The sequence below is a fragment of the Branchiibius hedensis genome (assembly GCF_900108585.1).
In the GTDB taxonomy this organism is placed as follows: Bacteria; Actinomycetota; Actinomycetes; order Actinomycetales; family Dermatophilaceae; genus Branchiibius; species Branchiibius hedensis.
The window spans coordinates 1,773,473-1,830,459 of record NZ_UESZ01000001.1 but is presented as its reverse complement, the minus strand read 5'-3'; the positions used below and the strand labels follow the sequence as shown (position 1 = coordinate 1,830,459).

The 56,987-nt window shown below is 65.3% G+C and carries 58 protein-coding genes (1 of these 58 cut by a window edge); 31 read left to right on the top strand and 27 right to left on the bottom strand.

The genetic code is table 11. The features are described from left to right. The 3 genes from DR843_RS08965 to DR843_RS08955 form a co-directional block, all read left to right on the top strand. Nucleotides 1-257, top strand: the 3' portion of a protein-coding gene (locus DR843_RS08965) for a WhiB family transcriptional regulator (protein WP_109685118.1). Its footprint begins 85 nt before the window's first position; 257 of the gene's 342 nt are visible here — the last part of the coding sequence; its start codon lies beyond the left edge, outside the window; the stop codon is at nt 255-257. A gap of 117 nt (nt 258-374) precedes the next feature. Beyond that, entirely contained in the window at nt 375-1,463 is a 1,089-nt protein-coding gene (locus DR843_RS08960; RefSeq protein WP_109685116.1) for a hypothetical protein, read from the top strand. Between the two features lie 105 nt (nt 1,464-1,568). Then, nucleotides 1,569-2,105, top strand: coding sequence for a hypothetical protein (locus tag DR843_RS08955; protein ID WP_109685114.1), 537 nt, complete (start codon nt 1,569-1,571; stop codon nt 2,103-2,105). A 9-nt stretch (nt 2,106-2,114) separates the two neighbouring features. Here the strand turns inward: DR843_RS08955 and DR843_RS08950 are convergent, their stop codons facing one another. Then, entirely contained in the window at nt 2,115-3,092 is a 978-nt protein-coding gene (locus tag DR843_RS08950; protein ID WP_109685112.1) for a PDDEXK family nuclease, read from the bottom strand. A gap of 130 nt (nt 3,093-3,222) precedes the next feature. Between DR843_RS08950 and DR843_RS19790 the strand changes: the two genes are divergently transcribed. From DR843_RS19790 to DR843_RS08880, 14 genes are all read left to right on the top strand, one after another. Then, a complete protein-coding gene (locus tag DR843_RS19790) occupies nt 3,223-4,305 on the top strand; it encodes a site-specific integrase (protein ID WP_146202532.1) in 1,083 nt (360 codons plus the stop codon). Beyond that, entirely contained in the window at nt 4,306-5,079 is a 774-nt protein-coding gene (locus DR843_RS08940) for a hypothetical protein (RefSeq protein ID WP_109685108.1), read from the top strand. 106 nt (nt 5,080-5,185) lie between these two features. Beyond that, nucleotides 5,186-6,916: a cell division protein FtsK gene (locus DR843_RS08935; RefSeq protein ID WP_146202531.1), complete on the top strand. Its 1,731-nt coding sequence runs from the start codon at nt 5,186-5,188 to the stop codon at nt 6,914-6,916. Further along, nucleotides 6,910-7,323: a hypothetical protein gene (locus DR843_RS08930; protein ID WP_146202530.1), complete on the top strand. Its 414-nt coding sequence runs from the start codon at nt 6,910-6,912 to the stop codon at nt 7,321-7,323. Before DR843_RS08935 ends, DR843_RS08930 begins: the two co-directional genes overlap by 7 nt. 119 nt (nt 7,324-7,442) lie before the next feature. Continuing rightward, nucleotides 7,443-7,949: a hypothetical protein gene (locus tag DR843_RS08925; protein WP_146202529.1), complete on the top strand. Its 507-nt coding sequence runs from the start codon at nt 7,443-7,445 to the stop codon at nt 7,947-7,949. A gap of 18 nt (nt 7,950-7,967) precedes the next feature. Next, nucleotides 7,968-9,062 (top strand): hypothetical protein, encoded by a 1,095-nt coding sequence (locus tag DR843_RS08920; RefSeq protein WP_109685101.1) that lies wholly within the window; start codon nt 7,968-7,970, stop codon nt 9,060-9,062. 94 nt (nt 9,063-9,156) lie between these two features. After that, on the top strand, nt 9,157-10,113 hold the full coding sequence (locus tag DR843_RS08915) for a hypothetical protein (RefSeq protein WP_109685099.1): 957 nt from the start codon (nt 9,157-9,159) through the stop codon (nt 10,111-10,113). Between the two features lie 33 nt (nt 10,114-10,146). Continuing rightward, complete coding sequence (locus DR843_RS08910) at nt 10,147-10,980, top strand: hypothetical protein (RefSeq protein WP_109685097.1); 834 nt, start codon at nt 10,147-10,149, stop codon at nt 10,978-10,980. A 118-nt stretch (nt 10,981-11,098) separates the two neighbouring features. After that, on the top strand, nt 11,099-11,764 hold the full coding sequence (locus DR843_RS08905; protein ID WP_109685095.1) for a hypothetical protein: 666 nt from the start codon (nt 11,099-11,101) through the stop codon (nt 11,762-11,764). Further along, nucleotides 11,761-12,633: a hypothetical protein gene (locus DR843_RS08900; protein WP_109685093.1), complete on the top strand. Its 873-nt coding sequence runs from the start codon at nt 11,761-11,763 to the stop codon at nt 12,631-12,633. Before DR843_RS08905 ends, DR843_RS08900 begins: the two co-directional genes overlap by 4 nt. Before the next feature lie 118 nt (nt 12,634-12,751). After that, nucleotides 12,752-13,672: a hypothetical protein gene (locus DR843_RS08895; RefSeq protein ID WP_109685091.1), complete on the top strand. Its 921-nt coding sequence runs from the start codon at nt 12,752-12,754 to the stop codon at nt 13,670-13,672. Between the two features lie 109 nt (nt 13,673-13,781). Then, nucleotides 13,782-14,441 carry a hypothetical protein gene (locus DR843_RS08890; RefSeq protein ID WP_109685089.1) on the top strand — a complete coding sequence of 220 codons (660 nt, stop codon included), beginning with the start codon at nt 13,782-13,784 and terminating at the stop codon, nt 14,439-14,441. A 19-nt stretch (nt 14,442-14,460) separates the two neighbouring features. Continuing rightward, complete coding sequence (locus tag DR843_RS08885; RefSeq protein ID WP_109685087.1) at nt 14,461-15,339, top strand: hypothetical protein; 879 nt, start codon at nt 14,461-14,463, stop codon at nt 15,337-15,339. A gap of 27 nt (nt 15,340-15,366) precedes the next feature. Continuing rightward, complete coding sequence (locus DR843_RS08880; protein ID WP_109685085.1) at nt 15,367-16,404, top strand: ImmA/IrrE family metallo-endopeptidase; 1,038 nt, start codon at nt 15,367-15,369, stop codon at nt 16,402-16,404. A gap of 7 nt (nt 16,405-16,411) precedes the next feature. Here the strand turns inward: DR843_RS08880 and DR843_RS08875 are convergent, their stop codons facing one another. The 4 genes from DR843_RS08875 to DR843_RS08865 form a co-directional block, all read right to left on the bottom strand. Then, entirely contained in the window at nt 16,412-16,837 is a 426-nt protein-coding gene (locus DR843_RS08875) for a hypothetical protein (RefSeq protein WP_146202528.1), read from the bottom strand. Continuing rightward, complete coding sequence (locus DR843_RS19785) at nt 16,827-17,288, bottom strand: hypothetical protein (RefSeq protein ID WP_146202527.1); 462 nt, start codon at nt 17,286-17,288, stop codon at nt 16,827-16,829. The genes DR843_RS08875 and DR843_RS19785 overlap by 11 nt, the downstream gene beginning before the upstream one ends. A 111-nt stretch (nt 17,289-17,399) precedes the next feature. Continuing rightward, the gene (locus DR843_RS08870) at nt 17,400-18,209 is read right to left on the bottom strand and encodes a hypothetical protein (RefSeq protein ID WP_109685081.1); all 810 of its coding nucleotides are present in this window, start codon (nt 18,207-18,209) and stop codon (nt 17,400-17,402) included. Between the two features lie 124 nt (nt 18,210-18,333). Beyond that, entirely contained in the window at nt 18,334-19,632 is a 1,299-nt protein-coding gene (locus DR843_RS08865; protein ID WP_109685079.1) for a hypothetical protein, read from the bottom strand. A gap of 683 nt (nt 19,633-20,315) precedes the next feature. Between DR843_RS08865 and DR843_RS08860 the strand changes: the two genes are divergently transcribed. Then, nucleotides 20,316-21,683 (top strand): RNA-guided endonuclease InsQ/TnpB family protein, encoded by a 1,368-nt coding sequence (locus DR843_RS08860; RefSeq protein ID WP_109685077.1) that lies wholly within the window; start codon nt 20,316-20,318, stop codon nt 21,681-21,683. A 267-nt stretch (nt 21,684-21,950) separates the two neighbouring features. On the opposite strand, the gene DR843_RS08850 is transcribed toward DR843_RS08860, so the two are convergent. Further along, entirely contained in the window at nt 21,951-22,364 is a 414-nt protein-coding gene (locus tag DR843_RS08850; RefSeq protein ID WP_109685073.1) for a hypothetical protein, read from the bottom strand. Next, the gene (locus DR843_RS08845) at nt 22,357-22,674 is read right to left on the bottom strand and encodes a hypothetical protein (protein ID WP_109685071.1); all 318 of its coding nucleotides are present in this window, start codon (nt 22,672-22,674) and stop codon (nt 22,357-22,359) included. Before DR843_RS08845 ends, DR843_RS08850 begins: the two co-directional genes overlap by 8 nt. A 250-nt stretch (nt 22,675-22,924) precedes the next feature. Here DR843_RS08845 and DR843_RS08840 point away from each other — a divergent pair, with 250 nt between their 5' ends. After that, nucleotides 22,925-23,650 (top strand): M15 family metallopeptidase, encoded by a 726-nt coding sequence (locus DR843_RS08840; RefSeq protein WP_109685069.1) that lies wholly within the window; start codon nt 22,925-22,927, stop codon nt 23,648-23,650. Between the two features lie 21 nt (nt 23,651-23,671). Here the strand turns inward: DR843_RS08840 and DR843_RS08835 are convergent, their stop codons facing one another. From DR843_RS08835 to DR843_RS08805, 6 genes are all read right to left on the bottom strand, one after another. Then, entirely contained in the window at nt 23,672-24,427 is a 756-nt protein-coding gene (locus tag DR843_RS08835; protein ID WP_109685067.1) for a nucleotidyltransferase domain-containing protein, read from the bottom strand. After that, a complete protein-coding gene (gene dprA, locus DR843_RS08830; protein WP_109685065.1) occupies nt 24,424-25,299 on the bottom strand; it encodes a DNA-processing protein DprA in 876 nt (291 codons plus the stop codon). The genes DR843_RS08835 and dprA overlap by 4 nt, the downstream gene beginning before the upstream one ends. A gap of 389 nt (nt 25,300-25,688) precedes the next feature. Next, the gene (locus tag DR843_RS08820; RefSeq protein WP_109685061.1) at nt 25,689-25,928 is read right to left on the bottom strand and encodes a hypothetical protein; all 240 of its coding nucleotides are present in this window, start codon (nt 25,926-25,928) and stop codon (nt 25,689-25,691) included. 103 nt (nt 25,929-26,031) lie between these two features. Beyond that, nucleotides 26,032-26,679 (bottom strand): hypothetical protein, encoded by a 648-nt coding sequence (locus tag DR843_RS08815; RefSeq protein ID WP_109685059.1) that lies wholly within the window; start codon nt 26,677-26,679, stop codon nt 26,032-26,034. Between the two features lie 2 nt (nt 26,680-26,681). Beyond that, on the bottom strand, nt 26,682-26,936 hold the full coding sequence (locus DR843_RS08810; protein ID WP_109685057.1) for a hypothetical protein: 255 nt from the start codon (nt 26,934-26,936) through the stop codon (nt 26,682-26,684). A gap of 30 nt (nt 26,937-26,966) precedes the next feature. Further along, nucleotides 26,967-27,713, bottom strand: a complete 747-nt coding sequence (locus DR843_RS08805) for an HNH endonuclease family protein (RefSeq protein WP_109685056.1) — start codon at nt 27,711-27,713, stop codon at nt 26,967-26,969. Nucleotides 27,714-27,860: 147 nt separating this feature from the next. Between DR843_RS08805 and DR843_RS08800 the strand changes: the two genes are divergently transcribed. Then, nucleotides 27,861-32,753, top strand: a complete 4,893-nt coding sequence (locus tag DR843_RS08800; RefSeq protein WP_109685054.1) for a DEAD/DEAH box helicase — start codon at nt 27,861-27,863, stop codon at nt 32,751-32,753. A gap of 459 nt (nt 32,754-33,212) precedes the next feature. Here the strand turns inward: DR843_RS08800 and DR843_RS20055 are convergent, their stop codons facing one another. Continuing rightward, on the bottom strand, nt 33,213-33,365 hold the full coding sequence (locus tag DR843_RS20055; protein WP_170119803.1) for a hypothetical protein: 153 nt from the start codon (nt 33,363-33,365) through the stop codon (nt 33,213-33,215). Nucleotides 33,366-33,383: 18 nt separating this feature from the next. After that, the gene (locus tag DR843_RS08795) at nt 33,384-34,289 is read right to left on the bottom strand and encodes an IS30 family transposase (protein WP_281268894.1); all 906 of its coding nucleotides are present in this window, start codon (nt 34,287-34,289) and stop codon (nt 33,384-33,386) included. Nucleotides 34,290-34,347: 58 nt separating this feature from the next. Between DR843_RS08795 and DR843_RS08790 the strand changes: the two genes are divergently transcribed. Both DR843_RS08790 and DR843_RS08785 read left to right on the top strand, forming a co-directional pair. Continuing rightward, nucleotides 34,348-35,745 carry an IS30 family transposase gene (locus DR843_RS08790; protein WP_425451552.1) on the top strand — a complete coding sequence of 466 codons (1,398 nt, stop codon included), beginning with the start codon at nt 34,348-34,350 and terminating at the stop codon, nt 35,743-35,745. Continuing rightward, on the top strand, nt 35,726-36,097 hold the full coding sequence (locus DR843_RS08785; RefSeq protein WP_377822684.1) for an integrase core domain-containing protein: 372 nt from the start codon (nt 35,726-35,728) through the stop codon (nt 36,095-36,097). Before DR843_RS08790 ends, DR843_RS08785 begins: the two co-directional genes overlap by 20 nt. 38 nt (nt 36,098-36,135) lie before the next feature. Here DR843_RS08785 and DR843_RS08780 read toward each other — a convergent pair whose 3' ends face one another. Then, nucleotides 36,136-37,218 carry an IS110 family RNA-guided transposase gene (locus tag DR843_RS08780; protein ID WP_109685050.1) on the bottom strand — a complete coding sequence of 361 codons (1,083 nt, stop codon included), beginning with the start codon at nt 37,216-37,218 and terminating at the stop codon, nt 36,136-36,138. A gap of 220 nt (nt 37,219-37,438) precedes the next feature. On the opposite strand from DR843_RS08780, the gene DR843_RS08775 reads away from it, so the two are divergent. From DR843_RS08775 to ligA, 8 genes are all read left to right on the top strand, one after another. Then, entirely contained in the window at nt 37,439-38,767 is a 1,329-nt protein-coding gene (locus DR843_RS08775; protein WP_245934222.1) for an IS256 family transposase, read from the top strand. A gap of 363 nt (nt 38,768-39,130) precedes the next feature. Further along, nucleotides 39,131-39,706, top strand: a complete 576-nt coding sequence (locus DR843_RS08770; protein ID WP_109685048.1) for a hypothetical protein — start codon at nt 39,131-39,133, stop codon at nt 39,704-39,706. A 263-nt stretch (nt 39,707-39,969) separates the two neighbouring features. Then, on the top strand, nt 39,970-41,418 hold the full coding sequence (locus tag DR843_RS08765; protein ID WP_146202526.1) for a pentapeptide repeat-containing protein: 1,449 nt from the start codon (nt 39,970-39,972) through the stop codon (nt 41,416-41,418). 65 nt (nt 41,419-41,483) lie between these two features. After that, complete coding sequence (locus DR843_RS08760; RefSeq protein WP_170119801.1) at nt 41,484-41,735, top strand: ArsR/SmtB family transcription factor; 252 nt, start codon at nt 41,484-41,486, stop codon at nt 41,733-41,735. After that, nucleotides 41,728-42,744: a site-specific integrase gene (locus DR843_RS08755; RefSeq protein ID WP_109685041.1), complete on the top strand. Its 1,017-nt coding sequence runs from the start codon at nt 41,728-41,730 to the stop codon at nt 42,742-42,744. Before DR843_RS08760 ends, DR843_RS08755 begins: the two co-directional genes overlap by 8 nt. Nucleotides 42,745-42,927: 183 nt before the next feature. Next, nucleotides 42,928-44,298, top strand: a complete 1,371-nt coding sequence (locus DR843_RS08750; RefSeq protein ID WP_425451578.1) for an IS256 family transposase — start codon at nt 42,928-42,930, stop codon at nt 44,296-44,298. A 610-nt stretch (nt 44,299-44,908) separates the two neighbouring features. Then, on the top strand, nt 44,909-45,097 hold the full coding sequence (locus DR843_RS08745; protein ID WP_146202525.1) for a hypothetical protein: 189 nt from the start codon (nt 44,909-44,911) through the stop codon (nt 45,095-45,097). Nucleotides 45,098-45,117: 20 nt separating this feature from the next. Further along, a complete protein-coding gene (gene ligA / locus DR843_RS08740) occupies nt 45,118-47,202 on the top strand; it encodes an NAD-dependent DNA ligase LigA (protein ID WP_109685037.1) in 2,085 nt (694 codons plus the stop codon). A 390-nt stretch (nt 47,203-47,592) separates the two neighbouring features. Here the strand turns inward: ligA and DR843_RS08730 are convergent, their stop codons facing one another. From DR843_RS08730 to DR843_RS08720, 3 genes are all read right to left on the bottom strand, one after another. Then, complete coding sequence (locus DR843_RS08730; RefSeq protein WP_109685033.1) at nt 47,593-47,994, bottom strand: hypothetical protein; 402 nt, start codon at nt 47,992-47,994, stop codon at nt 47,593-47,595. Nucleotides 47,995-48,306: 312 nt separating this feature from the next. Beyond that, entirely contained in the window at nt 48,307-49,380 is a 1,074-nt protein-coding gene (locus DR843_RS08725; protein ID WP_109685031.1) for an IS630 family transposase, read from the bottom strand. A 244-nt stretch (nt 49,381-49,624) separates the two neighbouring features. Continuing rightward, complete coding sequence (locus tag DR843_RS08720) at nt 49,625-49,954, bottom strand: hypothetical protein (protein ID WP_109685029.1); 330 nt, start codon at nt 49,952-49,954, stop codon at nt 49,625-49,627. 111 nt (nt 49,955-50,065) lie between these two features. On the opposite strand from DR843_RS08720, the gene DR843_RS08715 reads away from it, so the two are divergent. Then, the gene (locus DR843_RS08715) at nt 50,066-50,383 is read left to right on the top strand and encodes a hypothetical protein (RefSeq protein WP_109685027.1); all 318 of its coding nucleotides are present in this window, start codon (nt 50,066-50,068) and stop codon (nt 50,381-50,383) included. A 105-nt stretch (nt 50,384-50,488) separates the two neighbouring features. Here DR843_RS08715 and DR843_RS08710 read toward each other — a convergent pair whose 3' ends face one another. The 8 genes from DR843_RS08710 to DR843_RS08675 all read right to left on the bottom strand — a co-directional run bounded on the left by DR843_RS08710 (nt 50,489) and on the right by DR843_RS08675 (nt 56,966). Beyond that, nucleotides 50,489-51,415: a XamI family restriction endonuclease gene (locus tag DR843_RS08710; RefSeq protein ID WP_109685025.1), complete on the bottom strand. Its 927-nt coding sequence runs from the start codon at nt 51,413-51,415 to the stop codon at nt 50,489-50,491. Continuing rightward, nucleotides 51,384-52,988, bottom strand: a complete 1,605-nt coding sequence (locus DR843_RS08705; protein WP_109688758.1) for an Eco57I restriction-modification methylase domain-containing protein — start codon at nt 52,986-52,988, stop codon at nt 51,384-51,386. The genes DR843_RS08710 and DR843_RS08705 overlap by 32 nt, the downstream gene beginning before the upstream one ends. A gap of 41 nt (nt 52,989-53,029) precedes the next feature. Then, nucleotides 53,030-53,479, bottom strand: a complete 450-nt coding sequence (locus DR843_RS08700; RefSeq protein WP_109685023.1) for a hypothetical protein — start codon at nt 53,477-53,479, stop codon at nt 53,030-53,032. Between the two features lie 629 nt (nt 53,480-54,108). Then, entirely contained in the window at nt 54,109-54,405 is a 297-nt protein-coding gene (locus DR843_RS08695) for a hypothetical protein (protein WP_109685021.1), read from the bottom strand. Between the two features lie 2 nt (nt 54,406-54,407). Then, complete coding sequence (locus DR843_RS08690; RefSeq protein WP_109685019.1) at nt 54,408-54,701, bottom strand: hypothetical protein; 294 nt, start codon at nt 54,699-54,701, stop codon at nt 54,408-54,410. Then, the gene (locus DR843_RS08685) at nt 54,698-55,666 is read right to left on the bottom strand and encodes an ATP-grasp domain-containing protein (RefSeq protein WP_109685017.1); all 969 of its coding nucleotides are present in this window, start codon (nt 55,664-55,666) and stop codon (nt 54,698-54,700) included. Before DR843_RS08685 ends, DR843_RS08690 begins: the two co-directional genes overlap by 4 nt. A 4-nt stretch (nt 55,667-55,670) precedes the next feature. Next, the gene (locus DR843_RS08680) at nt 55,671-56,717 is read right to left on the bottom strand and encodes an RNA ligase (ATP) (protein WP_109685015.1); all 1,047 of its coding nucleotides are present in this window, start codon (nt 56,715-56,717) and stop codon (nt 55,671-55,673) included. 21 nt (nt 56,718-56,738) lie between these two features. Next, nucleotides 56,739-56,966: a hypothetical protein gene (locus DR843_RS08675; protein ID WP_109685013.1), complete on the bottom strand. Its 228-nt coding sequence runs from the start codon at nt 56,964-56,966 to the stop codon at nt 56,739-56,741. Nucleotides 56,967-56,987 lie beyond the last annotated feature (21 nt).

The window sequence follows — 56,987 nt, the reverse complement described above, 5'->3', positions numbered from 1 at the left end:
TCCTCGATGACACGTTCCAGCCGAACCGGCCGGATGAGTTCTTGCGGGCGAAAGCCATCTGCGACACCTGCCTGTCGACGAAGTCGTGCTTGCGGCAGGGCGTGGAGATCGACGGCTACGGCGTGTGGGGTGGGGTGATGCTGCGCGCCGGCAAAGAGGTCGACTGGTCCAGCATGGGCGCTAAGAAGGGCAGAAAGGCTGGGCGTAAGCCAGGGGCTACCAACAAGCGCAAGAAGCGCGTCGACGCTGCAGCCTGACGCTTCGGCTGTGTCGCCGCCAACCAACACTGGCATGAGCACCTTCTGCCTGCCTACGCCGTCGGTCGAGCGCGGCCCCTTTGCCTACCGCGCAGCATCTGTTGTCGGTGGTGTCCGATGAGCACGGTCGATGCGTCGGGTGCGATCCACGGCGCCGACGGGAAGTTCGCTGGGCACGTCGCCGGGGAGGCCGCTGAGGTATCCCTGCGCGGCCCGGATGGCAGTGACACTGTTGCTGCGCCGGTCAGTAGTGACTGGCGGGAGCTGCGTGCCCGGCAACTGGATTCCCTGGGGTATGTCGCGCCGATCGCCACCAGCACCCGGATTGACCCGAAGACCACCGAGGGCATTGATCAGTGGTGGAGTACGACGTTCGTGGACGCCGAGTACGGCCATGGCGGCGGCGACTACCCGTTGATGCCGGACGACAACACCCCGAACATGACTGCGGGCAAGTCGATCTCGGGGAACCGTCGCACGCACCGCATGTCCTACTCGGGTCACGGTATGACGTTGCGGATGCCGTCCAAGACCGCGATCCATCGGTTCAGCGCTGCCCAGCACGACCGCACGTTTGACGTGCCGGTTTCGGCGTCGCTTCCTGACGGTCGGATGGTGCACGGCACTGTGCGTGTCACGAAAGGTTCTGACGGTCAGTGGGAGACGAAAGGCTTGGGGTTCGCGCCCGAGCACGAGGTGTTCGTCGCCGAGGGTGTCAGTGCTGTCTTGGAAGGTCAGCGGGCTCGTACGTCATTGGCGGCGGCCGGCGACTTGGTGGCACGCCGCCGCGAGCGGTTGGCGAACACCGGCGCGAAGGCGATGCCGGTGCAGTCCACCTGGATCCGGTCGGTTGGCTACGGTTCGACCGATTCCGGTGAGGGCATGATGACGTTGACCACGAAGGGCTACACCCGCAAGGACGGCAGCGTGGCGCCGCCGAAAACGTACGGCTACAAGGTTGATCCGGCCACGTACGCCGCGATGGCGAACAGTGACGCACCGGGCAAGGTGTTCAACCGATTCGTTCGCGGTGAGCGCGGCGTCACCGTCGACACCTGCGGCAAGTGCGGGTTGATGACTGCCAGCGGCGCGGACCATCACTGCCCGACGCGGGAGAAGCCGCGGTCAGTGGAGGACGCGGCGATCCGGGAGCGGCAGCGTGAGCGTGCTGCGTTGGTGTCGCGAATCTTCCGCCGGCGAAACTAGCAGTGCCCGGACGTGGCCCACGCACTGGCGACAGTCGTCGCACCGTAAGGGTGTGGGCCGGGCGTTTGATCCGACCGCGACGATCGACCACTTGGAGACTTGGATATGGCTTTGCTGACTTCGCAGATCGACGGCGACGGCGATCCGATGCTGCCTGTGCACCCTGACGGGGCACGTTGGCAGTTCGTGATGTTGTTCGGCGACCGGATGCAGGCGGTGGCGGACACCGCAACGGAGTTGCTGCCGTTGGTGGTGGCCGGTTACGACCACATCGCGGCCGACGACATCGAGAGTGCGTTCCTTGCCCGTTTCGACCACGCGGCGGGAGTCGCTGCGTTCGTGCAGCATTCGGCGTTGCAGGCAGCCATTGACGGTGGCTACCAGTTGGACGATGACGTGGCGACCACGGCGATGATGTCACCCAAGACGGACCCGTTGCCGGGGCCGGTGCTGGGACGAGCCGGTGTGTGGGGCGAGCCGGTGCCGTTGGTTCTGGTTGCCAGTCACTACGCGCCGTACACCGAACTGGCCGCGCCGTCCGGTGACGGCGTGATCCTGGTCGACCCGTACACCGAGAAGGGCTACTTGGCCGGGCTGGATCAGTTGGGCTTGGTGACGTTCCGGGAGTTGTCCCTGGTTTGAGCCGTTCGCTTACTCGTCCTGGCTGACCCTGTCAGCGATTCGCCAGAGGCTTTCGCCGTCGTAGCACCAGGCGTCGGCCGCGGAGAACGACGGCGCCGGCAAGCTGGCCTGGACGAAGATGTGGTTGCGCAGCGCTGAGGGAGTCCACTGTTTGTCGGGCTCGACCGCCCATTGCAGCGGCTTCGTGGGGTCTTGGTGCCATGTGAACTGTGTGCGTGCCGAATCTGCTGCGAGCCAGGCGGTTACCTTGTCCACCACGTCCGGGCGAGCTAGCGTATGGAGTTCGATCGTCATCTGCGCGTTCGCAGGTATGAGGTCGTGGTCGAAGATGACCTTGACTGACTTTGCCCGCCGCTTGCGGGTGGTCAGTTCTTCGCGGACATCGTCGGTGAGGGCTTGAGCCGAAGGGCGAAGTTTTCGATCTTCAAGGTCGTCAACGGGGTAGATGCGACCGAAGCTGACAACGAGTTGGTCGGCCTGGTCAAACACCTGGTATTGGTGGCATTCGATCACCAGGTCGGGTGCCACGGTCGCGAGCCACTGCACGGTGGTGAGCACTTGCCCAGGGAAGTCTTCGGCGACAAGCACCAGTCGGGGCAGGCGAAAAAGCTCCTCGTCCAGACTGTCCTCGACGTGATCTTCCAAGGCGGCCCGAGCTTGTTCGAGGGTGTATTCCGCGCCGTTCTTGTTCAACCAATCTGCGTGTGCTTGGGAAAGGGTGTCGACGGTGAACCCTGCGACCAGCGCTCCGTAAGTGATCGCTTGAAGGTGGATGCGGCGGTCCTTGTCGCGCTTCAACTCGATGACTGCGAGCTCTCCGCTTGTGGACAGTGCTAGCAGGTCTGGTCGTTCGGTCGCGGTGCCGACCTGCGAGGTCCATGACCGGAACTGCGTGGTCACGATCTTCAACGACTCGTCGATGACCTGCGGGTTGTCGGTGATCCATTGCTCCAGATGAGAGGTCTCAGTGAGGGATTCAGCGCTCATTGACGTACGTTGACACGGCACTGACCGGGAACCGTCGACTTTGAGCAGGTGGGTCATTGCTGAATTGTGGCAGAGCGGTCGTGACCTGTGGGGCTCCTCGTTCACGGCGCTGCGACGCAACAATGGGTCGGTGACGACCCCTGCGCGCCCGTCGGTAGGCGCCTTTGAGCTTGCCCAGATTGTCGAGTCGACTTGGGCTGACTCGACGCGCCGGGCATACAGCAGTCAGTGGGCGCAGGTGCAGTTGTGGTGCCAGCAGCAGGGTGTCGAGTCGTTGCCGCTGGCACCGCACGTTCTGGCCCGGCACTTACGGTTCTGCGCGCAGGTTGCCCGGGCAGATGGGTCGCCGGCAGCGTCAACCTCGACGTTGGCCCTTCGAGTGGCTGCTGCGAACGCGGTGCATCGGGTGGCCGGTTTGCCTGAGCCGGGGCGCGACGCGGTGGTGGTTGCGGCGATGGCTAGCATCCGCCGGCACCGTAGACGCCCGCCGCGGCAGGCGGCAGCTTTCGACGTAGACATGCTGCGAACCACCTTGAGTCATATGGACTTTCGTCACTGGCCAGGCAGTGTCGCGGCGCGCCGAGACGCTGCGCTGCTGCTGCTGGGGTTCGCGGGGGCGTTGCGACGCAGTGAACTGGTCAGCTTGCGAGCCAGCGATGTGTCGTTCCAGCCCGGGGGTGAGGTGGAGCCGCATCTTCGGGTCATGATCCGGGCCAGTAAGACGGACCAGTTCGGCGCTGGGGACGTGATCGCGGTGCCCGTCGGGGCGCGGCGGGACACCTGCGTGCCGTGCGCGGTGCGGGCCTGGCTGGTGCTGTCGGGTGCGGATGACCGCCCGGGGGCGATGGCGGCGGCCCGTGAACTGTCGCAAATCGACTCCGACCATCATTGCGGCGATCCGTGGCCGGAGGTCTCGGCTGATCAGCCGTTGCTGCGACGGGTGCATCGCTTCGGCGCGGTGGGGGATCAGGCTTTGTCGGGGTCGAGCGTGGGGGCGGTGCTGTCTCGGCGTATGTCCGCGGCCGGTTTGGATCCGCAGCAGTTCAGCGCGCATTCTCTGCGGGCCGGGTTCGTCACGACGGCAGATGCGGGTGGGGCTTTGTTGACGGCCATCATGCGTCAGACTCGCCATCGCAAACCGGAGACGGTGATGCGCTACATCCGCCACGCTAACCCGATGGCGGGTAATGCGGTGAAAAGCGTTGGCCTGTAGATGGATTCGCTGCTTTCAGACTGGCTTGTCAGCCGCGGGATCGACATCGAAACAGGTTTCCAGCCGCCGCTGGCTTTGTTGATCGAGTTCGCCGCCGAGTGTCCGCAGGCGCCGTCGACGTTGCTCCGAAGCCTTGCCGGCTGGTTGCCGAGCACTGTTGCAACCGGGTGGCGGCCGCCGCCGTGGTTGACAGGCACCGGCACCGTGCGTCAGGTGCGTGATCAGTTGATCGGGTTGCTCGCCGGGGCCGGAATGACCAGGGCTCAGATCAGTGCTCTGAGGAACGGCGACGCCGTGTTGGTGGGGTCGCTGTGGCGGGCCGGCGCGCTTGCGTTGGAGGCGACTACCGACCCAGCCACTTGCTCGTGCTGCGCGCTGGGTCGGTGGGTGGCGGTCGTTGACGGGTACGCCGAAACGCGCAGCCCCGACGACGCCGAACTGGCGCTGCGCCGCATCGACCTGCCCGGTCAGCATGCGTGCCGGTTCGCCGCGGCGTTGGCCCAGTGGGACAGGCGACGTGCGCCGCTACTGGTAGGCATCGACCGACGCGGCTACCTGTCTGATGGTGCGCTCTCGACCAGATCGGTGACGGAGGCGATCTCACAGGCGCGCCGACGCGACGGCTGGGTCAGGACGGCTCCGGCGACCGGGAAAGACCTACCTACCCAGGGTTCTCGTCGGATCCCACCCGACCTCGGAGTGTGGCTGGACAGGTTGGAGGAGGCTGTCCAGGTTGCGCTGGAGCAGTCGGAGCAGATCCTGACCGGGGACTAACCCGACCCTGGCATCGCGGATCTGGCCCATGTAGAAGGTTGTGCTGGAACAGATGAGGGTGCCGTTGCCGGCCGGGTTCGACCCGGACCGTCATTCTGGTGCAGTCGTGAGCAAGGTCCGTCAGGCCAAGGGCCCCGAGTGGAGCTTGGCGAACATCGACACCGACGCTCACGTGGCAGTGTTCCGACGCCACGTCGCCGAGACGACGGTGACTGCTGCAGCCAAGGCCGGTGGCAGCGTGAAGACGCCGGAGAGCTTCCAAGTGTCACTGTCGGCGGCCGACGCCAAGCCGACGATGGGGGAGAAGGTCGCGGCGACGTTGCAGGACACCTACCCCGGGTTCTACCTGACTGACTTCGACCCGCACCTGGCCCGAGCGACCTTGACGAAACTGGACGACGACACAGCACGCTGCCGCGGCGCAGTCGCGACAGCGTTGGGGGTGAAGCCGTGGGACGTTCAGGCCGCCCCGCGCCCCGGTGGTGGCTACCTGTTGGGTCTGCCGAAGTCCTACATGCCGTCCAAGCACGACGAGAAGCTGGACGAGGTCGCCACCAGCGTCGTCGGGCAGTTCGGCTGGTACGTCGTCGCGGACGCGAACAAGCTGACGGCTCAGGTCATCCCGAGCGATCCGCCGACTTTTCCACCGACTATCCGATTGAATCTGGCTGGTCTCGGAGCTGATCTGCACCGGACCCCGATCGGCGACATCTTGCCGCCGCCGGGACAGAAGAAGTACGACACCGTGAGCATCGACTGGCGAGCTCACGCGTTCGGATTGGTCAGTGGCACCGCGGGCGCGGGCAAGACGAACACGTTGAACAGCATCATCGCCGACCAGGTCGCCGGGGGCGCTGCGCTGGTCATCGTGGACGAGCCGTCCAAAGCGATCGACTACTCCTGGTGCAAGAAGTACGTGCGCGACGGCGGCTGGGGCTGTGACGGTTTGCGTTCGGCGGTGACGGCGTTGGCGTTGGTCTACGAGGAGGGCAACCGCCGCGCCAAGGTGCTGGAGCAGGCCGGCGTGACCAACTGGTTCGACCTGCCCGACCACCAGCGGTTCCCGCCGATCCTGTGCATCGTGGACGAGGTGGCCGGGTTGCTGGTGGGGGAGAAGCTTCCGCCTGGAGTGGACCGGAAGATGCCCGAAGTGCAAGAGGTTATCGAGGAGAACCGACTGAAGTTCAAGCTGCAACGCGTCATCACGAAGATTGCCGCGGAGAAGCGGTTCGTCGGTATCCGCATGTTGCTGAGCAGTCAGGTGTCGAACCAGAACTCAGGACTGCCGCCGTCGTTGAAGACGCTGCTTGGTCAGCGTGTTCTGATGGGGCCGAACCCCTCGAAGACACAACGTGATCAGGCGTTCAGTGTTGCCGACCGCGTACCGACGGTGCCGGACAACGTCGCAAACGGCGGCATGGTCTCCAAGGGCGTCGGCGGGGCCGAGCTCGAAGGGCAAGCGCCGGTGGTGTTCAAGTCGTTCTTCGCGACCTCTGGCCAGCTCGACGCCGAACTTGCCAGCCGTGGCGTGCCCACCACGTCCCGGCCGGAGCCGACACAGGCGGAGATGGACGAATACTGTCCCGTGTCGGAGGAAGACCTTGACGACGAAGGCCCAGCCTTCGACCCGCGCCGCGACGCTCCGGAGACGTTCAGCGACGACGGTGAGCAACTGTTCGGCGCGGCAGCGGCAGCGGCAGCTAGTAGGCGCCTAGAGGCGCAGGCCAAGGCTCAGCGTGCCGCTAAAGATGCGGGTGCTGGGACGTCAGGCGCCGATGGCCCACGGTGCCCGTCGTGCCGAGCACCCATTCGTAGCGACGGGACTTGCGAATGCTGAGGATGTTCGAGTGGCGGTTCGCGGAGAACATCCTGCTTCGCGCTGTCGGGAAGCTGGTGTACCTGATCGCGTGGATCGTTGGCTTGGCTGTGGCCGGCGCCATTGTGTTGTGGGCGCTCAAAGCGTTCGGCGTCATCGACGTTTTCGCCACGATCAGTCAGTTGCGCGCCAGGATCGGCCTGACCGATTGGAAGAAGACTGCCGGTAGCGCGGTCGGGGTGATCTTCCTCGCCTGGCTGGCGTGGTCGGTCATCGACAGCCCGCCGTCCGGCTCCGGCAACTACAGCAACAGCCAGCAGAACTACTACAACCGGCGCAACGTCACCTACGTCGACCGCCGCGAGATGCGCCGCATGGAACGCCAGCAGGACCGTCGTGATCGACGGGACCGTCAGGACGGCCTGTGATGCGAGCAATTCCGCAGACGTACGCCGGTGTCCGGTTCCGCTCCACCCTCGAAGCCGACTGGGCGGTCAACCTTGATGCGCTGCGGATGGTGTGGCAGTACGAACCAGAGGGGGTCGTCATGCCCAGTGGCACCTACTACCGCTGTGACATGTATCTGCCGCGGCTGAGCACTTTCGTCGAAGTGAAGGGACCCCACAACGAACGGCTCTGGAAACCGGGGGAACTGGCTACTGCGACCATGCACGCACCCGGCTGTGAACACGGCCAACCGGTTGAGGTGTCCGGACTGCATGACGATTGCGCGTGCGGGTTCGGTCCGTCTTTCCCTTGGCGGTTCGTCGTGGTCGCGCGCCCGGGGGAGCGAGGACGAATTGCGTTTCATGCAGCACTTGATGAAGCCAAGGCAGTGATCGCATTGTGTTCGGTCTGTATGCAGTACAGCTTCGCCGACGTCAACGCACCATGGCACTGCCGACGGTGCCGTAGCAGCGGTGCAGTGAAGGTGCTTCGTTCCGGCGACGTCACATTCCGCCAGATCGACCACGAGGCGGGCAAGCATCGAGCAAGGCGCCAAGCCGCCAAGAGAGGGGCCCGCGCGCAGCCGTCCCGGCGCAAAGCGGGCTGAGCCGCCAACCAACATGGCGTGACCACAGTTGACGCATCAGGCGCGATTCACGGCAACGACGGACGGTTTGCCGGCCACATTGCCGGTGAACCGGACGACGGACTCGAACTAGCCCAGCCGGGCGCCACCGGCGACGACCTGCCGAACGACCCGGATATCCGCGCCAGAGATGCTGCGACGCAGCGGCGACTGCGCCAGGTGACGATCGACCCCGGCACCGGTGGCTGCCCGCCGGTCATGGTGGGCGACGTCGACATCGCCAACACCTACATCGGTAACATGCCGCTGCGCGCCCGAGCCCACCTTGCTCTGTATGCCGAGCACATCGAGCAAAACCCGGGCCACCAGGTACCTGAGAGCCTGCGGGATGCGCTGACGGCTAGCCGCGAAAAGGCGTTGGCGGCAAGGGAACTGCACGAACAGTTCGGGGGGAACGTCAGCGTCCACGATGATCACTTCGGTTCTGACCCGCGCAACACGCAGCGGGTCACGTCGTGGACGAACGCCGACGGCGAGCTGGGCGTGGCCGCGCGGGAATGGGACGCCGCTAGCTTCCGCTACGAAGACGCTCACGGAGCGCCGGTCGAGTTCACCGAGACGCAGGACTTCGACGTCCATGACGGCATGGGCCCGGCGGTGGAGAAGCGGTTCGTCTCGGCGACCCGGTTGCCCGACGGCGAACTACTGCGCCCGCAACGGGTCGAATGGGGCGACGGCGACTACCGGTTGCATTTCGAGCGGCAACTACCGGACGGCGGCGCCCACACCTGGTCCGCCGACCCCGACGACCAGTCTGAGGCGTACCACGACAAAGACGGTCTGGTTCACCGCGACGACGGTCCAGCAATGATCGACGAACGCTGCATCGAGTACCGCCGGCACGGCATCACACATCGCGACCGCAATCAGGGGCCGGCGGTCATCGGATCGGACGGCAAGGCGCACTTCATCGAGAACGGCCGCAACGTGGACGACCAAATATTCCCCGGCCGGGCGCGGGCTGTCGGACTCGAACCTGACCCGGCTGGCGGCTGGCTTGTGCCCGGAGCCGGTCCACGATTCAACCCGGCGGACGCCTACTACGAGGGCCGATTCGACGGGGAACCGGCATGACGGCTCGTGACGCATCGGGGCTCCTCGGGCTCGCTGGGCACACCGGGCTCCGCTCGACGCACGGTGCGGCCAGACACAACCAGGAGGGGTCCGAATGTGCACGGTCGATGCGTCGGGTGCGATCCACGGGTCCGACGGCAAGTTCGCGGGCCACGTTGCGGGAGAGGCGGATTCGTCGGTGGCCTTGGGCGAGCCCGTGCCGGATCAACCGGATGCGGCGGTCGACCCCGGGGGCACCAGCCACGACCATGTGGTGCTGACTCAGCGTTGCCGTACAGCACAGCGTGTGCTGCGCGACGCCCGCATGGATCCTCGGACCGGCGGCACGCCACCGCACATCGTGGGCGGCGTCGACATCGCGAACACACCGGTCGAAGACTGGCCGGACAGTGTGCGGTCCGGGGTTGGCAATCTCGGGTTGGGGCTGAGCCTCACGACACAGCGACCGGCTTCGGAAGCCATGCTCAGGGACGTTGAAGCGCACGAAGCGGCAGGCGGCCGCATCGAGGTCATCACCGACAAGCGTTCCCGGCAAGTAGTCAGATGGACTCGCGACGGCCGACCTTGGCGCGACACCAGCGGGTGTCGGCAGATGGGCGTGCCGGTGGAGTTCACCGACCGCACGCCGACCGCCGTCTTGACCCCCGACGGGAACCTGGTGAAGGCAGCCTTGCGCGACCAAGGCATGCTCTCCCATACCGACCCTGACGGGACGATAACCAGCTTCTACCCGCTGACAGGGACGCAATGGTCCGTCGATGAGGAACGTCGTCCGCACCGCACCGACGGTCCGGCGTACCTGGGCGACCGAACAATCGAATACCTACGCCGAGGCATCACCCATCGCGAGGCCGACCAAGGACCGGCCATCGTCGGCTATGACGGTCGGGTCGACTACGTGGAGTTTGGTGCGGGTGTTCAGCCAACCGAAGACCAGATGGCACGGCACAATGTGGTCCGCGCTGAGGATGGCTCGCTACGGCTGAACGGGTTCCATCACGATGAGGGCGACCGGCTTTTGAGTTGGTACAACCGTGGTTTCATCGTCTGACCCGAAACGGAAGCCGCCGCCAACCAACAAGGCATGAGCACTGTTGACTCCAGTGGCGCGATTCACGCCGCCGACGGTAGGTTCGCCGGTCACGTTGCGGGAGAGGCGGATGCGGCGGTGGCATTGGCAGGGGTAACACAGGCAAGTCCCGACTTGGATCAGATCAACGCCGCCAATCTGGACATGGCTGAGCAGATCATCCAGATCCAGCAAGACCTGGATGAAAAGGTCGCTGAACTGCAGGCCCGGCAGATGGCCGCTGCGCTGGTCGCTGACGGTGGGCTGCCGGATGGCGCGTTCGCCGAGATCTCCTTCGACGAAGACGACGGCGACCTGACAGCGACCATCTGGTCGCAGGGCGACTACAACCTTTTGGCCTGCAGCGACCCGATGACCGGTGACCAGGCTGTTGCATTCCAGCAGCGATACGGCGACGGCACCGATGTCGGGCTCGACGTGGACAAGATCCGCAGAAGCGTGTTGAGCCCGATGGAACGGGTGCTCGGAGCGCAGCCGTCTCAGGCTGTCGGAACACTGACTGCCGCACGGTGGCAGTCGAGCCGGGACGACCTCGCCCGGGCCGAGCTGACCACGGTTCGCGACCGGGTCCGCGAGCAGTGCCCCACCGCACGCTACGTCGGCGTGATCGACTCCGACGGCAGCTACGAACTGGACGCAGTCACCGATGTTCAGGGCAACACTCTGCCGTTCGAGGACCCGGGTGACGGGGAGATCTTCGACGCTCTGCAAACACCCGGCGAGTCCGGCTACGGCAACATCGACGGCACTGGTCTGGCACCGCGCTGGTCGCGAGGGAAGTACCACCGCCTGTACGACCTCGACAACATCTCCGGAGTAGCGCTATGACCACGGTCGACGCCGCTGGATTCCTGCGGCTCGCTCCGCATCGCCTTCGCCATCACACCTTGCGCATCGGGCTTCGCTCGGTGCACGAGGCAACCCGACGCAACCTGGAGGTTCTGATATGAGCACGGTCGATGCGTCGGGCGCGATCCACGCCGCGGATGGCAAGTTCGCCGGCCACATCAGTTCCGAATCGACCGTGACGTTAGCGTCGGCGCCTGCGGTCCTCGGCGTCCCGCAGAACGCGGAGCAGATGGAAGTTGGCGACAACCTGGCCGCCGACGTGTTGGACACCAATCTGGCGCTGCAACACTTCGACTTCCCCGAGCGGGGAGCGCTGACCCGCGAGGCTCACGGTGCATCCCTTCGCTCGATCCGCCACGAACTCAGTTCGCGCTACCCAGGCTCGACAGCGGTCGTCTTGGAGTACGACCACGACAGCCGCGACTGGTTTCCCGACCGCGTGTTGGACGGCTCGGGCGAGCCGATGGTCCTGGACGCCGGCGGAAATACCTACCTGGATCTGGTTGACGCCGGAGAACTGACTGACCGGCTGTGGAACGCGCGAGTGAACCTGGCCAACTACCACCCCGAAGGCGCTGACCGCACCGGGTCAGTGACGTTGAGCTTCGACCAGATCGACCAGGACTACCCACCCCGAACCCCGCAGGAAGCGGCAGCCGACCTGGACTCCGCGATCGACGCGCATCTCGCCGAGTTGCAGCGTCGAACGGGAGAACTGCGCAGCGAGCTCGCCACCCGACGCAGCAACGGAGAACCAGCATGAGCACGATTGACCCCAGCGGCGCGATCCACGGAAGCGATGGCAAGTTCACTGGTCACGTCGCGGGAGAAGCGGACGACTCCGTCAGCCTCACCTCTGGATCCTCCGGCCCGGGCAACCCACTGGACGACGACGCGACCCTCGAAGCGGTTGAGCGACGCAATCTCGCCCTGGCGCGGTCACTCGACGCGATCGAGGATCAGATCAACAATGCCGACGCCGACCTGGCAGTCAAAGACTTCGCGGCACAGTTGGCTCGGGCGGAGCGCGACACTCCCTCCATCCGTGACGCCCAGGTCGCGACCGTGTTCGTCGACCGCAGTGATGTGGACGGCCGGATCGTGCTGACGCTGTGCCCGGACGACGACGACATGCACCCGATCTACCGCACGATGCGGGACGGCTCGACGTTGGCGTTCAAGGAACGCTTCGGGGTGGCCGGCCGCGAAGACGACTTGGTCGACCTGACCAAGTTGCGCGCCGAAGCAAGGAAGCCGGCAGCGACTGGACTGTGGGAAGTCAGGGATGCCGCGGAGCGTGCGACCGCGAAGCAGGCGCACGCCACGATCCGTGACGAGGTCCGGGACGTGGTGCCGGCAGGCCGGTTCGTGGCGTACTTCGATGACGCCGACGGGCCGCAGATGGAAGGCGTGTACGACGCCGACGGCAGCCAGGTGTACGGCGACCAGTCCGACCCCAGTTGGCACACCGACTTCGCCGCGCGTGACGACGACTTCGAGATGGACGTCAACGACGACCTGAACGCACTCGGGGACCGCGCCGAGTATTACTGGCCCGACGCCCATGCGGAGTGGGTGCCGCGCGGGTGCAACGTCATCGACCTCGACGCCGACCCGGAGTATCTGCGATGAGCACGGTCGACGCCTCCGGGCTCCTGCGGCTCGCTTCGCGACGCCTTCGTCGCCACGCCCCGCACACCGAGCTTCGCTCGGCGCACGAGGCAACCCGACCGGGCCTGGAGGTTCTGGCATGAGCACGGTCGACGCCTCCGGCGCTATCCACGGGTCCGACGGCAGGTTCGCTGGCCACGTCAGCTCCGAGTCGGACGTGACCCTGGAGCAGCCCGTCGGGCCGCCAGCAGGGAGCCGCTACGTGACGGCGCAGCGTTCCGGGGAGACCGTGTACCTGACGGCCAAGCAGTACGGCGACAAGACGATGCTGTCCTGTTCGATCGAGCCGACGCCGGTCGCCCCAGGGGGCATTGACGACGTGCTGGGACGCGCCGCGGAAGACCCCACGCTGTCAGAGGTGGGCGTGACCGACCCGGAGCCAGATCAGCAGATGCTGCAGCGGGCGGCGTCCAGTGCCCGGCGGGCTTTCGACCTGGGCAATGCTGCTTGGGCGGTTCAGCGGCAGCAGCATGAGAAGTCTGCGATCGCCGCAGCACAGTATGTGCGGGCGTACTACCCGGACGCTGCCACGGTGACGTTCCGCGACAGCGACGAGTACGCCGACGACCGGTGGCATCCGCGGGAGGTGGTCGCCGCCGACGGCACAGTCTTGGAGGACGACCTGTGGGACACCGCCGCATACTCGGACATCGAAGGGGTGTCCGGCGGACTGGTCTACACCGAGGCGTCCATGTCGCCGCACTTCAAGGCCAGCGTCGGTTTCGGCGACGTGCGGCTGTTGACGATGAACATCGACGGAGTGCTCAGGCCGGACGGCTCGGAGTACAACCGCGACACTAGCGTGCGGCGGATCAGCCCGTTCGTCGGCGGATACCTGGCCGCCCACGGCGAGGAGGCCGACAAGCAAACGGCCGTCAAAGACATGCTCACCGACCTACATCACTGGGCGAAAGCCAGCGACGTCGACCTCGACGCGGCCATGGCCGGCGCTTCCTGGATGGCCGATGAGGAAGACGCCGAATGGGGCGAAACCACATGAGCACGGTCGTTACCGCCGGATTCCTGCGGCTCGCGACGCGTGTCCGCGCCCCGCACACCGAGCTGCGCTTGGCGCACGGGGCAACCCGACCTGGCCTGGAGGGGTCTGCATGAGCACGGTCGATGCGTCGGGTGCGGTCCACGGGTCCGACGGCAAGTTTGCGGGTCACGTTGCGGCAGAGTCTGATTCGTCTGTGATGCTGACATCGGCGGCAGAGGCGCAGCCGGATCACGACCAGTACGGGCCGTTGCGGGGCGACCTCGACCGCGTCATCGCTCAGCAGTTCGCTCACCTGTCGACAGCGCAGTTGCGCGCCAAGATTGAACAGATCAAGACCGCCAACAGTGACGACCCCACCTACGAGTTGAACCGCAGACTCGCGACCACTGGCCAGTCGTTCCGGTGGGTTCGAGAGGGTCGTCGAGAGAAGATCGAGATCTACACACAGGGGGAGCCGGGCAAGCCGTACTACGTGCCCGCTGGCCAGCCGGTTCCCACAGAACGCACTGAGGTGGTGCGCCGCTTCAATGAAGCCGCCAGCAAGGCTGCGCGCGGCGAGTCGTTCACCGATTCCGACGCCGCCGACGTCGCGAGGTATCACGCGACGTACGGTCTGCGCGACTTCGCCGACGGCAAGCCGGTCCTGTCAGCCGAGCTCAAACACGCCACTCGTTGGCTGCGCAACCACCGAGTCGAGCAGCCTGAACTCGATGCTTTCGACGCCTGGGTCGACTCTAAGAATCCACACCCTCAAGTACCTCAGACCTAAGAGAAGGGACAGTCACGCGATGACCACAGTTGACGCTTCGGGCGCGATCCACGCAAGCGATGGCAAGTTCACGGGACACATTGCAGGAGAGGCGGATTCGACGGTCAGCCTGTCGACCCCTGGTGGCGCGCAGCTCACCGACCGGCTTTCGCGTGCGGGTGAGGCGACCCTCGAAATGGAGTCGTATCTGCTTGCGATGAGGGAGCAGATCAACGAGGAGATGGCTCGTCTCGCGGGCCGCCACCTGGCCCTGGAACGCGCAGAGGTTTCCTCGGCCAGTGGGCAACCGGATGAGGCAACTCAGGCCGAGGTGACATACGAGTTCGACGGTGACGACTCGGTGGTTTGGATCGAACCAGAAGAGGATGGCGACCGAATCTCGCAACAGTTTTCGATGCCTGCAGACGAAGTAGGCGCGTTCCTGGATCGTTTTGCAGTGCCCGGCACGATGAACCACGACGCCGCCAGCGCACGCATTGACCTGGAGAAACTTCGGCGCGAGCTGGACGCACCCGGCAGGCCGATCGACGTGGTGCACCGAGCCTCCAACGCGGGCACCGACATCGCCTCAAAGCGTGACCTGGAGAGCCTGCGGGACATGGTTCGGGCCGAGTGCCCCAGCGGCAGGTTCGTTGCTCTCCGCCGCCCGGACGGTTCCGACTACTGGCAGATCGACGCCGTGCTGGATTCTGACGGGGCTGACGTGGACTTCGACCCCTGCCGGATGATCGGAAACGAACATCCTGAGTCCCTGGTGCAAGGGGCTGCCGAAACCGGGTTCGCGACAGCCTGGACGCAGTTCGGTGGCCGGGACGCCAGCCTCGAACCGGACATGGCGGACACTTGGGACAGCCTGTACGAAGCGGTCATTGATCTGGATGACCTTTCACGTCGCTGACGGGAGTGCGCCGCCAACCAACAAGGCATGACCACGGTTGACATCACAGGCGCAATCCACGGTGCTGACGGGAAGTTCGCTGGGCACATTGCGGGGGAACCTGACGACGGACTGAGCTTGGAGCACCCGGTCGTTGCTGCCAGCCCGTACGCCGACCTCAAAGGCAAAGATCGGGTCGAGGCGATGAAGGCCGACCTGGAGAAGGCGGTCGGCGACCTGGTCGAGTCCGGGCAACTGGGTGCCTACCTGGACGCACGACGCGCCAACGGCATGTCTCGGTGGTCGACCAACAACCAGATGCTGGCGGCGTTGCAAGTCGCGCAACGCGAAGGGTTGACCGAGCCCGATCAGATCTTCACCCGGATGGGGACCATCGACGCGCGCGGGTTCCGCCAGTGGGAGAAGGCTGGACGCGAAGTCACCAAGGGTCAGAAGGCTCTCTACATCCTGGGGCCGAACAAGAAGTGGATCACCGAGGAGGATCCGCACCGCCCAGGCAAAACCCGCAAGAAGCAGATCACGGCGGGGTTCTCCGCGGTCGCGGTCTTCGAGGCCAGCCAGACCGAAGGCGAACCGATCGCCCAGCACCCTGCGAAGCCGTTCACCGGCGAGGTGGAGTCAGGCACCAGCAAGGCACTGCAGGACTTCGTTGCCTCGCGTGGGTTCAGCTACCACGAGGAGGAGATCGCCGGCTGCGACCCGGTCAACCTGACCGGCACCCTCGCGTACGTGAGCCCGACCAGCAAGAAGCTGGTCGTCGACTCGCGGTTGTCGGACACCCAGAAAGCGCAGGCGTTGGCGCACGAAGCAGGGCACATCGCGTGCGGACACTGTGACGGTGACGCACCGGACTACGCCTCGCACCGCGGGCAGATGGAGTCTGAGGCGGAGTCGTTCAGCTACATGGTGCTGCGGGAGCGAGGCATCGACGCCGCCCAACCGAACAGTTTCAGCCCGGGTTACGTTGCCGGCTGGTCCAAGGGTGACCCGAAGGCGGTCACGCAGGCCCTGGACAAGGCGGGTAAGGCGTTCAACGCGCTGCGTGACGAAGCGGGCTGGGAGTAGTCCGCAGCTAGGACTCGGCCCCGCCGAGGTCGATCAGGTTGATGTCCCGCGACGCCCAGTCCGGCGTCGTGTCCGGCCAGTGGTCGCGGGCGATGTCTCCCATGTCCTGGATCAGTCCAGCCGTCTCGCTCTCGAAATCGTCGTCGCGAACGGAGGAGTCGGTGTGCCAACTCGGGTCGGCTTTGTCGCCGTACACCTGGTTCCCATCGGCGTCGTACAGTCCGTCCAGCACCGGGCCATCAGCATCGTTGAAGTACGCCACGAACCGGGCACGCGGGCACTTGTCTCGCACGTCGGTTCTCATCCGGGAAAACGACAACGTCCGTCGCTGCTGGTTGGCCGCATCGGCAACCTGCCACACGCCATCGGGCTGTTCCAAAGCACCCTCGCGACGCAGCTTTGCGACGTCTAGCTCCCACTCCTCATCCCACACGTCCCCGTCGTCTGGGTCGACGGCGAACCGCTCGTAGAACCCGCTGAGTATGCGGCTGTTGGCCCAGACTTTCAGCACGGTTCGGCGGCCGACGGGCGACGTAGACCGCGCGTTCGCCGTCTTCTTCATCGTCGGTGATCGATACCGCTGCGGTGTCGACCCGGGTGAGGTTCAGGTCGATTATTTCCGCGGCCGCCCACTCAGCAGTCATTTCCCGCACGAACAGTTGCGCATCCAGGCGGTCCATCTGTTCTTGGATCGCATTGCGCGCAGCACCGACCTCGCTGGTGTAGGCCCGGTGAGCGGCCAAGGCTGCCTGGTCGCTCAGCGGAATCGCCTGCGGTGTAAACAGACTGGACGAAGTCAGGGATATGTCGGGCTCTAAACCTACGTGGCCGGTGAACCGTCCGTCACTGCCGTGAATCGCGCCCGACGCATCAACGGTAGTCATCCGAATCCTCCCTTGTTGCCTCGGGCGCCGCGCTGAGCTCGATGTGCGAGGTGTGATGACGGAGGCGATGCGGAGCGAGCCGGAGGAGTCCGGAAGCGTCGACGGTGCTCATCACAGATCCCCCTCGGCGTACATGTTCATCAAGTCGCAATCGGGGTCGTCGGCGACAGCTTCGACGTACAGGTTGCCATCTTGAGGGTCCAGTCGAACACCGTGGCGCGCCAGCAGGTCGGGGGCGAGCTCCGAGGCTGGAATGTAATGGCCCAACTCGTAGTAGCTGCACTGGCCATCGGCGTCGATCTGTTGGGGTCCATCGCTGCGGTCGCGGTGGGAAACGCCGTGTTCGTACCACTCGACGCTGTCGGCGCTGATCCACGCAGCCTTTCCGCCGCTGCGGTGGAACTTCCCGTCGGAGTCGGTGAACTCGTCGGCGTTGCTCGCCAAGTAGCGGGTGTGCGTACCGCCTTCTGCGGCGTTGGTGATGAACGGCATCAGGGCGCCGGTGCGTGGGTCGGTCTCCTGCCGGACGACAGCGCCGTCACGCATGATCCATGCGGTCGGTTGCCGGTCGAAGGTTTCCACCGGCAGCCCGATGTCGTAGTCATCGAACGCGTCCGGGTCGGCCGGCGTTGTCTGTCGCCACAGGTTGCCGTCGGTGTCGGTCCAGCGGACGTGCTCCTCACCTCGGACCGTGTCGATGTCGACGCGCCCGCCGGCCGCTTCGTGCGCGGCGTACAGCGACTGGACGCGCGCCTGAACGGTGGTGTGGACCCGTTCCAACACGGTCTTGATTTCGGCTTCGCGCGCATTGGGTGCCAGTGGCTCGGCCAGGGCAACCGACGAGGCTGGTTCGCTGGCGATGTGCCCCGCGAACTTGCCGTCGCTGCCGTGAATCGCACCCGACGCATCAACCGTGCTCATGCTGACTCCTCTCGGCCCGGTCGGGTTGCCTCGTGCGCCGAGCGAAGCTCGATGCGCGAGGTGTGATGACGAAGGAGTCCTGAGTCGTCAACAGTGGTCATGCCCTATTGGTTGGCGGCGGAGCTCAGTTGCCGAGACTGGCGAACTGGACGGTTGTGTTGACCGTGACAGGGATCGTGACTGTGCCTGGGATGACCGGTGTGAGCGTGAAGGTTTGCGGCGTGGGCACGGCGCTGCTGGTGGTCCCAGGGGTGGGCGTCGCCGTGCTGGTCGGCGCTTCCGGAGTCGTGGAAGTGGCAGCACTGGTCGAGGGCGTCGGGGCGCTGGTCGGCGCCGCAGGTGTGACTGTGATCGTTGGAGAGGCGGTCCGGGGGTCAGTCGTGGTTCCGGTGTAGGTGACTTGCATCGACAGGGCGAGCGAAGCGTGCCGCGCCGGAGCAGCGAATACCAGCGTTGTCTGTTGACCGGTGACGGTCGCCGACCATGCTTTCGTGCCGCCCAGTCCGGCAGCGGTCACCTTCGGGGTGAGCTTGTACACCGCTGGATCGACGCCACTGAGCCGGTACGTTGCCGTGGTGGTTGGCAAGATGGTGACAACCGTCACCCACACGGTTCCCGTTGGGGCCCAGCCGCTTTCCGGGTTATAAGCGGACCGCGTGACCGACACGATGCCGCACGTCGCGTTGATCTGGACCCCGGTGCTGGAGTCGAACCCGGACTTGATGGGCGGGCAACTGCCTGTGCCGACATTCGACAGGTTGTCGTAAAGGCCAGCCGCAACACCTGTAGTCAGCAGCCGGCCGGTGAACGGATCGTATTTCTGGACCAGGCCCGCGTACGTCACTTGCACGACAGCACTGGAGACGGCGCTGGCCGGGATCGCTACTACCGCTTTGCCGCCGCCGTTGAGGTTGCCCGCCAACGATATTGCGCGGCCACCGGCCAGCAAGGCGATCTTTGTGCGGGATGCGCTGGACGAGGCTGGTGCGTCGACGCCGGCGGTCGGTGCAGGCGCGGTGAACGTCCACCCGATAGGTAGCAGCGTGAAGTCCGACTGGCTGGGTGCGGCGCGCGTGGTCGAGGGGGTGCTCGTCGCGTCAGCCGCCGTGTACGTCCCGTTGGAGACGAAGTACGCCTTGGTGTCGCCTGTCAGGTAACTCGAAACGTTGCTGCGGTCGGCATAGAACGACCAGGACCCGTCCGGCGTGGACAGCTTCCCACCCGCGCCAGCGTCCGCAAAAGATCCCTGGTAGGGCTCAGAAGACCACGCAGCCACCTGGATGGAGCCGTGCACGTTGGCGCCCGAAGTTTGGGTGACCGTCGCGGTGACGGTGCGCGTGGCGTCTGGTGCGCCGGAGCATCCAGCAACCAACGTTGCCGAAGCAATCAGAACCGCGGTGGTGGTCAGGAGGCGACTGCGCATGTTGGTACGGTGCGACGTCCGTCCGCTGGCGCAGCCGTCCGTCGACAAGTTTCGCCCGCCCGCGTTGCGCGCGAACAGACGAAACCGACTGCGACGTCCGTCCGCCCTGCAGCGGTCAGCCGGCGTTGCGTAACAGCGCCGCTTCGGCTGCCGCTCGGCTCGAACCCCGCCAACGGGCATGTTTCCAACGGTCTGCGCGGTGAGTGTGCGCGTCCAAGAGGCTGAGCGTGTCCGCAACCCACAAACGGCCAGAGCCAGTGATCGGGCTGGTCGGTGCCTGCTCGAAGCCCACCGGTCGGCCGTCGCGCTCAACAATGACGACGCCTGGAGCGTTCACCTGGACACGCCCCTGCGCGAAAAGACCGATCGAACCTTGGACGCCAGCCAACACGTACCAATGAACGCGCCGGCCACGGCAAATGCTAGGAGGAAGGTTGCTCCGTTCGGGGCACCACTAGCGGGAAGCATCGCACTGTTCATGTCGCTACGGTGCGACGGGTGTGGACGCCGAGCTACCGTTCAACGCCTCGCCAGTACCTGCGTAGCCACCAAGCGGAAGCGAGGGTGCCCCGTCCTTTAGGGCGGGGGTGAATCGCGTCCGTGACGCGGACACTTCGGATCATCCGTCGCACCGTGTGGGGTATGAGGGTGATGTTGTCGGTGCCTGGTGATGTGGTGGAGTCGTGAAGGTTCGTTACACCTACCGGTTGCGCCCGGGCGCTCAGGCCCGCGCGTACTTGGGGCGGGAGTGGGATGCGTGCCGGTTCGTGTGGAACCAGTTGGTCGAGGCGTCGCAGACCCGGTTCCGGCAGGCTCGTGCGACCGGGGATCTGGCGGCGACGTTCGGTTACAAGGATCAGGCGGCGCTTGTGACGCAGTTGCGGCACAACGTTTCTGGTCCCGGCGTCGATGCCGAGGGGGCCAACTGGTTGGCGCTGTCGGCGCAGGATCCGCAGCAGCAGACCTGCCGCGCGTTCGCGAAATCGCGCACGAAGGCGTTGCTGGACCGTAAGAACAAGGTCCGGGTCACGAGGCGGGCTGGGTTGCCTCGGTTCAAGTCCCGGCACCACTCGTTGGCGACGTTGTCGTATGCCGGGCACAACTTCGGGCTTACCACTCACCCGGCCACCGGGCGGGATGCCCTGCGGCTACCGGGTGGGGTGTTGATCCCGGTGGTGTGGTTACGGCCGTTGCCGGGCAAGCCGAGTTCGGTGACGGTGTTCCAGGACGCGGTCGGGCACTGGTACGCCTCGTTCGTGGTGCAGGCACCGGATGAGACGTTGCCGGCGGTGGGTGATGGTCGGGTGGTCGGAATCGACTGGGGCATCAAGCAACTGGCGACCACGGTCACCGCGCATGTTGATGACGCCGGTGTGGTCACGCAGGTGGACGAGTCCGGCACCTTCGACTTGCTGTACCCAGGGCACGGCAAAACAGCCGCGCAGAAGCTGGCGCGGTATCAGCGGATGATGGCCCGACGCTCCTACCAAGCGCACGGCAACCCCAGGGGCACCCCGCCAACCAAGGGTTACCGGCGGGCCAAGAAGTTGACGGCCAAGGCGCACCAGAAGATCGCGAACCAGCGCAGCGACACCGCCCACAAATGGGCTAAAGCCCTAGTGGCTCAGCATGATCGGGTCGCGGTCGAAGACTTCCGACCCAAGTTCATGTCCAAGAACCGGTCCCTGGCGCGCAAGGCCGCGGACGCCGCGTGCGGGGCGACCAAAGCGGCCATGGTCTGGCAAGCGGCCAAAGCCGGCCGTGATCTGAAACTGGTGAACCCGGCGTTCACCACGATGGATTGTTTCCACTGTGGCGCGAGAGCCAAGCACCGCATCCCCCTGGACCAGCGCACCTACACCTGCACTTCGTGCGGTGTCGCCAGCGACCGGGACAAGAACGCTGCAGCCGTCGTGGTTGCCCGCGCCTTCGGGCGGGGCAGCACGACCCACGGTTCACCCGTGGACAAGGCTGCCGGGGCTGGTCAACGCCCCGCAGGTATTGAGGGCGTAAGACCGGAACCCGCCGCAGCGCGGGCACCGGCAGCCTGAGTCTGGAATCCCCGCCCTTTAGGGCGGGGAGGTGTCAAACCAGAAAACTGATGTACGCCAAGGTGATTCGGTGCGGCTGAAGGTCGATGTAAATAGCGAGGCAGGTCATGGCGATGTTGACGCCTAGGAGGATCACGGACAGTAACGACGGGGTGTCCGCGGCCAGCCATGGTGCGAATACAAGGGCGGCCAACAGGACGTCGAGGGCGACGTAGAACCAGATTCGTCGCCGCACCCTTGCATTCGGCGAAGGGGTGTACGTGGACTTCATCGCGCGGCCGGTCGCAACGCTGAGCCGGCCCAGGCTTCCACGCCTGCGCGTAGAGCATCGGCGGCGGCGGCGTTCGAGGGATCGGCGTGGATGGCTAGTGCTGCGGCACCGGCCACTGAGAAGTTGATCGCCTGCTCGATTTTGGCGCGTTCGATGTCGGCGAGCGGGTCGCCGGGCAGGAACAGGCGAACGGTGGCGACACCGCCGGGGAACCGGACCTGGCGACGTGGCGCAATACCGCGCTGGCAGTCGAACCGGGCACCGTTGTTCAGGATCACCTGGCCGCCGACGCTGGACAGGATGTGCCGCGTCAGCAGCACTGGATGCCCGTCGCGTGCGAACACCGACACGACGGCGGTGGTGGGGGTGGCCCAATCGGGCGCCGGGTGCAAGTCGATGACCTCAGCCATGGCGCACCACTGGCATCGACTCAACTGGTGAGTGGGTGTTCACGTCGCTGACGGTGCGACGTCGTGTGCGGTGTTGCCGACGTCGACGAGTCTCGGTGAGCGCGACCAGACCAAGGGTTACGAGGACGATCAGGGTCGTTGGTGCTGCGACGTATACGGCCACCGTTCGCCAAAACCCAGCGTCCAAGACGACAGCGGCGAGGGCGGCCAGATCGGCTGCCGCCGCGACGAACACGCCGAGGATGAGGACAAATCCGGTGCGGCTGTTCGGCGGGCAATCTCTCGGCCACGCCAGCGGTTCGAGTTCCACGCATGCACGGTGCGACGCCTGCGCCAGTCGGCGCGCAGAACGGGTCTCCGGGTTGCTGCTTCGACGTGGGGACTCCGGCGCGACCTCGAACTTGCGCTGCCCGTGATCCGCCGGAGTTGCCCTCACGGTGCGACGAAGGGATTCGGCCTTCTGATCGTCGCACCGTTCGTACGACGGCAACGCGACCCTGCGCGGCCGCGGCAAACAACGACCGGGCGTGCCATCGGCACGTCCGCCATGAGGAGCACGAATGAACATCGTCAAGAAGACTGTGACTAGCGCTGCTGTCGCAGTAGCAGCCCTGTCCGTCGCCCAGGTCGCACCGGCGAACGCCGGGACCAGCATTCGCGGCTGGGTAGCAGGTGATCGGTCGGCAAATGTCCGGTCGGCGCCGTCCACCACAGCCCGTGTCGTCGGTCATCGCGGATCGCACTCGTTCGTCAGCGGCACTCTGGTCAACGGCAGTTGGATCAAGGTCCCCGGCGGGTACATCAACAGGGGTGTGATCGAGTCGCAGTCGACCCGTTTCCGAACTGTCAACGGCCGGTTGTCGACGTCAACCCTGTGCCCGGTGAACAAGCAGTTCAACAGCCCGGGCAGCGTTGGTTACGGCTACACCAAGAACACCCAGCGATACCTGAACTGCTACGCCAACCAGCAACTGAACTCGCTCGAAGCGGCATACAAGAAGCAGTTCGGTCACTATGCCCTGATCGACCTGACCTACCGTCCGGTCGCCGAGCAGCGGTACTGGTTCCGCGTGTTCGGTGCCCCGCGTGAAGCCGTGCCGGGCACGTCCAATCATGGAATGGCAGTGGCGATTGACTTCCGCGAGACCGACTGTCGCGGTGAGGAGTTCGGCTGGGGAGGCGCCGGCAACCGCTGGTTGCGCATCAACGGCGGACGCTACGGGTTCGTCAATCCGTTCCGGTACGGCACCGCCGGCGAGTCCTACCATTTCAACTTCGTGGGCTGAGCCTGGGGAAGGAGCCAGCGCTCATCCCCATCCCCAGCAGTCCCGGTGGGCGTCGATCAGCCAACGATCGACTGACGCGATGTCGGGGCGTTCCGGTACGGCGCAGCGCCCGGAGTTCAGTACCTTCCGGGTGGCGTCGGCGTAGGCGTCGAAGCGCGACAGGACCCCGGACAGTGCCACCTGCCCGGCCCGCACGGCGCGGACCAGGTCGCGGTCGCCGGCATACATCGGCAACTGCAGGTCGCCGGTGGTGGCGACCTCGTGGGCTTGGATCCCCAACCGCAGAATGTGTCCGGCGTATTTGGTGTCGTAGCCGTGCATCTCGATCAGCTCGCGGCGCTTCGGCATTCGAGACTGACGGGTGCCGCGCCCCAGTAGAAGCTGCTTCTGGCTTTCGGCGTACCCGAGGCACCGGTGGACGGTGCGCACCGACAGGAACGCGTGCCGCATCTGGCGCAGTTGCCGGCCGAGATCGGTGACTTCGAGCACCATGTCGGGTGCGGCGAACAGGGGGTCCAACAGGTGCGGATTGCCCTGGCTGGCCAGTTGGACGAAGTGCCGCAACCGATACGTGGTGGTCTCGGTGTCGCCGGCCCGTGACCGCTCGCCGTGACCGGCGTCCCGCTGCACGGTGGCTTTGGTGCGGCTGCCCAGGCCGATTAGGTGCTGGGGTGAGTCCACGGTAATCGCGATGATGTCGGTGTCGGACTGATCGGTCGCGACGCCGTAAGCCTGCGACCCGACGATCACCCGCAGCACAGCGGGATTCGGGCTCACGGCAGATCTCCGGCGTCCGTGACGGCAGCGGCGAGCCCTTGCGAGAGCAGGTTGTTGGTTCCGGTCGACTGGTCGCTACTGACCGGACCTGGCACCGCGAAGATCGGTCGGCCGATTTCGCGGGCCTGGCGGGCAGCGTTCAGGGATCCGGACCGGTGGCTTGCTTCGACCACCAGCATCGAGCCGGACAGGGCGCCGATGATCCGGTTGCGATCCAGGAACGACTGGCGGGCCGGCGCAGCGCCGGGGGCGTACTCGGAGATGACCAGACCGTCGGTGGCGATGCGTTCGATCAGCGGGGCATAGGCCACCGGGTAGGGCCGGTCCACGCCGGATGGCAGAACTGCGACCGTGACGCCGCCCGCGTCGATGGCTCCACGGTGCGCCGCGGCGTCGATGCCGTACGCGGCGCCGGAGACAACCCGGCGGCCCGCCCGGGCCAGGTCGAAGGCGAAACGGTGCGCGGTTTCCCTACCGCCGGCCGTGCAGGCGCGGGAGCCGACGACCGCTACCGCGTCGACGAAGCCGCTCATGGGCAGGTCGGTGCGGCCACGAACCCACAGGCCGATCGGCGGGACGGGTAGGTCGGCCAGTTGGAGCAGCCGGTCGCCAGGGATGAAGCGAGCACCGACGGCATCCGCGGCGTCGAGCACGGCGTCCACGTCGACCCGTGACAGCCGCTGAGCGAGCGGGCCCGGTTTCAAGGACGCCTCGCGCACCACCTCGGCGGCGAAACTGTTGCGCAACCGCTGCACCAGCGCAGCGTTCGGGCCGCCCGCAGCAACCGACAGGGCCACCAGTGCCCGGATGCTGTCGTGCTTGCCGTCCAAGATGCCGGCAGCCGAGTAGGAGATGTCGGTGAGGGTTGTCATGCCGTCACGGTGCGACGGTAGATCTGTCTAGTCGTCGAGCTCGACCCCGCATCGTTGGCATCTGACACTGCGCACAGCAGCCCTGGTGCCGTCCGAGCGGACAATAGTCAAAGTCCCGAGCACGAATCGGTGCCCCTGCGCGCGGCAGAAGCGTCCGTGCCAACCCGGCGGGGGAGAGGCAGTTTCGCGTGGTTCTGCCTGCAAGATGCCGAACCAGCCCGCGAGCCCTGCGTTGGCCAGCACCAGCGGCGCAACGAACCATGCCCACGGGTTGACCGGCCAGCCGGTCCCTGGGTCGATGCAGGTAGCGGCCAATGCGGTGACGAACAGCGACAGGCAGGCCACCACGACGGACGCGGCGGCAAGTACGCGCTTCTCGTGCTGGTCCATTAGCCCGCTGGGATTAGCCGGGGAACGCCACGGTGACGGGGCGCCAACTGGTAGTGCTTGCCGGCGATCACCAAGTGATCGGCCTGCAGGTCGAGAGGGATCGAGGGCAACGTGCGCCCGGACACCTGGTAGACGAACGGACTACCAGAGTCTCGGATCCCGAACTTGTAGTACGCGGCTCCGTCAGAGGTGGAAACAGCGACCCCGGTGTGTCGGGGAGTTACGGCGATAACTCTCATGCCTCCACGGTGCGACGCAGAGGCGCTGCGCTTGTTCCGTCACCAGCCTTCGCACCGCGAGTACGCTTACGTCACGAAACCGCCTGCGACGCAGCAGTGTCGCCTACTCGCGCAGCCCGAGAAACGCGGCGGCTTCTTCGACCAGATCCCACTGCGCCCGGACGCCGTTGTTGATATCGGGGTGAGTGTTGCGCCGCGCCGCCCGGTGCAGCTTGATCAGTTCAGCGCCGGAGGGAGTCTGGGTGACGGCCGTGCCGGAGGCGTTGACCAGAACCTGGATTGCGGTGGGACGGTCCATCACCGAGGCGCCTCTGGCCTCGATCTGCTTGAACCCGGCGTACTGCTCGCCGGAGCCGGTCACGCCGTAGCGGTCCACGGCACGCAGGGCTTCGAGGGTCTTGGCGATCGCTCGAACGTTCTGCTGCCAGTCTTTTGGACCCGAGTAGTACGGGTTGAACAGGCGGTCTGCCCGGAAGACCAGCGGGCCACTCTTGGCCTCGACGTACAGAGCGACCGCGCCCGATCGGAAGTTCGCGCGGGCCCGCAGATCACCATCCAACCGGAAGTCGGCCGCGTCGATGTCGACCTCGATGATCGGGCGGCCAGCTTCGCGCTTGGTGATGTGAGAGATCTCCGTTTTCAGCAGGGCCTTGGTGTCGGCCCACGTCGCCCGGAACTGGCTGGGGCGTTTGCCGTGCTGGCCGATCCACGTCCGGTCGGTCATGGGTTTGAGGTCGAAGAAGTCGGCCACGGCTACGCGTCCTCGTCGAAGTGATCGGTGAGTTCCGTCGGCAGAGTAATGACGGGTGGGACGTGTCTATCGGCGGCCTCGGCGGCGTTGCGCAGTGCCCGTGGCACGGTCGTCAGCGCCAAGTCGGTGACGCGGGGGTCGGGAATGTCGACCGCGACCTCGGTCCGGATTGGGTTGTCGCCGCATTGGAGGCGCACGGTGACCGTCGCGACGACGAGTACGTCGGTGGTTTCCGGCTCGGTGGTGTCGGAGGGCATGGTGTCTACGTCCTTATTCTCTGGGTGGCGTCAGCAGGTGGCGAACGCGCGAGTGAGTGCCGCCTTATCGGCGAGCGGAACGGGCAGTTGGTACTTGACCAGGACCGCGGTGAACTTCGTGGCATAGGTGCAGGCGAACGCCTTGTTGGCGGGCATCCACTGCGAGGGGCCGGAGTCGCCTTTGGCTTCATTTGCTGGGCCGTCGACGGCCAACAGCACCGTGGCGGTGTCGTTGGCGTAGGCATTGCGCTGAGCCTGGGTCCAGGTGTTGGCGCCCAGCCGCCACACGTACGCCAGCGGCGCGATGTGGTCGATCTGCACCGCGGAGGCGTCGGCTTTGGCGAAATGGATCGTCTTGCCCGTGTACGGGTCGTTCAATGTGCCTGCGACCACGATGCACCGCCTGCCGGATTTGAGCTTCACGTCCGACATCTGTTCGCGCAGCACGTCGTCACGGGTGCCACACCCGTTATGCCCGTCCGGGGCGCTGGTGTTGTCGCTCCAGGCGGCGCCGAAGCTGCACGCCTGACCGGTTCGGCATCCACGCTGGTAGCCGGGAGTGTTCGGTTCGCTGGAAAGCGTCTTCAACGCGTTCAGCTTCGCCAGCATCGCCTTGGCGTCGGGCGTAGTCACTGACGGCACCGACGAGGCGCTCGGGGTCGCGATGACGTTGCCAACGTGCGACTTCAACGCGTTGATGGCCCCGAGCGCCAGAATGGCGACCAGGATGACGGAAGCTACGTCCCAGTTGCCGGAGTTGCGGCGGTTCCTACTCATACGGTCACGGTGCGACGTCTGCCCGCTGACGCCAGCGCCCGTCCATCTCGCAGCGCTCAGGCCGGACGTGGAGGCGTGGTCGCTGCGTTCGAACTTGTCCCGCCCTAGCCGGCACGGTCCGGGCCAGGGTGCGACATGATGACGCCCATGCCGTCACCGTCGCCTGCAGCAACCGCCGTCACCATCTATGACGTTCTGGATCAGATCCGGGCGTCAGCGACGTCGGAGTACGACAAGGGTGACCGGTTTGAGCGGTTGATGGTGACGTTCCTGCGGACGGACCCGACGTACGCCGACCAGTTCACCGAGGTGTGGCGGTGGAAGGACTGGCCTGGCCGGGACGGGAAGGTCGATACCGGGATCGACCTGGTTGCAGTGGACCGCCTGACCGGTGGGAACGTGGCGATCCAGTGCAAGTTCTACGCGCAGAATCACCACGTCTCCAAGGCTGACCTGGATGGGTTCCTGGCGGCCTCCGGGACGGCGCAGTTCACGCGGCGGATCATCGTGTCGACCGGTGCCGACTGGGGATCGAACGCCGAAGCGGTGATGCACAACCAGACCATCCCGGTGACCCGGATCGGGATGGCCGAGTTGGCCAGTTCCAGCGTTGACTGGTCGGCGTATGAGATCTCCACCCCGGAGACGATGCCGACCCTGGGTAAGAACACGGTCCGTCCCTATCAGCGCAAAGCGATCGACGACGTGCTGGCCGGGTTCGAGGAGCACGACCGGGGCAAGCTCATCATGGCGTGCGGCACCGGCAAGACGTACACCTCGCTGCGCCTGGCGGAGGAGCTTGTCGGTGCTGGCGGGCGGGTGTTGTTCTTGGTGCCGTCGATTTCGCTGCTGTCGCAGACGGTCCCGGCGTGGGCGAACAACGCGCAGGTGCCGCTGCGGATGCTCGGGGTGTGCTCGGACCCCAAAGCGTCCAAGGCGACCGCCAGCACCGAGGACATTTCGTCAGTGGACATGCCGCTGCCGGCCACCACCAACGTCGACCTGGTGTCTTCCCGGTTGCAGGACGCTGCGACTGAGCCGGACCGGATGACGGTGGTGTTCTCCACCTACCAGTCGATCCAGGTGGTCTCCGAGGCGATCAAGGCCAGCGAGCTGGGCGGGTTCGACCTGATCGTGTGCGACGAAGCGCACCGCACCACCGGTGTCACGTTGGCCGGGGTGGATGAGTCAGCGTTCGTGAAGGTCCACGACAACACGTTCCTGCCCGCTTCTAAGCGGCTCTACATGACGGCGACGCCGCGGATATTCGGGGAAGCCTCCAAGGGCAAGGCGAAACTCAAAGATGCCGTGCTGGCCTCGATGGACGATGAGGCACTGTTCGGGCCGGAGCTGCACCGGCTCGGGTTCGGTGAAGCGGTCAGCAAGAACCTGCTGACCGACTACCGGGTGCTGATCCTGACCGTGGACGAACGGTACGTCTCGGGCAACTTCCAGAGCGAGCTCGCCGAAGACGGTGAGATCCAGTTGTCCGACGCCGCCAAGATCATCGGCTGCTGGAACGGCCTGGCCAAGCACTTCGACACGATGCCGACCGAGCCGCTGGCACCGATGCAGCGTGCGGTGGCGTTCCTGCCCAACATCAAGACCAGCAAGGCGATCGCGTCGGCGTTCCCGGCCGTGGTGGAACGCCACATCGAAACCATCGAACGCCGCACCGCCGAGGATGACGACTTCGAGGATGACTTCGAGGAGTCTGCTGACGGCTCGACTAGCCGGGGTTACGCCGGCGACGAACCGTCGCGTGACCTGCGGGTCGAGTGCGAGCACATCGATGGCACGTTCAACGCGCTGGAGCGCAACGAGCGCTTGGAATGGTTGAAGGCCCCTGCGACCGAGGGGGTCTGCCGGGTGCTGACCAACGCCCGGTGCCTGTCCGAAGGGGTCGACGTGCCAGCCCTGGATGCGGTGATGTTCCTGACGCCGCGCGGCTCCGAGGTGGACATCGTGCAGTCGGTGGGTCGGGTGATGCGCCGGGCACCGGGCAAGGACTACGGCTACATCATCTTGCCGGTGGCCGTCCCGGCCGGGGAGGCCCCCGAGAAGGCGTTGGCGGATAACAAGCGGTACTCGGTGATCTGGCAGGTGCTGAACGCGCTGCGGTCGCATGATGACCGGTTCAACGCCGAGATCAACAAGATCGACCTGAACAAGAAGAAGACCTCCCCCCGGATCGGGTTCGGCGGCATCGACAAGGACGGCAACACCACCGACGGGTCCGCCACCCAGGAAGGGTTGGACCTGGACTTCGGTGAATGGCGGGATGCGATCTACGCCAAGATCGTGCAGAAGGTCGGCGACCGCAAATACTGGGAGAACTGGGCCGGTGACGTCGCCGTCATCGCCCAGCAACTGATTGAACGCCTCACCGGCCTGCTGGGTGATGAGTCGAACACGGCTGAATCAAACACGGCTGCAGCACAGTTCGATGACTTCCTCGAAGGATTGCGCGGCAACCTCAACGACAGCATCACCCGTGACGACGCGATCGAGATGCTGGCGCAGCACCTCATCACCCGCCCCATCTTCCAGTCACTGTTCGGTAGCTACGACTTCGCCAAGTCCAACCCGGTCGCGCAGATCATGGAGCGGATGCTGGCCGTTCTTGACGAGCACGCCCTGGACACCGAAACCGCGAGCCTGGAGCAGTTCTACGAGTCGGTGGCGTTGCGCCTGGACGACATCGACAACACCGAGGGCCGGCAGCGCATCCTGGTGGAGCTGTACGACAACTTCTTCGCCAAAGCCTTCAAGAAGATGGTCGACAAGAACGGCATGGTCTACACCCCCATCGAGATCGTCGACTTCATTCTGCGCTCGGCTGATGATTTGCTGCGCGAGCACTTCGATCAGGGCCTGACTTCTGAGGGCGTGCACATCCTGGACGGGTTCACCGGCACCGGAACGTTCATCGTGCGGCTGCTGCAACTGGGCTTGATCGAACGTGAAGACCTGATCCGTAAGTATCGCAACGAGATTCACGCCAACGAGTTGTTGTTGCTGGCGTACTACATCGCCGCGGTCAACATCGAGTCGGCGTATCTGGACGCCCGCCGCGAGACAGCGCAGGTGCCGGATGACGTCGAGTACGAACCGTTCCCGGGCCTGGTGCTCACTGACACGTTCCAGTCCTATGAGGACGGCGACACCCTCGATGAGAGCGTGTTCGTCACCAACAACGACCGCATCGTCAAACAACGCGCCCTGCCGATCACCGTCATCATCGGCAACCCGCCCTACTCATCCGGGCAGGACTCCGCCAACGACGACAACGCCAACGAGTCTTACCCCGGCCTGGACGCCTCCATCCGCGACACCTACGCCGCTTTGTCTACTGCCACCAACAAGAACTCGCTGTACGACAGCTACATCCGGGCATTCCGGTGGGCCACGCTGCGACTGGGCGACCGCGGCGTCATCGCGTTCGTCACCAACGGGGGATGGATCGACTCCAACACCGCCGACGGCATGCGCAAAACGCTCGGCACCGAGTTCAGCGACATCTACGTCTACAACCTGCGCGGCAACGCTCGAACCGCCGGAGATCAGCGCCAAAGGGAAGGCGGTGGTGTCTTCTCTGCTGGCTCGCGGGCGACCGTCGCGGTGACCGTGCTGGTGCGCGACCCCGAACGTTCCGGCGTGGCTCGTATTCACTACACCGACGTCGGCGACTACCTAACCCGAGAGGCCAAGCTGGCAGCCGTGGCGGACGCAGGCTCCGTGGTCGAACTCTCTGCCGTCGAGGTCATTCCGAACGAGTTCGGTGACTGGATCAACCAGCGCCGAGACGACTTCGGGCGGTTTATGCCGATCGGCGACAAGGTCTCCCGCCCGACGGTTTTCGGCTCGTACGCAGCAGGCGTCAAGACCAAACGAGATGCCTGGGTGTGGAACTTCGGCCAAAGGAGTCTCATCCGAAATGTGGAGCATACGATCAGGGCTTTCAACGCTGGGCTGAGTTCTTCCTCCGTTGCGTCCAGCCCAGCGGACTTGAGTTGGTCCCGCAAACTTCGTACCCGTCACGAGCAGGATCGTCCGCTCGCCGTAGACATCGAGGCGGTACAGGTGGGGGGCTATAGGCCATTCACGAAGGAGCTGATCTACTGCGATAGCGGGCTAGTCGATGAGATGGGTAGCACCCCTAGCTACTTCGCGGGACGAAAAGCCGGGCTCGGGTTCATGGTGGTGGCTCCTCGCGCGGAGGTGGAGTCAGGGCTTCTGGCTTTACATGACATCCCCGACCTGTCCTTCTTCTCGTACAGCGGTCAATTCTTCGCCCGCTGGCGCTACGAGAAAATTGACGCCGACGACGGCACCCTGGGCATCGACACCAGCACGGGCAACGGCGAGATCATCGACGGCTACCGCCGGATCGACAACATCACCGACGAGGCGCTGGCCAAGTTCGTTGCGGCGTATGGCGATTCGTTCACCAAGGACGATGTCTTCCACTACGTATATGGCTTGTTGCACTCACCTGATTACCGCGCAACGTACGCCGCCGACTTGAAGAAGATGCTGCCGCGGATACCGCTGGTCGAGGACGCCGCACCGTACGTCGAAGCAGGTCGGGCTCTGATGGAGCTGCACCTCGGGTACGAGGAAGTGGACGTGTACCCGCTGGCCGGGATCGACGCTGAGCCGCCAACTGGCGCAGACCCGTTCGACTTTTACCGGATCCAGAAGATGGCGTTCGCCAAGACCCGTGACCCCGAAACCAACAAGCAGATCGCGGACCGTTCGACCATCGTCTACAACGACCGGATCACCCTGTCCGGAGTCCCCGAGGGCGCCCACAGGTACATGCTGGGGTCGCGCTCGGCGATCGAGTGGATCATCGACCGTTATCAGGTGAAGACCGATAAGCCGTCCGGCATCGTCAACGACCCGAACGACTGGTCACGCGAAGTGGACGACCCGCGGTACATCATCGACCTGCTCGGCCGCATCGTGACGGTCAGCTTGAAGACCATGCAGGTCGTCGACGGGTTGCCAAGCCTGGCTGTCCGGGAGGTGCAATGACGTGGGAGTGAACGCTTTGATTGCGGGGTCACAGCGCTGCTTCCGGCGGCCTATAGACAGGCCGCGACACCCATTGGTCAGCAAGGATGCGAAGGCGTTGACATGGAGGGCCACGGTGGCTGGCCAGGTGCGAAGATTCACGTGCGAGGCGGGTTGGCGTGCGCAGTTGGCTCGTCCGGCGCTATCAAGTGTCGTCATTTAGAAACCATGGCAACCTTGCTTGTTGCACGATTCTCAGCCTCCCGCAAACTGATGCGGTCGCGACAACCGGCCCAATAGAGTCAGCCCCACAGCGGATGCTGTCAGCGTTGGCACAGATGTGGAGCACTTAGTGCTGGTTGGGTTTTACCGCGTTATTCGCATGATCTCCGTTGCCGCCGTCGCGCTCCTCGCGATTACTGGCGCCTTTATGGTCGCGCCGACGACGGCGACTGCCCAGGGTCCCGGAAAAGTCGTGTTTCACCTGGTCAGGACGTGTGTGATGGCTTGATCGGGGTTGCGGGCGTGATGTCGTAGCCCGGCGGCGATGTTGTCCCATCTGGCCAGGCGCAGGATGCTGATCGCGGTGTTACGCAGGGTGGCCATGATCTGGGGCGCGGCACCAGTGCGCACCTGGGAGCGGTGGCGGATTCAAGTGGTGGCTGCAACGGTGAGTAGTTCGTTGAGCATATTGGCTGGTTTGGCCCAGCCGAGGGTCTTGCGGGGACGGATGTTCAACAACCGCTGCATGTCGGCGATCTGCTCGTCGGTGATGTCGGCGAAGTTGGTGGACTTGGGGTAGAAGTCGCGGATCAGTCCGTTGGTGTTCTCATTGGTCCCGCGTTGCCAGGGCGAGTGCGGATCGCAGAAGAACACCTGGCAGTTCGTGGCGAGGGTGAACTGTGCGTGCCGGGCCATTTCCACGCCTTGGTCCCAGGTCACCGTTTGCCGCAGCGATGCCGGCAGGTCACGCATCATCGCGATCAGCTGCTCGGACACCGTGGCTGAGTCGTGGGTCAGCGGCAGCCGGCGGACCAGCACGTAGCGGGTCATCCGTTCCACCAGGGTGATCAACGCGCTGGATCCGTCGGTGCCGATCACCAGGTCCCCTTCCCAATGCCCAGGCACGGCACGATCCTCGACCTCGGCGGGGCGCTGGGTGATCATCGCCTCGTCCCCGATCCAGGAGCGGTTACTGGCCCGTGGGGGCAGGTTGGAACGGGCCCGGCGCCGGGTCCGCCCGGTGCGTAACGCTTTCTCCCCGAGGAGTTCTTGGCGTAGCGAGCCTTTGCCCTGCACGTACAGCGCTTGGTAGATCGTTTCGTGACTCACCTGCATATCGTCCCGGCCCGGGAACCGGACACGAAGCTCAGCGCTGATCTGCTCCGGGGACAACCGGTCCTGCAGCAACCGCAGCACCTCGAGCCGAAGGTCAGTGCCCGCCGCGAGCCGGGACGCCCGCGGACGACGACGCCGAACGCGGGCGGACCCAGCGGCTTGAGGTGCCCGGTAGGACCCATCACGGGGATCTCGCCCGCGAGTCACCTCCCGCCACACCGTGCTGCGGTGGGCGGATTCAACCGGTCGTCGCAACACCCTGAGCTACGGAGTGTTGATGGGACGTCCAGCAGGCTGGTTGAGGGAGTTGACGGGACGTTCGGCGATGGTCTCACCGGGCGCGCCGAAGACGCGACGTAGCGTCGAGCGTGCGTTCTGGAGGGAGGTCGCGGGCGGGCTCTCATCCGAGGATGCCGCGGTGGTGGTCGGTGTGTCGGCCGCCGTCGGTGCACGGTGGTTCCGGCAGGGTGGCGGCATGCCTACGATCACGCTGACCGAGCCCGGCGGCCGGTATCTCTCGTTCGCTGAGCGGGAGGAGATCATGCTGCTGCGTGAGCAAAGGCATGGGGTGCGAGAGATCGCACGCCGCCTTGGCCGTGACCCTGGGACGATCTCGCGAGAGTTGCGGCGGAACGCGGCCACGCGGGGCGGCAAGTTGGAGTACCGGGCATCGGTCGCGCAGTGGAAGGCCGAGCTGATGGCCCGCCGGCCGAAGCCGGCGAAGCTTGCGACGAACCACCGGCTGCGCGAGTACGTGCAGGAGCGACTCGATGGCGGGATGCGGCTGCCTGGCGGTACGGCGGTGAACGGTCCGCCTGTGGTGGCGTGGCAAGGACGGAACAAGCCGCACCGGCAGGACCGGAAGTGGTCGACGGCGTGGAGTCCGCAGCAGATCTCCAAACGGCTCGAGGTCGAGTTCCCCGATGATGAGAGCATGCGCATCAGCCACGAAGCGATCTACCAGTCGCTGTTCATCGAGGGCCGCGGAGCCCTCAAACGAGAGCTCGTCGCTGCACTGCGGACCGGACGGGCGCTGCGCAAGCCCCGTGCCCGATCACAGAACAAGCCCCAGGCGCATGTCACCGCGGACGTGGTGATCTCCGAGCGCCCTGCCGAGGCTGCGGATCGTGCGGTTCCCGGGCATTGGGAAGGCGATCTGATCATCGGGACGAACCGCTCGGCGATCGGCACGCTCGTTGAACGGTCGAGCCGCTCCACGCTGCTGGTGCACCTACCCAGACTGGAAGGCTACGGCGAGCAGCCGCGCACCAAGCACGGACCCGCGCTCAGCGGCTACGGCGCCGTCGCGATGAACGTCGCGTTGGTCGCGTCGCTGACCACGCTGCCGCAGCAACTGCGTAAGACCCTCACCTGGGACCGCGGGAAAGAGCTCTCCGAGCACGCCCAGCTCGCCCTCGACACAGGGACGAAGGTGTTCTTCGCCGACCCGCACTCGCCGTGGCAACGCCCGACGAACGAGAACACGAACGGGCTGCTGCGGCAGTACTTCCCGAAGGGCACCGACCTGTCCCGTTGGAGCGCTGACGACCTCGCCGCCGTGGCCTTTACGCTCAACAACCGGCCCCGGAAAGCACTCGGCTGGAAGACGCCAGCCGAAGTGTTCGCCGAACAGCTACAGTCGACCCAACAACCCGGTGTTGCGACGACTGGTTGAATCCGCCCAGTATCGAGCGGTTCGCTACACCCAGCGGCTCGCTGAAGCCGAGGCCGTCGCATCGGTCGGGTCCAAGGGAGACAGCTATGACAACGCCATGGCAGAGGCACTGAACTCGCTGTTCAAGGCCGAGTGCATCCGCAACCCGGTCATGCGGCCCAGCGGCGGCTGGAAGAACGTCGGCGACATCGAGATCGCCGTCGCCGAGTACGTCGATTGGTTCAACCACAGGCGCCTGCACGGCGAGATCGGGCTCGTCCCGCCCGCCGAGTTCGAAGCCAACCACTGGGCATCCCAGCCCGCGAAGCACTACCCTCAGAACCCGGTCCTCACCGAGGCCGAATCCAACTAACCAAGCCTCTACGAAACTCGGGATGCTTCTATGTCGTGTCAAGCGGCTTGCGTTGCTGTCGTGTTCGCCGGATGGGCGGCTGCGAGAGTCCGGAAGATCTGCCGCGCCACGTAGCGTTTGAGGCACCGTCGGATTTCTTTGGTGGTCTTGCCTTCTGCTTGTCGCCGCTGGATGTACGCGCGAGTGTCTGGGTCGGTTCGCATCCGGGTGAGCACGATGGTGTTCAAGCTGCGGTTGAGCTGGCGGTCGCCGCCGCGGCTGAGTCGGTGGCGGATCGTGTTGCCTGAGGACGCGGGGATGGGTGCGGTCCCGGCGATCTGGGCGAAGGCGGCTTCGGTGCGGATCCGGCCGGGGTGGGACCACACCGTCAGCACGACGGCGGCGGTGATTGCACCAACGCCGTGTAAGTGCAGCAGTTCGGGGGCTTGGGCGGTGACCAGGCTCGTGATTGCGGCACGATTGTTCGCCAATTCCTGGTTGAGCGTCATGATCTTCTTGGCCAGGCGCACCGCCTCCGCCCGTGCCGTGGCGATCCCCAATGGTTCGTCGCGGTGACGCCATCCGGCGACCAGGGTGAACTGAGCGGAAGTCATCGCCGTGCGGGTATCGATGCCCAGGTCGTGAGTACGCAGCAACGCCGTCAGTGCGTTGATGCACCGGAGCCGGTCGATGTTGAGGTGCTCACGTGCGACGGTCAGCACCCGCAACGCGGTGTAAGTTTCGCCGGCGCGGCGGTCGCGTAGCCGCCGCAACGGCATCACCAGTGTCGAGCGGGCGGCCAGCATGGCATCGAGGGCATCGGTTTTGCCTCGACCGCGATCGCGGCGTGGGGTGGGGGCCTCCACGACTCGGTAGCCGGCTTGGCTGAGCACCTCGGCCAAGACCGCGCCGTAGGAGCCGGTCCCCTCGGCCGAGATCAGGACGCCATCGACGTCGCCCTCGCTGCGGCGGGCGATCCAGTCCCGGGCACGACCAAGACCGGCCCGGGTCGTGGGGAAGGTGGCGTGATCAATGGCGGCACCGTTGGCCGCAACGATCGCGTAGCTGTGCGTTGCTGCATGGGTGTCGACACCGACGACGTAGCGGTAGAAGTCGGCGACGGTGGTGTGCAAACTGGTCAAGGCGATGTTCCTCTCTCGAACGGGGTGGACGTCGTTGCCGGCGTCAGCCCGGGAGAGAAGTCACGACGGAGCGTGTCCAATGGTCTGTGTAAGGAGTCGGTCCTGAGAAAGGACCGTTATGAGCGACACGATGTCGTCTGTGACCAATGAAACTGTTGAGGCTGAAGTGAACGATGCCCCGTCCGTGAAGGGTGAGAGCCGGTTGGCTGCCCGGCGCGCGATCCGGGCTGCGTCCCCGGCGCGGGCCGCGGTCAGCGAGCTGGCCGAGTCCGGGGCGTTGGACGGGCTATTCGCCAAGATCGATGACGGGCAGCTGGAACTGACCGGGGATGGCGGGTTCGTCACCGAGCTGATCAAGGCCAGCCTGGAACGGGGTCTGGCCGTGGAGTTGACCGATCACCTCGGCTACGCCAAGGGCGACCCGGACGCCGACCAGTTCCCCAACTCCCGCAACGGCTCGAGCCCCAAGACGCTCGCGACGCAGGCCGGGGATGTGGATCTGGCGGTGCCACGGGACCGGGACGGGACGTTCACCCCGCGGCTGGTGCCCAAGGGCTCGCGGCGCTTGGGCGGGTTGGATGACATGATCATCAGCCTGTACGCCGGCGGGATGACGGTCCGCGATATCGCCGACCACCTCGAAGCCACGCTGGGCACGCAACTGTCCCACGAGACGATCAGCAACATCACCGACGCCGTGACCGAGGAAGTCCTGGCCTGGCAGGCGCGCCCGTTGGACGCGTTGTACCCGGTGATCTACCTGGACGCGATCGTGGTCAAGGTCCGCGACGGCGGGCACGTGATCAACAAGGCCGCGCACATCGCGGTCGGGGTCGACATGGACGGCATCAAGCACGTCTTGGGGATCTGGCTGCAGCAAACCGAAGGCGCGAAGTTCTGGGCCGGGGTCTGCGCGGACCTGGCCAACCGCGGCGTGCGCGACGTGCTGATCGTGTGCTGCGACGGGCTGACCGGCCTGCCCGATGCGATCGAAGCGACCTGGCCGGCCGCGACCGTGCAAACCTGCGTGGTGCACCTGATCCGGGCCGCGATGCGGTTCGTGGGCTACCAGGACCGCAAGAAGGTCGCCGCTGCACTGCGACCGGTGTACACCGCGGTCGATGAGAAGACCAGCAGAGCGGCGCTGGATGACTTCGCTGACTCCGAGTGGGGCATCAAATACCCACACGCGTGGAAGACGTGGTACGCCGCGTGGGACCGGTTCATCCCGTTCCTGGGGTTCCCACCCGAACTACGCAGGGTGATCTACACGACCAACAGCATCGAGTCGTTGAACTTCCAGTTGCGCAAGGTCACCAAGAACCGTGGCCACTTCCCCTCCGACGACGCCGTCATCAAGCTGCTGTGGCTAGCGATCTGCAACATCGAAGACAAACGAGCCCGCGAACGCGCCAAAGAGAAAGGACGACCCGCAGCCACACGCAAAGCCCCCGGGCGCCTCGTCGAAGGACAAGTCGTCACCAACTGGAAACAAGCCCTCGCACAACTCGCGGTCTTCTACCCCGACCGCATCAACCCCCACCTGTAAACCCCAAAACACCAACAACGAGAAACCGATTCCTTACACAGAAAACTTGACAAGCTCTCACGACGAGGCAGGCCTGTAATGAGCCACACCCCGAGGACGGCAATCCCCGTGGTGGACATGCTTCTGATCAAGCCATCGTCGTGGGCCAGGGTCGGCGCCGGCACCCACCGCCCGATGGACAGATCCCAGGCATGACACCCCACCGGGGGTCAGGCGATTCACGAGTCACAACACGCGGAGAGCGACAGCACCAACCCCGCCAGTCGACCCCAGGCCGACCACCACGAAGACTTACAGGCGATTCAGGTCTCCCCGAACCAGGCGTACACCTACACCAACGAGGAGTGGGGCGAAAGGACCACGTTGCCCACCGCTGCCGGGCCGGCCGAATGCGGCCGGGCCGGAGATAGTCAGCACCCTTACCTGGTCTGCAATGTCCTCACCAGCGCTGGTTGGAAGTCGTACACCAGCACGCCCGGGGACTGGGGCTACGCCTGGCTGCGAGGATGGGTCGCCAACCGCGACGGCACGATCTCCTACTGCCGAGCCGTCGCTGATGGGTCCTCTCTGACCTGCGACACCTTCACCGGCACTACCTGGAAAACTTCCGCATGGTTCAAAACCGACGTCGGCTACGGCGATGGCAACCGGACCTTCCTACCCACCGCTGCCGGGCCGGCCGAATGCGGCCGGGCCGGAGATAGTCAGCACCCTTACCTGGTCTGCAATGTCCTCACCAGCGCTGGTTGGAAGTCGTACACCAGCACGCCCGGGGACTGGGGCTACGCCTGGCTGCGAGGATGGGTCGCCAACCGCGACGGCACGATCTCCTACTGCCGAGCCGTCGCTGATGGGTCCTCTCTGACCTGCGACACCTTCACCGGCACTACCTGGAAAACTTCCGCATGGTTCAAAACCGACGTCGGCTACTCAAACTGACGTCGCTGGTAGCCGCTGCCGAGCAAACATCGTCGCAACGAGGTTGCATTCACCGGAGATCTCAGCAGGCGCAGCGCAGCTACAGGGCAGCCGGAGGCTCATCGGTCTGCACGGGGCTGATCAATGAGGACGCCGCGCCTCCTCCTGGGACCTTGCAGACTGATCCGAAGAGTTCATCTATCACCTGGGATTATGGAATGAATCCCAGGTGATATGGCGCGCCCGCCAGCATCGCTGCGCGGCAACAGCCATAGAGTGCGGAAATGAGCACAACGGCTGAGTCCGACAAGCGACCGCGGCGGCCAATTACCCCGGACTGGCACCAGCTGAACGAAGATGGCTTGCTGGTCCTGGTTGTCTGGACCGTGATCGCGGTGATTGTCGTGTTCCTTGTCGGGTGTTACTTGGCTAGCTGCCTCTATACCGACCTTCACTATTGGTGGCCATGGGGCGCCGCCACACCCCCGGACGTCGTCAACGTGGCCAAGGCCTCCGCGACCGGCACCGCACTCATCGGTGCCGCAGTGGCGATCGTTCTGGGGATCCGCAGGCAGCACTCCACCGAACGCACCGTCGCGCTGAACGCCGAGGCGCAGAAGATCAGCGCCGAGGCGCAGAACACCAGCGCCGAGGCGCAGAAGGTCGGCGCCAAAGTCCAGGAGATCAACGCCCAGGCGTACGCCCTGGACCTGCGCCGCGCCGAACGGGAAGACGTGTCCTACCTACGGGACCGGTTCACCACCGCCGCCGAGCAACTCGGCCACGACGCCGACCCGGTCCGCCTCGCCGGCGTCTACGCCATGGCCACCCTCGCCGACGACTGGCTCCGCCAAAACAACCAGCACGAAGCCCAGGTCTGCGTCGACGTCCTGTGCGGGTACGTGCGCACCCGCCGCGACTACGGCGACTCCGAGGTCAAGAAGCAGGCTGACACCGAGATCCGCCAGACCATCGTGCGCACCATCACCAACCGCCTCCAACCCGACGACACACGCGGAGACCTACCGAGCTGGTCGACGCTCGACCTGGACTTCACCGGCAGCCACTTCGACGGCGACTACTCTTTCCATGGCGCCCAGTTCACCGCAGGCAAAGTCACCTTTGACAACGTGCGGTTCAGCGGCGGCACAGTCAGTTTCGATTGCGCCGGGTTCGCCGGCGGCTACGTCAGCTTCAAGAACGCCGGGTTCACCGGCGGCTACGTCAGCTTCAAGAACGCCGGGTTCACCGGCGGCGAGACCACCTTCAGCGGCGCCGGCTTCACTGGTAGCACAGTGCACTTCGGTTCCGCAAAGCTGACCGGTGGCAAGCTCTTTTTCAATGGGGCCAAGTTCAAAGGAGGTCTGGTCACCTTCACCAAGGCGACGATTTCCAATCAGATCATGTCCTTCACTAACGCAGCTTTTGAAGGTAGCCGGGTCAACTTCGACTCCGCGAACTTCAGTGGAAAGGTCAGTTTCAACCAGGCCTCGATCAATGCCGGGTCGCTCTATTTCGGTAAGGCGAGTTTTGTCGACGGCCAGGTCACCTTCAACGGCGCCAAGTTCACCGGCGGCGAGACGACCTTTGACGGCGCCAAGTTCAAACGAGGTCTGGCCACCTTCACCAAGGCTGAGTTCGCGGGTTCGGTGCCTGGGCCGTGGGGTGCGCCAACACCGCCCGATCGGTGGCCAGAGCCACTGCCCGGTTCGAGCCACGGCCACCCCCAATGATTCAGAGCACGTCACCCGACCAGGGCACATCGCTGGCGGCTGCCGCACGGGGGAATCTCGACGCGATGGGGCTAGTGTTCAAGGCCCTTAGCAGCCCGCAACGTCTGCGGATACTGATCCTGCTGCGCGACGGGCCCCGCACCGAACCCGAACTGTGCGCCGCCCTAGACCTGGGCACCATCGAAGCCCACCTACAGACGCTGCTACGGGCCGGGCTGATCGTGCGCCACAAACACGGCGTCGCCCCGAAGAACTACACCCTGGCCGAAGGGGTCACCGCCCAGCTGACCGAACTGCTGGAGAAGTTCCGTGCCTGACCAGCACCCCGCCAAACCGGCGCAAACCCCTCCCCCCGACACCACCCTCGGCGGGCTGAACCAACGGGAGGTGTACTACGCCCAACAACACCGAGCCCCGAACACGCTGCGCGGATACGCCGCCGACTGGCAGGAATTCACCTCCTGGTGCCAAGCCCGCGGCTCGCAACCGGCCCCGGCCGATCCCGCCGCCCTCACCGGCTACCTCACGATGCTGGCCGACTCCGGCGCCAAGCTCGGCACCATCTCCCGGCGGCTGTCCTCAATCCGGTACGTGCACCGGATGCGGGGAATGGTGGACCCCACCACCCTGCCGAGGGTGATGCTGGTCTGGGACGGGATCCGCCGCGACAAAGGCCACGACGCCTCCCAGTCCCGGCCCCTGCTGCTACCGCTACTCATCGACGCCCTCGATGCCTGCCCAACCACCCGCGTATTCAAAGACCCGAAACGGGCCGATGAACCCGATCTCGCCGGCGCCCGGGACCGGGCGCTGCTGCTGGTCGGATTCGTCGCCGCGCTACGACGCAGCGAACTGTCCGCCATGAACGTGACCGACCTCGACGACCACGAACTCGGCATGGTGATCTCGCTGCCTCGGTCCAAAACCAACCAGCACGGACCCGCCGAACTCGTCGTCCTGCCCCGCAGCAGCAACCCCGCACGGTGCCCCGTCACCGCCCTGACCACCTGGCTGGACCTGGCCGGCATCACCGACGGTCCGGTGTTCCGCGGGGTCACCAAAGGCAACCGGGCACGACCCGGGCGGCTTAACCCAGAATCGATCAACACCCTCGTCCAACAAGCCATTACCCGGACCGGGCACAACCCTGATGGGTACTCCGCCCACTCCCTGCGGGCCGGGTTCGTCACCCACGCCCACCTACGCGGCGCGACCGACCGAGCCATCGCCCGTCAAACCCGCCACCGGTCCCTAGCCTCCGTCGGCACCTACGTGCGCGTCGAAAGCGCCTGGAACGACAACGCCGCGACCAACCTCGGCCTATGAACCTCGATCCACCGATGAGCCTTCGGCGGGTGGCGTCGGCGGGACTGTCGCAAAGTCGGTGTTTCTGGTCCGTGACACGCCCCTTTGGTTGGGGCGGGATCGGAGTAGTTGGGTATGACACTGCAGGACATGAACGACAGCACGGTGAAGCAACCGGATGCGACGGGTTCGCGGGGCCGAAAGGTGCCGGCTGACCGGCGGCCGAAGGCCTCGGTCCTTGAACAGGCTCGCCGGGAGGTCATCGCCGATCTGGTGCGTCAGGCGCGTGCCGGTGGCGAGGAGCTGACCGGGCCGACGGGGTTGTTGAAGGAACTGACCAAGATGGTGCTGGAGGTCTCCCTCGAGGAGGAGATGACCGAGCACCTGGGCCGCGGCAAACACGAGCCAACCGCCGACGCGGGCGGTGATGACGGCGACGTTGGTCGTGACGGGGACCAGGGCAGCGACCAGGTGCTCGACGGCGATGTGATGGACGGGCGGGATGGCCCAATCCGTAATGTTCGTAATGGTTTCCGGACCAAGACGGTCATGACCGACAACGTCGGCAAGGTCGCCATCCCGGTCCCGCGGGACCGGGCGGGGACCTTCGAACCGGTGATCGTGGCTAAGCACCAACGCAAGCTGGGCTCGTTGGACGCGTTGGTGTTGTCGCTGACCGCCAAAGGGTTGACCACCGGGGAGATCAGCGCCCACTTGGAGGAGATCTACGGTGCGTCGGTGTCCAAGGACACCATCAGCCGGATCACCGACCGGGTCAGCGAGGAGATGGATCAGTGGTTGGCGCGGCCGTTGGAGGCGGTGTACGCGGCGATCTTCATCGACGCGATCGTGGTCAAGGTCCGCGACGGGCAAGTCGCCAACCGCCCGTTCTACGCCGCGATCGGGGTCACCGTCGATGGCTGCAAGGACGTGCTCGGCTTGTGGGCCGGGACCCCCGGCGACGGCGAAGGAGCCAAGTACTGGCTGTCGGTGCTGACCGAGCTGAAGAACCGTGGCGTGACCGACACGATGTTCGTGGTCTGTGACGGGCTCAAAGGCCTACCGGAGGTCGTGGAGACCACCTGGCCGGACGTGATCGTGCAGACCTGCGTGATCCATCTGCTGCGCAACTCCTTCCGGCTCACCTCCCGCAAGTACTGGGACCAGATCGCCAAGCAACTCAAGCTGGTGTACACCGCCCCGTCGGCGACCGCAGCACGGGCGGAGTTCGACACGTTCGCCGCGGCGTGGGGTGATCGGTACCCGGCGCTGATCCGGCTGTGGGACAACGCGTGGGAGGAGTTCACCCCGTTCCTGGACTACCACCTGGAAGTGCGGCGAGTGTTGTTCTCCACCAACGCGATTGAGTCTTTGAACGCCCGGTACCGGCGGGCTGTTCGCGCCCGGGGACACTTCCCCAACGAGCAAGCCGCCCTGAAGTGCCTGTACCTGGTGACTCGTTCACTGGACCCGACCGGGCGCGGTCAGGCACGATGGACCATGCGATGGAAGCCAGCGCTCAACGCGTTCGCGACCGTCTTCGAAGGCCGCTGGCCCACCGCAGAGAAGTACTAAATCAAGTGGGCCAGAAACACCGAATTTCGGACACTCCCCAGATTGGAGTCAGCTTGGGGACGACGCACTCTCATGGGCTGTTGGTTTCAGCGTCACCTTTACCTGCGACTCCATCGCGTTTGCAGCGGCACCGGAGACGGGCGGTCTCTCCTTGGGCGCCACAGTCGGATGCGGTGCTCTGGGGGTCGGAGCAAGCTGGTTGGTGGATCAGCTGTGATCAATTTCACGATCTCGCTGATGGGCGTTCTATTCGCATCGGTTCTTGCCTACGGACTGTTCGCGAAAACCACCAGCGCTACCCGAAGGAACGTGTTGCTTGCCGCGACGCTTTTAGCTGTCGTCACTCTGGTAGTCATATTGGTTGACGTGACCCGGACTTGATCCGAGCGCGGCCGCAGTTCCCGGTTGCGAAGCTTTAGACAAGCTTGAGCAGCCAAACGTTTCGCAACCGGGATAGCCGGCGAGCTAGCTAGTAGCTGAGGCAGGCGCCACCCAGCAGTTCCAGGCGGTCGAGCGGATCTTCGAGGGGGCAGCCAGGGCTGCGGTCGCGGCGCGCGGTGGTTTCGCGGCGACTACCGAGACGTTGGCGGCGGCCCTGGCTGTCTGCAAGGTGACCAAGAACCAAGGTCCTGAGCTCCAGTTCCTGGACAACCACCAAGCCACCAGCGGCGGAATGATGCTGGCGACCTGGGGCGACTATGGGTATGAGCCCGAGCACGAGCTGCTGGCAATGCAGGTGCGCGGGCAGCACGTCGGCGACTGGACCGAAGACGCCGTGTTCGCAGCCAAGCGGGGCTGAGCCCGTCGCACCGTGCAGGTATGACAACCACCGATGAGGCAGTGGCCGGCTACCAGATGACGCGCGAAGCACTGCAGAACGCGGCAGCCGCGTACTACGGCGGCGGCGACGTCGTCATGTCGGACGAGCAGTACGACCGGCTGATGGCGGACGCCGCCCGGTTTGAAGCGCAGCACCCGGAAATCACCGACCCGATCTCGACCCAGGTCGCCGCAGGTGCCGGGCTGAACCAGGCTGAGTCAACACTGGCGCACAGCCGCCCGATGCTGTCGCTGGACAACGTCTACTCGGTCGAGGAGTTCCAAGCATGGGTTGACGGCCTGGCTAAGCGAATCGGTAAGCCCGTCAGTGACATTCGGCTTGCTGTCGAGCCGAAGCTGGACGGTCTGGCGACGGCGATCCGTTACGTCAACGGCCGCCCGGTCGCGATGCTCAAACGCGGTGACGGCATCACCGGCGAAGACGCCACACCGGCACTGGCCGACATCACCAACCTGCCCGGGGTCGCGGGCGACTCGCCGGTCCAGTTCCGCGACGCTTCGGGCGCTGCCTTCTTCCAGTTCGAGGTCCGCGGCGAGGTCGTATTCACCCACGAAGACTTCCAGGCCGCCAACGCGGCCCGAGAGCTACGGGGCGACCGGCCGTTCACCAACCCGCGCAACGGTGCCGCCGGAGCCGTCGCCGGGGCAGCCACCCGCGACTACCGACTGCCGCTGCGGTTTTACGCCTACGACGTGGTCGGCCTGCCGGACGCGAGCCACGTTGACCTGATGGTTGACCTGGCGGACGCCGGGTTCGCCACTGCCGCATCGGTGACTGGCTCGCACAGCCAATGCGACCTGCGCGACGCCATCAGCGAGATCGAAGCGGGCAGCCCGCCGCCAGGTGGCGGCTCGGTGTTCACGATGGCCTGCGACGGCATGGTCATCAAGGCCGACCTACCCAGCGACCGGGCCGCGGCCGGTGCCGGGCCGCGTGCCCCTCGTTGGGCGATCGCCTACAAGTACCCCTCCCAGGAGGTCACCAGCACGCTGCTGGAAGTGACGTGGGCGGTGGGGCGGACCGGGGTCATCGCACCGCGAGCCCGGATCGAGCCGGTCGAGTGCGGCGGGACACGGGTCGAGTACGCGACGCTGCACAACCCGGAAGACATTGCCCGCAAAGGGTTCCTGATCGGTGACCCGGTGCTGGTGCGCCGCGCCGGGGAAGTGATCCCGCGTCTGGAAGCGCCGCTGGTTGCGCTGCGCGACGGCACCCAAACCCCCATCCAGATTCCGACGGTGTGCCCGCAGTGCGGTGGCCCGGTGGACGACTCCGGTGCCCGGTTGCTGTGCCGGTCGGGGGAGTGCGGGCTGATCCCTGCGCTGACGTACGCGGTGTCGCGTGACGCTCTGGACATCGAAGGTCTGTCGGTCGCGACCATCACCCGGCTGGTGGAGTCGGAGGCGTTCATCGACCTGGCCAGCATCTTCGAGGTCGGCCTGCGGCCAAGCATTCTGATCGCTGACGGCGGGGTCGCGCCGGCGAACGCGCCGAAAATCGTCGCTCAGATCGAGAAGGCCAAGGATGCCGGGTTCGCCCGTGTGCTGACCGCGCTCGGCCTGGCCGGTACGGGCCGGTCGATGTCGCGGCGCATGGCCGCCCACTTCGGGTCGATGGACGCCCTGCTGGACGCGAGCCCCGGCGATCTGTCGGCGGTTGACGGACTGGGCCAGACCAAGGCCGACAGCATCTACCGGCAACTCGCGAAGCCAGGGATGCGCAACGTGATCCAACGTCTGGCCGCTGCCGGTGTGCGGATGGGTGAGGCGGTTCCCGAAACTGCAACTGGCGCAAGTTGTTCGGGTGCACTGGGTTCAGGAGCACTGGACGGATTGGCGGTGTGCGTGACCGGCAGCATGGTCGGAGCCCTGGCTGGGCTGTCCCGTAACGAGGTGAACGAACTGATCGAGCGCCACGGCGGCCGGGCAGCATCCAGCGTCAGCAAGTCCACCGGGCTGTTGGTGGCCGGGCAGAAAGCTGGCTCGAAGCTGGTCAAGGCCGAGTCCCTCGGGGTGCAGGTGGTCAGCGAGGACGATTTCGCCGCGATGCTCGCCGCAATCTGATGTTCACGGTGGGGCGGGGATGACCTGACGCCAGGATTCACCGGCGACCGGCAGGACGTGGACGATTACCCTCGGCGCTCCCGTGCGGAACCCCTGGCACCTGACCGGGAGCCACGCCTGCGGTTAGCGATGCCGAATCGGTCTGATTAGGGTCTCGGCGATTGCCACAAGGACTGCACCGACCACAAGCGCCATGAGCAGTCCACCGGCGAACGCCCCCACGGAATGGGCCGCAGGGATCCCCGTTAGCAAGGCCACAACTGCTAGCCCTAGGGCAATCGCCCACAGGTAGGGACGATTGCTGGTGCGCCATAACTCGTAGGCGACGGCCGCAAGGACGCCACCTACGAGCATGGTGAGGGGGTAGACCGTCATGGCTGCTCCGAACTCTCAGGGTGTGATGTTGTGGCACTGCTGGGCCTTATATTGCCCGTTCAGATACAGGGCCGCGCACGCCGTGCCGTAATGGGCCAGGGTCCGGTTGTTTGGCGCGTCGAAGTCAGGGCCGCTGGCTCCCCAACAGCCGTACTTCGTCTTGCTGGTGTAGCGGGAGTAGATCTTGTTGTTCGTGTCGCGGTAGATGAAGTCGATCCGAGGGTTGCACATGTCCTCGTTGAAATCGAGGTAGCTCGAAGCGGGCGGAGCGCAAGTCCATCCCGCGAACTCGCTGTCCAGCTTCTTCCCGTCCCCCTTGATCGTGTGTCCGAGAAGGCAACCAGCAGGGATACTAATCGAGATGCCGTCCAGCGAATAGCTAAACGACCCGATGCTCTGGAATCCGGTCGCTGACATCGGGTTCACTTTGACCGAAAGATGTGTTGATGGGGCCACGGCGGCTGTCCGCTCGCCAGACCGCGTATTGGCAGCATTCGCGGCGATTGGGGCGAGCAGGGTGTAAGCGGCAACCGCAGTTCCCGCGACGGCTAGAACTTTCTTCACAGGGTCTCTCCTTTAGCCTCAGGTTCCTCGTCATGAGAAACACCAACGTGTCAGGCAAGAGGGGGCTCTGGCGGCGGGGGATACTGCGAATAGTCCCCTAAAACACTGAAAATATCCCGAGTGCTAGTGCCGACTTCTTGCCAGGAGTCGAACTGCGTTGCCCGCCTAGTGGGCTGCGTTTGAAGTCTTCTGACGGTTGGTCGTCTTGAGGATTTGGTCGGCGGTCTTTGTCCAGACGAACGGGTGTTTGCGGTCGTTCCAGCCGGTGATGAACGCGCGGATCTTGGCGTTCAGGTCTGGCACGGAGGTGAACGTGCCGCGGTGGATCGCTTGGCGTTCGATGATCCCGAACCAGATCTCGACCATGTTCATCCAGGACGCGCTGGTGGGGGTGAAGTGCACTGCGATCCGCGGGTTCTGCTCCAGCCACTGGTTGACCTTGGGGTGCTTGTGAGCGGCGTAGTTGTCCATCACCAGGTGCAGATCCTGTCCGGGGTAGGCCTTGGCCACCTGTTTCAGGAACGCCAGGAACTCCTGGTGCCGGTGCCTGTTCTTGCACGCGCCGGTGACCTGTCCGGTCGCGACTTCCAGCGCCGCGAACAACGTGGAGGTCCCGTGTCGTTTGTAGTCATGGGTGCGTCGGGCCGGCAGCCCCGGTTGCATCGGCAGCATCGGCGCGGTCCGGTCCAACGCCTGGATCTGGGACTTCTCATCCACACACAACACCACGGCGTTCTGCGGCGGGTTCAGGTATAGCCCGACGACGTCGGTGACCTTGGCGACCAGGTGCGGGTCAGTGGAGAACTTGAACGTCTCCAGCCGCCATGGCTGGACCCCGTACTCACGCCACGCCCGGGCGATCGTGGCATCCCCGACCCGCAGATGCCGCGCCAGCAACCGGGTCGACCAGTGCGTCACCCCGTACTTCTTCGGCGGCGCCTTCAACGTCGCCGCCACGATCGCCCGATGATCCACCACCCGCGGGCGACCCGGACGATCACGATCCCGCAGGCCATCGATGCCCTGGCGGGCGTACCGATCACGCCAGGTAATCACCGTCGGACGAGACATGCCCACCTGGCTCGCAATAGCCGTGTTCGACACACCGCCCGAGGCCAGCAACACGATCCGCGCCCGCTGCGCCAACCCCGCACGGACCGTCGAGGATCGAGTCAACCGCAACAACCGGGCCCGGTCCCCATCACGCAGCAACAACCCCGGAGCAGGACGATTCGCCATACCCCATAATCCCAAACCAAACCGTTAAATGATTAACGACGCGCGGCACTAGGAGGCGGGCGCCGTGTCCGTTGGACGACGAAGGCGCGTCGGCCCCGGGCTGCTGTCCGGGGCCGACCAGAACCTACTTGTCGGCAGCTTTCACGGTCGCCTTGCCGAGCGGCTTCGCGTCGCCGTACTGGGGCATTGGGAACTGATTGTCAGACATGGTTCTTCCGTTCGGTTGGCTGCGGTGACTGTTCGGCTACGGACGCCTAGGGGCGTCCCGCACCGTTGAAATGAAGACCTCGATCGCGCGTTCCAGCGCGGCCGGGTCGTCGCAGGTGAGGCCGGTGCACAGAGCCGACGGGTAGTCGCGGTCGCATACCGGGCACCACACGCAGGCGTTGTATTCGCTCCACTTCAAGCCGTCGAAGCGGTCGCCGCTCGGGTGCGCGTGGACCGGGCATGTGTAGCCCTGCTCGCCAGGGGAGAACAGGACGATGCCGCCGGTTTGGCGGTATCCGAGTAGCTGCGCGAACGCGGTGTTGGTCGATGTGCCGGCGACGTGCCGGGCTGGATCGTTGCGGTCCATGCCTTGACGGTGCGACGTCAGGCGCCTGCTGGCTTCGGCTAACTCTGCGGGGCGCTGTCTCGACTACCTGGTGAAGGCGTCGATCCGCGACGCGGAACGGGGAAGATCGTCATGGCTGGATGGACACAGGCCCAGATCATCGAGTGCTGGCGCGCTGAGCGCTTGCGCCAGTTGGAGGGTCGGCTCGACGCGGTTGGGTGGAGCGATGAGGAACGGGAGGAGTGGGGGATGATCCTGCGCGCCATGGGCGCCAAGGGTGCGCCGCTTGAAGACGACCCGGTGGCGATGGCTTTCGGTCTGGTGCCAGACCGCCGGCAGGATCCGGCGTGGTTAGCTGGTCACCGGCTCAGCGCCCGCAACCAAAAGATCGACCTGCGGGCCGCCGCGCAGCGTGTCGTCGACGACGCGACGGACCAGGCCGAGCACTAGCGACTGTGCGCCGGTGCCGCCGAGGGCTGCAGCGGGCGCTTTGCTGTCAAGAGCCCCTGGTCGCCGACGGGCCGAGAGGCCAGTGAGGCGCGAAATCGGCAGGGGTCAAGCGCTGGGCTCGGCTAGGGTGCTCTCGATGAACGTGCCCAGAGGCTCGAAATCGTGCGACCAGATGAGCGTCAAGCCCATGTTCTGAGCTTTGTTGAGGTTGCCGAGTGAATAGCAGCCCGATAGCGCCGCGACGGGCAGGCAGTTCGCTACTCCGAGGTCTGCTACCCATGCCTGCGCCTTTTCACCACAGTCATGAATCAAGCGCTTGTAGGAGTTGGTCTCCGAGTTGCTGACTTTGCACTCGATGGGGAGCAAGCGCCCGTCGAACAGGCGCACCACGATGTCAGCCTTCCCGCCGACTACCGAGGATTCGCCCGAGAACTCCCCAATCTGCGGCCCTTGAGAGGCGTTGGAGATGACGGTTGCCTTCACCTCTGTCAGGCCGCATTCCTCGGCGAGGTAGACCTTCAGTGCCTTCTCGAAAGCCTTGCCTCTGCCGCGCCGGAAGGTCTCCATCTTGCGCATTGCGAACATGGCGGCAGTTGACACGATGGCTGCCTGTCGCTCGGACTCCGAGGGCTCCCGGTCTTCGCCCACCCAGGGGAACCGCTCGCGATCGAGGCCCATGAGGATGTACTCCATCAGGATGTCGATGTTGTCGGGGTTCGCCTTGAGCGCTCCGATGGCAAGGGAGCAGTCCCCCAGAGTCTTCAGATCGTCCTCGCTCAGCGGAGGCGAAGCGACGTAACGGCAAAGGTGCTGGCGCGACTTGTTCAAAAGCAGGTCGGCAGCCGTTTCACGAAGCTTGCGGAGGTCGTCGCTCGCCTCCATCACGTCGGCGAATACGGAGTAGGCGTCTTCATAGAACTCGAGGTAGTGGTCGAGCGGCTCGGTCGTGCGCTCCTCACGGAACTGAGTGGTCGCGGTCAGACGGTCCGACGTCAGCTGCTCATTGTCCCACCTTGGGGGTGTAGCCGTCATCGTTCAGCAGCTCCATCGTTGGCACAGGGAGCCGTTCCATCTCCCTCGGTTCGAACTTGGTCAGACCACCTGCGTACGTCCGACCCTGCCCGAGGGTAACTGACACTCTCAGATGCTCAGTGAGCTTTGCGAGAGCGTGCACCGACATCGCCTCGCGTGGATAGAGCCCATGTGCGATGTTGATGTGCCGCGCATCTGCCGCGTTTCGCACGAAGGCGGGGGGGCGGCGAGCCATGTAGGTAGCGAGGATCGGCGCAGGGCTGCGAAGTCCGACACTCCACCACGCCTTGCGGTTAGAGGCCACGAAGCCCTGTTTCGCGACCTTCACCTCCGGTCGGCGGAGAAAGGCGTCCACCTTCCGCCGCTCATCCGGGTCAAGCTCGTCCAGTTCCGTCGGAAGGTCGATGACGACCCGAAGGGTGGATGTGTCCTGGAGAACACTGCCTGCCGCGAAAAGCTCACGGGCCTTCGTTACCGACGGCTGCAACAGGGACTCGGGCAACTTGGTTGTGTCTCTGTGCGTCACCCAAACAGCGTTGGCGCCGGTCACGGTGCCCCGGTGAACACGCGCGAGCTCGCCGAGTTCGACGTAGCCCTCTGGAAGTTTGGGGGTCACGCGAAGAAGCGGCATCCAACGGGGTGCCTCGATGAGCCGTTCCTTGGCCACCGCGTGGCCGTTGGACAGTGCCCCCAGTTCGGGCAGCGTGTTTACTGACTGAAGTGTGATCGACTCGACTTGTCGCCCGACGTTGAAGCAGGTGATGGCTGCCGTCGTATTGGCGTCGAAAGGCATGGCAGCAGGGTCAACTACGTGGACGGAGTCGCCGCCTAGCTTGCCGAGGAGCATCTGCCGAACGAGCGCGCCGTAGTTGACGTCCAGCCACTCCGAAGAGGTGACGAAAGCACCGAAGTCGTTCGTCGTCGCGTGCTGTAGAGTGGCAAGGAAAAAGTGGACGTGCAGCCCTGCGAGCTGCGACGCCTTGTACCCGTGAAGCGCCGCCGTCGCCGAAAGCCACTGCTTCCAGTCTTGTGTGATCCCGTGGTGCCGAACGTAGGGTGGGTTGCCGACGTACAACGTTCGGCCCTCGATCCCTTCCACCATGAGGGCGCGGTAGTCCACCAGTTCGACTCGCGCGCGATCGGCATGACCAGCAGCGTTGAGGTTGGCCCTTGCCATGAGCGCGGCGATGGGGTCCAGATCAGCGCCGATGAGCACAGCATCGGGGAACGCGACCGCTGCCTTGAGCAGGTAACGACCTGACCCCACACCGGGATCGACGACCCGCGCCGGTTCGCCCTGAGCCTTCGCCCAGTTGATCATCGAGTCCACGATGAGGGCAGGCGTGTAGGTCTGCCCCTGGGGTCGACGTTCCTCCGCGCTTCGGAGCGCACAGAACGCATCACCCAATGGGTCAATCCCGGTGGCGATCTGCTCTCGTAGGGCGGCGACATCGCGGCGGCCTACATGCGTCTGCATGATCAGTTCCTTCTCAGCGACGCTCAGGCCGTCCACGTTCTCCGCCCCGAGTGCCACCGCGCACGCCACGAGTTCCTCCAGGCTGCGGATGGTCATGGCGGGCACCTTGTCATCCACCACCGACAGCTTCCCTCTTGTCACGACGCCGCCCGCCCCGTGCGGGCGCGCTGCAAGTAGCCTTCACGGTTGTCGGCGATCGTGCCTCCGAAGAGCGCGAGGGGGTGGTCAAACATGGGGGCGACGTGCGGCCCAGCAAGGCCAACCATGCCCGGGGACAACACGCATGCGAGCGCACGACGGTGTCCCGCCACGGCAACAGCAAGGGTCGGGGCGCCAGGCACAGGTCCGACACTAATGGCCTCGGTCGGGGTGTGCCCGCATCCTTCCAGCGTGTCGAACCAATCGAGCCGAATGCAATCTGGGGCCGCCAATAGCGGAGCCAGCCGGTCCGGCGTCATCTCGGCCGTACGACCAAGGCATTCGCGAGCCAACAGCACGGAGTTCCGGTGCGGCGGGAGTCCTTCAAGGTGCGAACACTGTACGCTGATCTGGTCGCGGTGTTGCTGCAGCCGGGTAGTGGTGGTCATGCCTTCACGGTGCGACGGGCGATTCGCGAAAGCTGATGAGTTCGGCAAGCACTGCCCTCGGCAGGCCGCACCACCACTGATGAGGCAACCTCGCCACCGAGGGGCCCGTGAGCAGGAACACCAGAAGCAGCGAACCCGCGGGCGACGAACACCAACATGGCCTGTCGGCCTGTCGCGGTGGCGCGTCGGGAGACCCAGGGAGCGCACTCGGGGCCGCCAGCCACGCGACGGACCAGGCCGAGCACTAGCGACTGCGCGCCGGTGGCCGGGTCGTTCTCGAAGCGGTGGATGAAGGCGTCGCGGAACTGCCGGTGCGCCGCGTCACCGACCAAGCCCTTGACGTCGCGACTGGCCCGTCCGCCCAGCGGCGAGTCAGCAGGTACCGGTATCGACCGTCCGGCGACAACACCGCATCCGTCACCCGCACATCATGCCGTCCACATAGCGCAGCGGCCCGCGGGCTTCCGACAATGTGCAGCGGGTGATCGGAATAGGTCATACCTTCACGGTGCGACGGGCGGGCTGGGCGGCGCAGGTACGCCGCTACAGGGCGTAGAAAGGCTTGCGCCCCAGTCGTCCTTGCCGGCGACAACCTTCCAAACCTCCGGCTTGACGCCGCCCAGCCAGGTTCATGGTGCGACGGGACCGCCCAGGCTGGCAGGCTGGTCGAACTCCACCAGGCGCAGGGCACGAGCCAGCCGCAGCGGGGTCGTGTCGTAACGGTCGAAGAATCCACGGCAGACGGCGTTCTGGCCACCTAAGGAGCTGTGGCAGATGATCGCGGAGTCCTGCGACACCGCGGCGTTTACCATGTCCTTGACCCGGCCAGGTGCCAAGCGCATCGGGTCGCCCGGCCGGAAGATGCACGTACCGCACCTGTCGGCGACGACGTGGACCTTGCCTTCGCGGAAGGCGTTGCCGGTCATGGCTAGTGGCTCGCAGACCGGTAGTTGCGCTCAACAAGTCTCGGCCGGCGTCGTGTCCGCGGCGACTCCTCCAGGATCGTCAGCATCGCATCGGCGGCCACGCTGTGGGCGACACCAGCCCAGCGGCCAGTGCCGTCGAGAGCCAGAAGTTCCGTCCGCTGGACACCCTCGAACTCCCAGCGCCGGATCCCAATGAGGACGATGTCGCGGTGCCCGGTCCAACCGCCGTGCGGGATCCGGATGAGTCGCCCGTGGTGCTGGCGTCCAAGCTGGCTAGCCGTCAGAGTCGTTGTCATTTGCTGACGGTGCGACGGGTCAGTCTCGGACCTGCGTATGCAAGCACTGCTCTACGTTCATCGGGGCTGGCTCCCCTGGCAGGAGTGGCCTCGCATGCGACTGGCTCGTCTGTCCTGATCGACAACGGAGTCTGTCGTCCTGCGATCTTTCGCAGCCACGGATCAGGTGTCCACAGACTCTGTGGCGCGGGCGAGTTCGCGTCGAGCACGGAGCGCCAGGCGGCGTCGATCGAGGTGCCGTAGACCGCCGAACACCATGCCGGGTTCACCTCGATCACGGACCAACCAGTGTCGGGCGACCAGCCGACGTCCAACGTGCATGCGTTCAGCGATGGGCGCGCCACAGGGTCGACCAGTACCTGCTCGCCGAAGTCGATGGCTTCGGCGAGCTCGCCCTGTGGCGCCGGGACCTGGTCGAGCTCCTCGGACCACAACGTCGGTTCGCCGGTCGCCGGGTCGCGCACTAGGTACCGACTCGCGCCAACTGCGTGTCCGCCTGCTACGAATAGCCGGTACTCCGCCAACCAGTGCATCCGATCCCAGCACAACGACACCATCGTTGACTCCGAAGCGCCAAGTTTCTGCGCAGCGCAGCGGAACTCACAGACATTGGCGTACCACTGAGCCGGTAGACCCTCGTGTTTCATCATTGCCAGCTTGGCGAACACTGGCCGCTTCGCGGTCATCCGTTCCGTCTCACGCAGAGTCATCGTTACGAGAGGCCGTTTGAGGTGGTGCGGGGCGATCAGGTCGGCCAGGAGGGGAGCTGGCGCAGCCAGCGGGTGGCTCATCCCGGACCGGTAAGCTCGCGCAACCCAGGCCATGGGAGCCCACAAAGCGTCACCCGGACCCACGGCTGGGACGTCGAGCCCGTTGCTGTGGCGCACCTGCCAGCCGTCCGGGGGCGCGGCAGCGAAGTCGTCCGCGATCCAGCGTTGGTGTGTGACGACGTGCAATGTCGGCATCTCATCAACCTCCGTGCTTCAACAGGTATCGGTTGTTGATCGCCTTCCAGCAGTCGCGACCATCTAGCACCGTCAGGCCCTGGCCGTCGGCGGTGTGCCAAACGACCCCCTCGGCAGCACGGTCGCGGCCGACAGCCGACCGCAACCCGTCCACCTGGGCCACCGCTTCTTCGGTGCCGGCCGGGAACGGCAGGTCCAGTAGTGGCGCAGCGTGATCGAGCGCCACTTGCGGCCACGCAGACCGGGGCAGGAACCAGCGATGAGCGTCCAAGACGTTGAAGACGAACAGCCGTAGGTCGGGCAGCCGTAACGGATTGCCTTGGATCCCGGGCCCGGCGATCTCCGCCTGCACCACCATGCCGGGTTCGAGCGCCGCACTCAGGCCGATCCGCTCATCCACGGTCCGGCTGGACAATTCCGGCGTCGGACGCAGCTCCAGGTTGCGCGAGCAGTACCGGATACGGCCGTCGTCCGGGTCGCGAATGATTGTCACCGAACTGCCGTCGATCTTCTCCGTCGCGATCCAGCCTGCCGGATGCACAGTCAACGCAGCCCAGTGAGCGGTGAGGTTCTGTGCGCGCTCAGCATCAGTTTTCGGGGCGAATTGCGCCGGGAACGGTCCGACCACTTGACCTGCCAGGTGCGCCGGGATCGGCGGCTCGTACTTGACGATGCCGAGCAGGTCGGTCAGATCAGAACCGACAGGGGCCTGCGTCAGGTCGACCCCGGACTCATCTTCCGACAGCACAAGCCCTTGTGACACCTGGCCACGTAGTCGCACCGTGCGCAGCACATGCCCTTCCAGGCTCGAACCATCCGGCAGTGCAACGGTTTTCGTTCCGCGCGCACCCAGGAACGCGAAACGCGGGTCGTTGATCGGCAGCAGCGCATCGACTTCGACGTAGATGACCCGCTGTCCGGCGGCGAACTGGCCTTTACGGACAACAACGTGCCATCCACGGACGGTCGCTCGTTCGATCTGATCGGCGCCGGGAATCGGCTGCAGGTCACCGATGACGGCAACTGTGGCAAGTGCGCGGGAGTCGTTCACGAGTTGACGGTGCGACGCTCGTCACTCGGCGAAACGGACATGATGCCCGTCCACCTCCAGCGGTGCGTCGATCGCGCCGTGGCGAGCCATGACGGCGCACAACTCGATGGCGTCATTGTCGAAGTGCACTGCCTCAGCGACCATTCGGAAACTACTCGCGCCGGCGTACACCAGGCCGACAACCAGGTCCGACGTGGCGGTGGTGGTCTCGGCAACAGCACTTCGCCGACCCGGAACGAACCATTTCACGCCACCACCGGGGACTGGGCG

Coding starts and splice junctions, on each gene's coding strand:
- DR843_RS08960 (WP_109685116.1), top strand. CDS start 375: ATGAGCACGGTCGATGCGTCGGGTGCGATCCACGGCGCCGACGGGAAG.
- DR843_RS08955 (WP_109685114.1), top strand. CDS start 1,569: ATGGCTTTGCTGACTTCGCAGATCGACGGCGACGGCGATCCGATGCTG.
- DR843_RS08950 (WP_109685112.1), bottom strand. CDS start 3,092: ATGAGCGCTGAATCCCTCACTGAGACCTCTCATCTGGAGCAATGGATC.
- DR843_RS08940 (WP_109685108.1), top strand. CDS start 4,306: ATGGATTCGCTGCTTTCAGACTGGCTTGTCAGCCGCGGGATCGACATC.
- DR843_RS08930 (WP_146202530.1), top strand. CDS start 6,910: ATGCTGAGGATGTTCGAGTGGCGGTTCGCGGAGAACATCCTGCTTCGC.
- DR843_RS08925 (WP_146202529.1), top strand. CDS start 7,443: ATGCCCAGTGGCACCTACTACCGCTGTGACATGTATCTGCCGCGGCTG.
- DR843_RS08915 (WP_109685099.1), top strand. CDS start 9,157: ATGTGCACGGTCGATGCGTCGGGTGCGATCCACGGGTCCGACGGCAAG.
- DR843_RS08910 (WP_109685097.1), top strand. CDS start 10,147: ATGAGCACTGTTGACTCCAGTGGCGCGATTCACGCCGCCGACGGTAGG.
- DR843_RS08905 (WP_109685095.1), top strand. CDS start 11,099: ATGAGCACGGTCGATGCGTCGGGCGCGATCCACGCCGCGGATGGCAAG.
- DR843_RS08900 (WP_109685093.1), top strand. CDS start 11,761: ATGAGCACGATTGACCCCAGCGGCGCGATCCACGGAAGCGATGGCAAG.
- DR843_RS08895 (WP_109685091.1), top strand. CDS start 12,752: ATGAGCACGGTCGACGCCTCCGGCGCTATCCACGGGTCCGACGGCAGG.
- DR843_RS08890 (WP_109685089.1), top strand. CDS start 13,782: ATGAGCACGGTCGATGCGTCGGGTGCGGTCCACGGGTCCGACGGCAAG.
- DR843_RS08885 (WP_109685087.1), top strand. CDS start 14,461: ATGACCACAGTTGACGCTTCGGGCGCGATCCACGCAAGCGATGGCAAG.
- DR843_RS08880 (WP_109685085.1), top strand. CDS start 15,367: ATGACCACGGTTGACATCACAGGCGCAATCCACGGTGCTGACGGGAAG.
- DR843_RS19785 (WP_146202527.1), bottom strand. CDS start 17,288: ATGACTACCGTTGATGCGTCGGGCGCGATTCACGGCAGTGACGGACGG.
- DR843_RS08870 (WP_109685081.1), bottom strand. CDS start 18,209: ATGAGCACGGTTGATGCGTCGGGTGCGATTCACGGCAGCGACGGCAAG.
- DR843_RS08865 (WP_109685079.1), bottom strand. CDS start 19,632: ATGCGCAGTCGCCTCCTGACCACCACCGCGGTTCTGATTGCTTCGGCA.
- DR843_RS08850 (WP_109685073.1), bottom strand. CDS start 22,364: ATGGCTGAGGTCATCGACTTGCACCCGGCGCCCGATTGGGCCACCCCC.
- DR843_RS08840 (WP_109685069.1), top strand. CDS start 22,925: ATGAACATCGTCAAGAAGACTGTGACTAGCGCTGCTGTCGCAGTAGCA.
- dprA (WP_109685065.1), bottom strand. CDS start 25,299: ATGACAACCCTCACCGACATCTCCTACTCGGCTGCCGGCATCTTGGAC.
- DR843_RS08820 (WP_109685061.1), bottom strand. CDS start 25,928: ATGAGAGTTATCGCCGTAACTCCCCGACACACCGGGGTCGCTGTTTCC.
- DR843_RS08810 (WP_109685057.1), bottom strand. CDS start 26,936: ATGCCCTCCGACACCACCGAGCCGGAAACCACCGACGTACTCGTCGTC.
- DR843_RS08805 (WP_109685056.1), bottom strand. CDS start 27,713: ATGAGTAGGAACCGCCGCAACTCCGGCAACTGGGACGTAGCTTCCGTC.
- DR843_RS08800 (WP_109685054.1), top strand. CDS start 27,861: ATGCCGTCACCGTCGCCTGCAGCAACCGCCGTCACCATCTATGACGTT.
- DR843_RS08790 (WP_425451552.1), top strand. CDS start 34,348: ATGGGACGTCCAGCAGGCTGGTTGAGGGAGTTGACGGGACGTTCGGCG.
- DR843_RS08765 (WP_146202526.1), top strand. CDS start 39,970: ATGAGCACAACGGCTGAGTCCGACAAGCGACCGCGGCGGCCAATTACC.
- DR843_RS08760 (WP_170119801.1), top strand. CDS start 41,484: ATGGGGCTAGTGTTCAAGGCCCTTAGCAGCCCGCAACGTCTGCGGATA.
- ligA (WP_109685037.1), top strand. CDS start 45,118: ATGACAACCACCGATGAGGCAGTGGCCGGCTACCAGATGACGCGCGAA.
- DR843_RS08730 (WP_109685033.1), bottom strand. CDS start 47,994: ATGTCAGCGACCGGATTCCAGAGCATCGGGTCGTTTAGCTATTCGCTG.
- DR843_RS08725 (WP_109685031.1), bottom strand. CDS start 49,380: ATGGCGAATCGTCCTGCTCCGGGGTTGTTGCTGCGTGATGGGGACCGG.
- DR843_RS08720 (WP_109685029.1), bottom strand. CDS start 49,954: ATGGACCGCAACGATCCAGCCCGGCACGTCGCCGGCACATCGACCAAC.
- DR843_RS08715 (WP_109685027.1), top strand. CDS start 50,066: ATGGCTGGATGGACACAGGCCCAGATCATCGAGTGCTGGCGCGCTGAG.
- DR843_RS08710 (WP_109685025.1), bottom strand. CDS start 51,415: ATGACGGCTACACCCCCAAGGTGGGACAATGAGCAGCTGACGTCGGAC.
- DR843_RS08705 (WP_109688758.1), bottom strand. CDS start 52,988: ATGACCATCCGCAGCCTGGAGGAACTCGTGGCGTGCGCGGTGGCACTC.
- DR843_RS08700 (WP_109685023.1), bottom strand. CDS start 53,479: ATGACCACCACTACCCGGCTGCAGCAACACCGCGACCAGATCAGCGTA.
- DR843_RS08695 (WP_109685021.1), bottom strand. CDS start 54,405: ATGACCGGCAACGCCTTCCGCGAAGGCAAGGTCCACGTCGTCGCCGAC.
- DR843_RS08690 (WP_109685019.1), bottom strand. CDS start 54,701: ATGACAACGACTCTGACGGCTAGCCAGCTTGGACGCCAGCACCACGGG.
- DR843_RS08685 (WP_109685017.1), bottom strand. CDS start 55,666: ATGCCGACATTGCACGTCGTCACACACCAACGCTGGATCGCGGACGAC.